Here is a 57,115-nt window from a genome sequence, read left to right on the forward strand (position 1 = left end):
GGACGGCGAACGGGTTCTCGCCGGCTACGTCGTGGCCGCTCCCGGCGTGGACGGCAGCGCGCTGCGCACCTGGTGCGCCGAGGCACTGCCCGGCTACATGGTGCCCCAGGCCTGGGTGCTGCTCGACGCGCTGCCGCTCACCCCGAACGGCAAGGTCGACCGCAAGGCCCTGCCCGGCATCGGCGAGGCGATGTCCGCGGCCGAGGGTGACGCGGCAGCGCCGAGCACCGACACCGAGCGGGCACTGGCCGCGATCTGGAGCGAGGTGCTCGGCATCACCGGCATCGGCGTGAACGCCAACTTCTTCGACCTCGGCGGCCACTCGCTGCGCGCCCTGCGGGTGGTGCTCAAGGTCCGGGACGAGCTCGGAGTCGAACTCCCGGTCGCCGCCCTGCTCCAGGCGGCCACCATCCGCAGGCTCGCCGCCCTGATCGACCGCCGGGACGCCGACGGCACCGACGGCGCCGACACGCTGGTCGTGCCGCTCAACTCCGCGGGCAGCACCCCGTTGTTCCTCTTCCCGCCGCTCGGCGGTCACATCTTCGGCTACGGGCCGCTCGCCCGGCTCCTCGACGGCGAGGTCACCGTGTACGGCGTGCGGGCGTCCGGCATGGAGCCGGGGGAGACACCGCTGGACTCGATGAGCGGCCTCGCCGACCACTACGTCGCCCGGCTCAAGTCCGTCCAGCCGGAGGGTCCTTACCACGTCGCCGGCTGGTGCATGGGCGCGACGGTGGCCGTGGAGGTGGCCCGACGGCTGCGCGCGGCGGGCGACGAGGTCGCCTACCTCGGTCTGGTGGTGGCCAACCCCTTCGACCCGGCCCCGCGCAGGCTCCTGGAGGACCCGACCGCCCTGGTGCACCACATGCTCGGTCAGGGAACCGACACGACGTACGAGGAACTGGCCGCCATCGACAGCCTCGACGAGAAGATCGAATTGGTGTTCAGCCGCGGCCGGAGTGCGGGCGCGCTGCGCGACGACGTCAGCAGCCTCGAGGACGCGCGCAGGCTGCTCGGGGTCTACCAGGCCAACGCCAAGGCGATCAGTTCGCACCAGCAGGCCGCGTACGACGGCGCCGCCCAGGTCTTCATCCTGCCGGAGGAGAACTTCCAGCCCGCCGACATGGGCTGGTCACGGGTGATCACCGGACCGATCGGCCTGCACGCGCTGCCCGGCCTGCCCGCCACCTTCCTCACCCGTGACGAGGTCGGCCGACTGGCCGAGCTCATCACGCACGAGCTGTCCCACCGTGCCGCCCGCTGAGCGGCCCCCGTCGACCGACACGAACCGATCAAGGAGTCAGAACATGGCTGTCGAGAGCATCGACCGTTTCACCGTGGTGAGCAATGCGGAGCAGCAGTACTCGGTCTGGTTCCCCGGGCGGCCCCTCCCGCTGGGCTGGCAGGCCGCCGGCTTCGAGGGAACCAGGGCCGAGTGCCTCGCGCACATCGAGGAGATCTGGCAGGACCTGCGCCCGCTCGGTCTTCGCACGGCGCTCGCGACCGGAGAGGCCGCCTGAGCCATGCTGACCGTCTACACGACCGCGCCCTCCTCGCACAGCCTCACCGGGCACGAGTTCCGGCGGCGTGCCGTCGACGTGGCGCGATGGACCGAGGCGGCCGGCCACCGCGGCCTGCTCGTCTACACGGACAACACGCTCGTCGACCCCTGGGCCGCGGCCCAGCTGATGATCGAACACACCGAGACGCTGGTGCCGCTGGTGGCGGTGCAGCCGCTGTTCCGCCACCCCTTCGACGTCGCCAGGGCGATCAGCTCCATCGGCTATCTGCATGGCCGCCAGGTCGACCTGAATCTGGTGACCGGGGGATTCGCCGGGCACATGCGCGAGTTGGGCGACGTCCTCGACCACGACGAGCGCTACGAACGGCTGGCCGAGTACGGGAAGATCGTCAACAAGCTGCTCACCGGTACCCGGCCGGTCACCCACCTCGGTCGGCACTACGGCCTCAACGCCGCCTCGCTCACCATCCCGCTGCCGGCCGAACTCACCCCGAGGTTCTACGTATCGGGGTCCTCCGACGCCTGTGCCCAGGCGCAGCAGACCCTGGGCGCCGTCCGGCTCTCGTACCCGCGTGCGGCGGCGGACCACGCGGCGGACCCCGACGGCCTGCGGGGCAACGGCATCCGGCTGGGCATCATCGCCCGTGAGAGCAGCGACGAGGCCTGGCGGATCGCGCACGAGCGGTTCCCGTCGGACGAGTTGGGGGAGCGGCTGCACGATGTGGCGGCCGGGCAGGTCGAGTCGCGCTGGCACCAGAACCTCTCCCGGGACGCGCAGCACTCGCACAGCCCCAGGGACGGCTACTGGCTCTATCCGTTCCGCGCGTACAAGACCTTCTGCCCTTACCTCGTCGGCAGTTACGAGGAGGTGGCCCGGCTGCTGGGTGAGTATCTCGAACTGGGTATCACCGCACTGATCCTCGACGTGCCCAGGGAAGAGGACGACCTCCACCACTCGGGCATCGCCCTTCGGCTGGCACAGCGGATGCCGGCCGCCGTCTGACGGGCGGCACCGCACGTCCGTCGAACCTTCCGAAGGAGACAGAGCATGACCCAGACAGCCTTGTGGCTCCGGCGTCTCGACGCCCCGGCGGGCACCGCGGTGCCGGATCTGCAGCTGGTCTGCTTCCCGCACGCAGGGGGGTCGGCGGGCTTCTACCGTCCGCTCGCGGCCGAGCTGGCCGACCACGCCGAGGTGCTCGGGGTGCAGTATCCGGGTCGTCAGGACAGGTACGCGGAGCCGGTGGTCACGGATGTCCACCGGCTCGCCGACCAGGTCGCCGAGGTGCTGGGGCAGGGGGCGGGAGACCGGCCGCGAGCCCTGCTCGGCCACAGCCTCGGCGCCGTCGTCGCCTACGAGGTGGCCGCCCGGCTGGGCGACTCCGCCCCGGTCGCGCTGATCGTGAGCGGCCGGCCGGCCCCCTCGCGTATCCGCCGGACCACCGCTCACCAGTTGCCGGAGGACGCCCTGGCGGAGCAGGTGATGTCGCTCGGGGGTATGGACAGCGAGTTGCTGGACCATCCCGAACTGCGGTCCCTGCTGCTGCCGTTGATCCGGGGTGACTATCAGGCCAGTGAGACCTACCGGTTCGGTGGCGGCCCTGCCCTGCACTGCCCGGTCGTGGCCTTCACGGGCGACGACGACCCGCTGACCCCCGTCGCGGACGCCCGGGTGTGGGCCGAGCACACCACGGGTGCGTTTCGGCTCCACGTCCTGAGCGGTGGGCACTTCTTCCTCAACGATCACTGGGCGGCCGTCGCCCGCACCGTCCGTTCCAGCACGGAAGCGGTCCTCACCTGACGTCGGCGATCCGGCCTCTCCGGTGGCCCGCAGGGCCGTCCGACGGGGCCATCGGCCGGTTCGTGACGGGTCTGGTGGTCACCGCCCGCGCTGCGGACCCACACTGAGCCCGCCCCTGGCCGGATCGGCCCCGCGATCCCCCATTCACCATGAACCGAGGAGCCATCAATGAGCACAACCCGCGTCGACCGTGTGCCGGACGCGGTCACCGTCCCGGCCGGCAGTTCGTGTGCCGACGTCGTCGCCACGACCGGACTGCCCATGACCGGGCCGAACGCGATCGTCGCGGTCCGTGATGCCGACGGCCTGCTCCGGGACCTCTCCTGGAAGCCGGGGGAGGAGGTCAAGGTCTTTCCCGTTCCCCTGTCCAGCCCCGACGGCCTGAACATCCTGCGGCACTCGACCGCGCATGTGCTCGCCCAGGCCGTACAGAGCCTGTATGCCGAGGCGAAGCTCGGCATCGGGCCGCCCGTCGAGAACGGCTTCTACTACGACTTCGATGTCGCCAAGCCGTTCCAGCCGGATGACCTCGAGCGGATCGAGGTGCGGATGCGGGAGATCATCAAGGGCGGTCAGCGCTTCCGGCGCCGGGTGTTCCCGTCGATCGAGGCGGCGAGGCAAGAGCTCCGCGACGAGCCGTACAAGCTCGAACTGGTGGATCTGAAAGGTGACGACGGCGCCCCCTCGGCGGCTGACTCCGCAGCGGGGGAACTGACCGTCTACGACAACCTCGACGCCCGCTCGGACGAGGTGCGCTGGTCCGACCTCTGCCGAGGCCCGCACCTCCCCTCGACCAGGCTGATCCAGGCATTCAAGTTGACCCGCTCGGCGGCCGCGTACTGGCGGGGGAACGAGGCCAACCCACAGCTGCAGCGGGTCTACGGGACGGCCTGGCCGACCCGCGAGGAGCTGAAGGAGCATCTGCGGCAGCTGGAGGAGGCCGGCAGACGCGATCACCGCAGGATCGGCGAGGACCTCGATCTCTTCACCTTCAGCAAGGAGATCGGGAAGGGACTCCCCCTGTGGCTGCCCAACGGCACGATCATCCGGGACGAACTCGAAGGCTGGGCACGGCAGACGGAGCGACGCCTGAAGTACCGGCGAGTGGTCACACCGAGCATCACCAAGGACGAGCTCTACTACCTCTCGGGGCATCTTCCCTATTACCGCGAGGATCTCTACGCGCCGATCGACATCGAAGGTGAGCAGTACTACCTCCGCCCGATGAACTGCCCGCACCACCACATGGTGTACAAGTCGAGGCCGCACAGTTACCGGGACCTCCCCTACAAGATTGCGGAGTACGGCACCGTTCACCGATTCGAACGGAGTGGCCAGCTCCACGGCCTCATGCGCACCCGCGGGTTCACGCAGAACGACGCGCACATCTATTGCTCGGCAGAGCAGGCGAAAGACCAGTTCCTGGAAGTGATGCGCATGCATGACGCGTACTACCGGGCACTCGGTATCTCGGACTTCTACATGGTGCTCGCCCTGCGAGATCCCCGGAACACGGCCAAGTACCACGACGACGAGGAGATGTGGCGCCTCGCGGAGCAGATCACCCGTGACGCCATGGACGAGTCGAACATTCCCTACGTCGAGGAGATCGGCGGGGCCGCCCATTACGGTCCCAAGGTCGACTTCATGATCCGCGCGGTCACCGGCAAGGAGTTCGCCGCCTCGACGAACCAGGTCGATCTGTACACTCCGCAGCGCTTCGGCCTGACCTACCACGATTCGGACGGCGGGGAGAAACCGGTTGTCGTGATTCATCGTGCGCCGCTGGGTTCGCACGAGCGGTTCGTGGCCTACCTGGTCGAGCACTTCGGCGGGGCGTTCCCGGTCTGGCTCGCCCCGGAGCAGGTCCGTGTCATCCCCCTCGCGTCGGAGTTGCGGGAGTACGCGGACGAGGTCTGCGACGTTCTCCTCGGTGCTGACCTGCGCGCCGAGGTCGACCGCGGTGACTCCCGGTTGTCGGCGAAGGTGCGGGCCGCGGTCACGCGCAAGGTGCCACTGATCGTCGTCCTGGGCCGTAAAGAGGCCGAGAACCGGACCGTGTCGGTGCGGTACCGCTCGGGCGAGGAGCGCTCGATGCCTCTCGAGGCATTCGTGGCGCAGGCCACCGAACTGGTGCGTTCCAAGAGCCTGGAGGGCGCCGGGCACCAGTAGGACACGGTGAGTCCGGCGAGGTCCGGGGAGTGAACCGGGAGCTGACCCGGTACCGCTCCCCGGGCCGTCCGCACAGCGCCCGGAAAGGGCTTACCGCGGAGAACGAACTCTTTGCTCCCCGTTTGAGCATGGCCGCCGTAAAGGCGTGCAGGGCGACGTCGAGCGCCTGTACGATCGGTGGTCGCGCGCCCTGAGTGGTGCGCAAAGCATCCTTGACATGCTCGCGGAGGCTTCGTAACCTCTCGCGGGCTCGCGGAAGCTGACGGGGGAACAGTGCTTGACTTCTTGGGACTCGATCCCATAGCCGAACGAACATATCGTTTGCTGTTGACTCGGCGCGACCTGGATGTCGAAGGAATGGCCGGTGAACTCTCCGCCACTGCGGACGAGATCCGGCAGGCCCTCGACAACCTTGCCGAGCTGACTCTGCTGCGCCCTTCTTGGGAGGTGCCGGGTGAATTGAGGCCGGTCAGCCCTCAAGTCGGAATGGAATTACTCATTCAGCAGCGCCAAGCCGAAATGCTGCGCCAAAGTTACCAGTTCGCCGAGAGCCAGGTGGCCGTCGCGCAACTGGTCCAGGAATACACCGACCAGCGCTCCGGGCAGGGCCGCCCCGAGGTCACCAAGCTGATGGGGATGGACGCGATCCAGGACCGGATCGAGCAACTGTCCCTGCGCTCCACCGAGGAAGTCGCGACCCTCATGCCCGGAGGGCCGCAGGACCCGGCGCTCATCGAGGCCGCGAAGAGGCTGGACTCGCAGGTGCGCGGTCGCGGAGTGGCGATGCGCACCGTCGGCCTGGAGAGCCTCCGCAAGGACCCGCCCACGCTGGTCTACGCCCGCTGGCTGACCGAGATCGGTGCCGAAGTGCGCACCGCGCCCTCGCTGCCCATCCGGATGCTCATCTACGACCGGCGCGTCGCCCTGGTGCCGGTCGACCCGGACAACTCAGCGCTCGGCGCCCTTGAGGTCACCGATCCCGGCACGGTCACGGTGATCCTCGCTCTGTTCGAACAGATCTGGTCCACGTCCCGGCCCGTCGGTGACACGACTCCCGCCACCGACGACGACGGCCTGTCCCCGCAGGAGCGCGAGCTGTTGCTCCTGCTGTCACAGGGCCTCACCGACGAGCGGGCCGGCCGCCAGCTGGGGCTTTCCGCGCGTTCCGTACGGCGGATGATGGCCGGTCTCATGGAACGCCTCGGTGCGCGCAGCCGTTTCGAAGCGGGTCTGAGGGCCGCGGAGAACGGCTGGCTCTGACCGGTGGGAAAGGCGGTGAGGGCGCCGGCCGTCGAGGCCGGCGCCCTCACCGGCCTCTTCTCCGGCCCGTCCACCGGCCGAGGGCCGGCTCTGCCTCGGGTGGCGCTCGTCGGACCAGAGGATGAGCCGCCGATGACGCCGTCAGCGTGATGTCCGGCCGGGACCGCAACCGGATCGGGCTCCGCACGCTTCCTGTCCGGCAGAACCGTAAGAAGCCGGTGAGGAGAGCAACGTGACGACCACCGCCCCCGAACACAGCGACCCCCGCGCCTTCGTGGACCCCTATGCCTTCGTCGACCCCTATGCCGTCGACGCGGCCGACGTCCGCTGGCCGGACCCGGCCGGCGTCTGGCCGGCCCCGGCCGACCCGGACCAGGACATGGACCAGGACATGGGCCAGGACATGGACCACCTGCTGCCGCCGAATCCCGCCGAGCGCCTCGACCTCGCCATCGGCCCGCGCGACCGGCGACGCATCGACCTGCACGCCGCGCTGACCGCGGCCGGAATCCCGCCGTACCCCGAGGACCGCGACGCCATCGACCAGCTCAGCGCCCTGTCCGGCAGCGTCAACGCCGCACTCCAGCGCTGGCTGCACCACCCCAGGTGAACCCGGGCGCGGTGTCTTCTCGGCGCACACCGGTGCCGGGCCGGCCGCGGCCTGGTTCCCGGTGGCGGTTCCCGGCCCGCATCAGCCGCCCGCGGCCGGGATCCTCCGCCTGCCCCTGATCGCGAGGGCCGCCGTCGACAGGGCCGCCAGCGCGATCAGGGCGGCCGCCCCGAACGCCCGGGTCGCGCCGTGGGTGAGGATCTCGGCCGGGCTGCCCACCGCGTGCCGGGTGGCCGTGCCGTACACCGTGACCAGCACGGACAGACCGAGCGTGCCGCCGAGCCACTGCAAGCTCTGGAGGAGGCCGGAGGCGGCGCCGGCCTCCTCGGGCCCGACCTTCGCGAGGATGGTGGCGTTCAGTGGCATCAGGGCCAGGCCGACGCCGACGCCCAACAGCAGCAGCGGGCCGAGCAGACCCGTCACATAGCCGTCGCCGGGACCGAGCCGCCACAGCCAGCAGCCCGAACCGGCGAGCAGTGTCATACCGGTCAGGATCAGTGGCTTGGCCCCGAGGCGGGCCAGCAGCCGCGGCACGAACCGAACGGTCGTGAACATCACCGCCGTCATCGGCAGGAACGCGAGACCGGCGCGCAACGGGCTGTAGCGCAGCACCTCCTGACTGATGAGGGTGAGGAAGTAGAAGGCGCCGAACATGCCCGCGGGCAGCATCAGGACACCGAGGTAGGCGCCCGCCCGGTCGCGGTCGGTGAAGAGTCCGAGCGGCATGATCGGCTGTTCGGCGCGGGTCTCGACCAGCGCGAAACCGACGAGCAGGGCGGCCGCGCCGGTGAAGCCGAGCAGCGCCGGGGTGTCGCTCCACCCCTCCTGCGAGACCCGGATGAACGCGTACACCAGAGAGGTCGTCCCGGCGGTGCCGGTCAGGGCGCCCGCCGCGTCGAACCGGCCCGCGTGGCGCGGGGTCTCGGTGACGAAGCGGGGCAGGGCGAGGGCGACCGCGATCCCGATGGGCACGTTGATCAGCAGGGCCCAGCGCCAGGACGCCCAGGCGGTGAGCATGCCGCCGAGGACCAGCCCGATGGAGGCGCCGATCCCGGCCATGGAGGAGTAGACGCCGAGGGCGTGGTGACGGCGGGGACCCTCGGGGAAGTTGGTGGTGATCAGGGCGAGGGTGCTGGGCGCGGTGAGGGCGGCGCCGACTCCCTGGAGGGCGCGGGCGGCGAGCAGCCAGCCACCGTCGCCGGCCAGGCCGCCGAGCAGCGAGGAGCCGGCGAACAGCAGGACGCCGAGGGTGAGCGTGCGTCGGCGGCCGAGGAGGTCGCCGACGCGTCCGCCGAGCAGCAGCAGGCCGCCGAAGGCGAGGGTGTACGCGTTCAGTACCCAGGACAGTCCGGTGGGGGAGAAGCCGAGGTCACGCCGGATGTCGGGGAGGGCGACATTGACGACCGTGGAGTCGACTCCGACCATGAGATAGGCGGTGACGATCACGAGCAGGACGGCGCCGGGCCGGGCGGCCGGTCCGGGTGGCGCAGCTGGAGGGGAAGAGGCGGCCGGGGCGGAACCGGCCGGGACGTCGGCGGTCGAGGCATCGGCGGCCGAGGCGGAAGGGGACGGCGTGGACATGGGGTGCTCCCTGTCTGGTGTCCCCGCGGGAAGTGGTGGAACATGCGGGCAGCACGAAGAGACCCTGGTCGTGGACCCGCAGAGACGAGCGCAGTAAGCGGGGACTGTCTCCGTTTAGTGTCTGCCAAAATACGGAGAGAGTCCCCGGTTTGCAAGGAGTAACTGGATGACGCAGGTCAGGCCCATGCGTGCGGACGCTCGCCGCAACTACGAGCGCTTGCTCAAGGTGGCGGCGGAGGCTTTCGCCGAGCATGGGGAGGGCGCCTCCCTCGACGACATCGCCAAGCGGGCGGGCGTCGGATCCGGCACGCTGTACCGGCACTTCCCCACGCGCCAGGCGCTGCTGGAGGCGGCCTACGTCGACCGGATCGAGGCGCTCGCCGTACGGGCCGACGAACTCGGCGGTGAACTCCCGCCGGGCGAGGCGCTGGTGGAGTGGCTCAACGAGCTGTGCGTCGGCACGATCCAGGTCCGCGGAATGAAGGCCCTGCTGGGCTCCGCCGTCACGGACGGCAGCGCGGCCGCGGTCACCGCCTGCGGTACGAACATGAAGGAGGCGGCGGCCCGGCTGGTGGAGGCGGCGCAGCGGGAGGGCACCCTGCGGCCGGACATCGAGCCGATCGACGTACTGCGCCTCGCGCACGGGGTGGCGACGGCCTCGGAGCTGGCGAAGGGCGACCGCAGCGCCATCCGCCGTTATGTGTCGCTGCTGACGGAGGGGCTGCGGCCCGCGCGGTGACGACAGCGGGCGCCCCCGTGGTGGCGGGCGCCCGTGGCTGAGCGACTGCGGGCCGGGGCCGGCCCGGGCGCGGTTACAGGGCCTGGGCGCCCGGCTTCACCATGTTGCGCACGGTGCGGGCCTTCACGAAGTCGCCCATGGCCGTCATCTCCCACTCGCCGGAGAACTGCTTGATCAGCTTGGCCATCAGCACGCCCGTCTGCGGTTCGGCGCCGGTGAGGTCGAAGCGGACGAGTTCCTCGCCGGTCGAGGCGTCCAGCAGACGGCAGTAGGCCTTGGCGACCTCCGTGAACTTCTGGCCCGAGAAGGAGTTCACGGTGAAGACCAGTCCGGTCACCTCCTGCGGGAGACGGCCGAGGTCGACGACGATCACCTCGTCGTCCCCGCCGCCCTCGCCGGTGAGGTTGTCGCCGGAGTGCTTGATCGCGCCGTTCACGATGGAGAGCTTGCCGAAGTAGCAGCTGTCGATGTGGTTGCGCTGGGGGCCGTAGGCGATGACCGAGGCGTCCAGGTCGATGTCCTTGCCGCGGAACGCGGGCTCCCAGCCCAGGCCCATCTTGACCTGCGAGAGCAGCGGGCGGCCGCCCTTGACGAGGGAGACGGTCTGGTTCTTCTGGAGGCTGACCCGGCCCTTGTCCAGGTTGATCTTCCCGGTGGCGGCGGGGGCCGCGGCGGGCGGTGCCGGGGGCATCGGCGGGGCCGCCGGGGTCACCGGAGACTGCGGCACGGGCGGCGGCGGGGCCATCTGGCGAGGTGCGGCGGCCGGCGCGGGTTCCTCCACCGTCACCCCGAAGTCGGTGGCGATGCCGGCCAGGCCGTTGGAGTACCCCTGGCCGACGGCGCGGGCCTTCCAGGCGCCGTTGCGGAGATAGATCTCCACGACGACCAGAGCTGTCTCCGAGCCGAGCTGCGGGGGCGTGAAGGTGGCCAGCACGCCGTTGTCGTCCGCGCTGCGGATCGTCGCCGTCGGTTCGACGCCCTGGAACGTCTGCCCCGCGGCGTCCGGGCTGGCGGTGACGACGATCTTCTCGATGCCCGGCGGGACCGCGGACGTGTCGACGGTGATCGCGTCGGGGGCCGTACCGCCGCCGGAGCGGTAGGTCACGCCGGGGCCGCTCGGCTGGTTGTAGAAGATGAAGTCGTCGTCGGAGCGCACCTTGCCGTCGGCGGTGAGCAGCAGGCCCGAAACGTCGAGCCGCACCGGAGCGGCGACGTCCACCGTCACGCGTGCGGTGGAGAGAGGGATGTTCGAGCCGGGGGTCATAGCTGTCATGCCGGGTGAACGAGCGAGACCACTTTGCCGTTCCCTTACCCGGACCCGAACGGGCCCGGGCAGGGACATGGCAGGCATACCGGCCTACGGCACCACCACGATCTTGCGGCCGACCCCCGCCGCGAACTGTTCCAGCGCCCTCGGGTACTCCTCCAGCGGCATCCGGTCGCTGATGAAGACCTTCGGGTCCAGCACCCCGTTCGCGAACAGTTCGGCGGCCCGCTCGAAGCTGTGCAGGACGGCCATCGAGCCGGTGATGGTGATCTCCTGGTTGTAGATCCGGTACGGGTCGACGGTGACCCGGGTCGCGTAGTCGGCGACGCCGAACTGCAGGAACGTCCCGGCCTTCGCCACCCGCCCCAGACCGTCCTGGATCGCCGCCGCGTTGCCCGTCGCGTCCACGACCAGGTCCCAGCCCCGCGGCCGCTCCAGCTCGTCCGCGTTCGCCGCCGCCCCGGAGACGCCCAGCCGGCGCGCGGTCTCCAGCCGCGCCGGATTCAGGTCCACCACGTCCACGCTCGCCGCGCCCGTGCGCTTCGCCAGCTCCAGCATCATCAGCCCCATCGTCCCGGAGCCGTAGATCAGCACATGCGCGCCCAGCCGCGACCGGAGCACGTCGTAGCCGCGCACCGCGCACGACAGCGGCTCGATCAGCGCCGCGTCCTGGGTGCGGATGTGCTCGGGCAGCCGTACGCAGTTGGCCACCGGCGCCACCGCGTACTGGGCCGCGCCCCCCGCCGTGGTGACGCCGATCGCGGCCCAGCGCTCGCAGAGGTTGTTGTGCCCGGTACGGCAGTAGCGGCACTCGTGGCAGTACAGGGAGGGGTCCACCGCCACCCGGTCGCCCACCGACACCTCCGTGACCTGCGTGCCGACCCCCACGACCGTGCCCGCGAACTCGTGCCCCGGCACGATGGGCAGCTTCGGCGCGAACTCGCCCTGGAGGATGTGCAGATCGGTGCCGCACAGTCCGCAGGCGGCGACCTCCACGACCACCTCGCGCGGCCCTGGCGTCGGGTCGGGGACCTCGGTGACGACGGCGCGGCCCACGGACTCGATGACGGCGGCCTTCATTTCACGGCTCCCAAGGACAGGCCCTGGACCAGTTTGTCCTGGGCGGCGAACCCCGCGGCGAGCACCGGCAGGGAGATGACGAGCGACGCGGCGCACACCTTCGCCAGGAACAGGCCCTGGCTGGTGATGAAGCCGGTCAGGAAGACGGGGGCGGTCTCCGCGACCACACCCGTGAGCACCCGGGCGAACAGCAGTTCGTTCCAGCTGAAGATGAAGCAGATCAGGGCCGTCGCCGCGATGCCGGGCAGCGCGATCGGGGCGACCACGCGCGCGAGGATCGTCGGCAGCCGCGCCCCGTCCACCCGGGCGGCCTCGATGATCGCCACCGGCACCTCGGCCAGGAACGACTGCATCATCCACACCGCGATCGGCAGGTTCATGGAGGTGTAGAGGATGACCAGCAGCCAGATGTTGTCCAGCATCCCCGCGTTCTTCGCGAACAGGTAGATCGGCAGCAGGCCCGCCACCACCGGCAGCATCTTGGTCGACAGGAAGAAGAACAGGACGTCCGTCCACTTCTTCACCGGCCGGATCGACAGCGCGTAGGCCGCCGGGAGGGCGAGGAGCAGGACGAGCAGGGTCGACGCGACCGACGCCACGACCGAGTTGACCAGCGCGGGCCAGGGGCTCGCGCCGCCGCCGGTGCCGAAGAACTCGCGGTAGCCGTCGAGGGTGAGGGCGGCGGTGAAGGACGGTGGGTTGGTGGCCGCGTCCTGCTCGGAGTGGAAGGACGTCAGGGCCATCCAGGCGACCGGCAGGAAGAACACGATCCCGGTCACCCAGGCCAGCAGCCCGAGGCCGCCTCTGCGTACGACGTTCATGCGCGGGACACCTCCTCACGGAACAGGGACGAGACGACCCGCAGGGCGAAGGTCGCGATGACGATCGAGCCGATGACCACCAGGACGCCCGCGGCCGAGGCGAGGCCGTTCTCATGGGCCTGGTAGAAGCTCTGGTAGACGGTGTAGGGGAGGTTCGCCGTGCCCAGTCCGCCCGAGGTGATGGTGAAGACCGCGTCGAAGTTCTGGACGATGTAGATCGAGCCGAGCAGGGCGCCCAGCTCCAGGTAGCGGCGCAGGTGCGGGAGGGTCAGATGGCGGAAGATCTGCCAGTCGCTCGCGCCGTCCACCCGGGCCGCCTCGATCTGCTGCTGGTCCCGGCTCTGCAGGCCGGCCAGCAGGATCAGCATCATGAACGGCGTCCACTGCCAGACCAGGGAGGCCTCCACGGCGAGCAGCGGGGTGTCGGAGATCCAGTCCGGCTGGGGGCCGCCCACATAGTGCAACAGGCCGTTGAGCAGGCCGTACTCAGGGTTGTAGAGGACGTGCTTCCAGAGCAGGGCCGCCGCCACCGGCACCACCAGGAAGGGCGCGATCAGCAGCGTGCGGACCACGCCCCGGCCCCGGAACCGACGGTCCAGGAGCAGGGCCAGGGCCAGTCCCAGCAGCAGGCTGACCAGCACCACGGTCGCCGTCAGCAGGACGGTCGTCCACACCGAGTGGCGCAGGTCGGCGTCGGTCAGGACCTGGTGGTAGTTGTCGAACCCGGTGAAGCGGCGGGCGTCGGGGTAGAGGGCGTTCCAGTCGAAGAAGGAGATCACCACCGTGGCCACGAACGGGAGCTGGGTGACCACGATCATGAAGACCAGGGCGGGGAGCAGCGGGGCCCGGGTCGCCCAGGCGCGCAGCCTGGCGTTCGGGCCGTGCGGGGTGGGTGCGGGAGGTGCGGCCACGGGGGCCGTCGTCGTCGCGGTCATCGTCCCTCGTACTCCTCGGAGATCCGCTCGGCGAGCGCTTGCGACTTCTTCAGGGCCGACTCGACGGACTGGCGTCCGGCGATGGCCGCGCTGATCTCCTGGGAGACCTTGGTGCCGAGGTCGGTGAACTCGGGGATACCGACGAACTGGATGCCGGGCGCGGGCCGCGGCTGCACTCCCGGGTCGTTGGGCTTCGCCGCCTCGATGGCCTGCTTCGTCATGTCCTGGAAGGCGGACGCCTCCGCGCGGTAGTCCGCGTTCTCGTACGTCGACGCCCGTTTGCCGGCCGGCACGTTCGACCAGCCGATCTCCTCGCCGACCAGCTGTTCGTACCTCTTGCTCGACGCCCAGGAGACGAACTTCCAGGCCTTGTCGGCGTTGCGGGAGGCCTTCTGGATGCCCCAGGCCCAGGTGTAGAGCCAGCCGGAGGAGTCGGTGCGCTCCACGGGGGCCGGGGCGTAGCCCATCCTGCCCTTGACCGGGGACTTCGCCGCCTCCAGGGAACCTGCCGCGGAGGTGGCGTCGTACCACATGGCGACCTTGCCCTGGGTCATGTTGTTGAGGCACTCGGCGAAGCCGGACTGGGCGGCTCCGGACTCGCCGTGGTCGCGGACGAGGCCGACGTAGAACTTCGTCGCCTTCTCGAAGGCGGGCGAGTCGAGCTGTGCCTTCCAGTCCTGGTCGAACCAGGTGCCGCCGAAGGTGTTCACGACGGTCGTCAGGGGTGCCATCACCTCGCCCCAGCCGGGCAGCCCGCGCAGGCAGATGCCCTTCATGCCGGGCTCGGCCCCGTCCGTCTTCGCCGCGAGGTCGGCCACCTGTTGCCAGGTGGGGTGGGCGGGCATGGTCAGGCCCTTCGCGGCGAACACGTCCTTGCGGTACATGAGGAAGGAGGACTCGCCGTAGAAGGGCTGGCCGTAGAGCTTTCCGTCGTCCCCGGTGAGGGACTCGCGCATCGGCTTCAGGACGTCCTTCTCGTCGTAGGCGGGGTCCGCCGCCACGTACGAGTCCATCGCGTGCAGCCAGCCGTTGCGGGCGTAGATCGGTATCTCGTAGTTCGACAGGGTCGCCACGTCGTACTGGCCCGCCTGGTTGGCGAAGTCCTGGCTGATCTTGTCGCGGACGTCGTTCTCCGGCAGCAGGGTGAAGCTGACCTTGATGCCGGTCTCCTTGGTGAAGTGGTCGGCGGTGAGCTTCTGCAACTCGGCCATCTGGGGGTTGTTGACCATGAGGACGTTGAGGGAGTCGCCGCCGGAACCCGCCCCGCCGGCTCCGGCCCAGCAGCCGGAGAGCAGCGGGGCGAGCAGCGTCCCTGCGGCGACCGCGGCGAGCGTGGCTCGCGGCCTCCGTCGGCTCTGGGTGCGCATCGATCGCTCCTGGGCATAGGGGGATGTTTCGGGCGCCCCGAGGCGTGGTGGTGCCCTCGGGGGTGGGTGTGTTTCGGGGGTTCAGACCCGGATGACCTGGGGCCCCAGCAGTGAGTACCGGTGGGCCTCGGCCGCCGGCAGCAAGGTGCTCGTCACGATCGCCTCCAGTGCGCCCACCTCGGCGAACCGGCAGAAGCTGACCGCCCCGAACTTGGAGTGCACACCGGTGAAGACCACGCGCCGGGCCGCCCGCACGGCCTGCGTCTTGACCTCGCCGACGGCCGGGTCCGGGGTGGTCAGGCCGTGTTCGCGGGAGATGCCGTTGGCGCCGATGTAGGCGAGGTCGACGACGAAGCCGGCCAGCATCTTCGTCGTCCAGTGGTCGACAGTGGCCAGGGTGCCGGAGCGGACCCGGCCGCCGAGCAGCAGCACGGACGTGTTCTCGGTCTCGGCGAGCGCGCCCGCGACCGGCAGGGACGCGGTGACCACGGTCAGCGGCCGGTCCCTGGGCAGCGCCTCGGCGATGAGCTGCGGGGTGAAGCCCTCGTCGACGAAGACCGTCTCGGCGTCCCCGAGCAGCCCGGCCGCCGCGGCGGCGATCCGGCGCTTCTCGGGTACGTGACTGGTGGCGCGGAAGGCCAGTGTCGTCTCGAAGCCGGCGCTCTCCACGGGATAGGCGCCGCCGTGCGTACGGCGCACCAGGCCGTGGTCCTCCAGGGCCCGCAGGTCCCGCCGTACGGTCTCCCTGGCCACGCCGAGTTCGGTGGCGAGCGTGGCGACGTCGACCGCGCCGGTGGCGCGCGCGGCGCGCACGATCTCGCGCTGGCGCTCCTCCGCCGTTCTCGGGGTCATGTCCTCACCTCGCTCTTGCGCCGTTCTGCCCGTTCGGGCCCGGTGGGGCCCATGGGGGAAGTTCTACAGCGGGCGCGCGGCACTGACCAGGCCTGTTGCGGGCCCGATACTGCCCGGGTGGGCCCGTTTGCGGCGCGGCCTGCCCGGCTCGGACCTGCGCGGCAGCCGGGCGGCGGGTGGGATCGGGCACGGCGCGTGCCCGGATACGGCGGCGGGCGGGCCCGTTCGGTGCCCGCCCGCCGTCCGTGAGGTCCGTTTCCCGGTCAGTACGGCCAGATCGGCGGGTCGCTGACGAAGTGGCCGCCCAGGTAGGCGTGGGCGATGTTCTCCGGGTCCAGCTCGCCCTGCTCGGCGATCAGCTTCTCGGCGTACGGCTCGGAGTCGTCCTGCGGCTCGTAGCCGAGCGCCCGCGCGGTGCCGAGGTCCCACCACAGCCGGGTGTTGGCGGAGGAGCCGTAGACGACGGTGTGGCCGACGTTCTCGGCGGTCAGGGCCGCGTGGAAGAGGCGGGCGCCGTCGGCCGGGCTCATCCACAGCGACAGCATGCGCACGCTGGTGGGCTCGGCGAAGCAGGAGCCGATGCGTACGGACACGCTCTCCAGGCCGTGCTTGTCCCAGTAGAGCTGGGCGAGGTCCTCGCCGAAGGACTTGGACAGGCCGTAGAAGGTGTCCGGGCGGCGCGGGGTGTCGATCGGGATCAGTTGGTCCTCGTCGGGCGACGCGCCGTCCCGGGGGCGGGGCGTGAAGCCGACCGCGTGGTTGGAGGAGGCGAAGACGACGCGCTGTACGCCCTCCTCGCGGGCCGCCTCGTACAGGTTGTACGTGCCCGCGATGTTCGCGCCGAGGATCTTCTCGAAGGGGGCTTCCAGCGAGATGCCGGCGAGGTGGACGATCGCGTCGACGCCCCGCACGGCCTCCCGGACCGCGTCCTTGTCGGCCAGGTCGGCGACGATCGCCTCCGGCTCGCCCTCGACCGGACGCAGGTCGAGCAGGCGCAGCTCGTAGCCGTAGGCGGGCAGCAGGTCCCGCATCAGGGTGCCGAGGCCGCCGGCGGCGCCGGTGAGCAGGACGGTGCGCGGAGCGGGCATCCTCGGGTCTCCTTGGATCACATGAGGGAGCGGACGCATGTGTGGCCACGGTTCACATGCATGGACACGCTAAGGAGCGGTGGCGGCGCCCGTCAAGTGTCCTACAGGAGTGACGAAACTGCTGGTGTCTCGGGGGTTGCCGCGCTTGACCCGGCTCGATCGGGCACCCTAGCGTGAGGTCGTTCAGGAATATGGACACTGCTCAAGAATATGGACCCGTTATGGACCCGGGAGAGCCCGTGACGTCAGCCCCGCTCGCCGATCGCCTCCGCGTCCCCAGCGGACCCCTGTTCTTCCCCGTCACCGCCTACGGCCCCGACGGCGCCCTCGACCTCGACACCTACCGCGCGCACGTCCGGCGCGGCGTCGAGGCGGGTGCCGCCGCCGTCTTCGCGGCCTGCGGGACCGGGGAGTTCCACGCGCTCGCCCCGGAGGAGTTCGAGGCCTGTGTGCGGGCGGCCGTGACCGAGACCGCCGGCCGGGTGCCGGTCGTCGCGGGCACCGGCTACGGGACCGCGCTCGCCGTGCGCTACGCGAGGCTGGCCGAGTCGGCCGGTGCGGACGGCCTGCTCGCCATGCCGCCCTACCTCGTCGTCGCCGCCCAGGAGGGCCTGCTGCGCCACTACCGGGAGGTGGCGGCCGCGACCGCCCTGCCCGTGATCGTCTACCAGCGCGACAACGCCGTCCTCACCCCCGGGACCGTCGTCGAACTCGCCCGCACCGAGGGGATCATCGGCCTCAAGGACGGCCTCGGTGACCTTGACCTGATGCAGCGGACCGTCAGCGCCGTCCGCACCGAGTTCCCCGGCGACTTCCTCTACTTCAACGGTCTGCCGACCGCCGAGCAGACCCAGCTCGCCTACCGGGCCCTCGGCGTCACCCTCTACTCCTCGGCCGTGTTCTGCTTCGCCCCCGAGATCGCCCTCGCCTTCCACCGGGCCCTCACCACCGGCGACGACACCACCGTCCACCGCCTCCTCGACGGCTTCTACCGGCCGTTCGTCGAACTGCGGGCCCAGGGCCGCGGATACGCCGTCTCCCTGGTCAAGGCCGGGGTCCGGCTGCGCGGCCTCGACGTGGGGGAAGTGCGCCCGCCGCTGCACGAACCGAGCGAGGATCATGTCAAGCAGCTCGCCCAGGTGATCGAGCGCGGCTACGCGCTGCTGGAGGAGGACAGGTAAGTGAAGGCGTCGACATTCGTCTACCCCTGGGACATCATCGGCGACCCCGAGGCGGCGGCCCGGATCGCCGCGCTCGGCGTGGAACAGGTGACCCTCGCCGCCGCCTACCACTCCACCCGCGCCCTCACCCCCCGCCACCCGCGCCACCGCATCGTCACCGCCGAGCACGCGGCCGTGCTGTACCCGACGGATCCGGCCGGCGACCGCTGGAAGGGCCGCGCCCTGCGCCCGTACCCGGCCGGTGACTGGGCCCCCGGCGACGCCTACGGCGAGGCCGCCGAAGCACTCGCGCGAGCCGGTCTCGACGTGCACACCTGGGTGGTCCTCGCGCACAACTCACGGATGGGCGCCGAGCATCCGGACACCTCGGTCGTCAACGCCTACGGCGACCGCTACCCGTGGGCCCCCTGCATCGCCCAGCCCGCCACGCGCGCGTACCTCGTCGACCTCGCCGCCGAGGCCGCCGTACGCCCCGGCGCGGGCGGCACCGAACTGGAGTCCCTCGGCTGGTACGGGCTCCAGCATCTGCACGCCCACGACAAGACCGGCGGCGTCGGTCTCGGGGACGCCGGCCAGTACCTGATGGCGCTCTGCTTCTGCCCCGCCTGCCGGGCCGGCTACGGCGAGCAGGGCCTGGACGCCGACGCGCTCGCCGCCGCCGTACGGGAGGCGCTGGAGCCGCTGTGGCAGGGGGCACCGGACGGCGGGGGAGGCTGGGCGGAGATCGAGAAACTGCTCGGGGAGGAGACGGCGGCGGCCACGCGCGCGTGGCGCGACGAGACCGCCCGCACGCTCCAGGAGACCGCCGTGCGGGCGGTACGGGACGCCGCGCCCGGCGGCTTCCAGGTCCTGCTGCACGCCGACCCCGTGACGTACCACGTCGGCGCCAACCCGGGCGTCGACCCCGAGCACATCCTGTCCGTCGCGGACGGCGTCGTCGTGCCCTGCGCGGGCGGGCCCGGCCTGCTGGCCCCCTTCGCCGGGCAGGGCCGCGAGGGCGCCGTCCTCGCCGCCAACCTCGGCGTCGTCTCCGGCATGGGCGGCAGCCCGGGGACACTCACCGTCGACCTGGCGCGGGCACGCGCACTCGGGGCGACCGAACTGCGGCTGTATCACGCGGGATTGGCGTCGGACGGGGACCTGTCCTGCGTACGCGAGGCGCTGGCCGCCCGCTGAGCGCCGCGCAGCAGCGGCAGGACCGTCAGCCGGGCCACGGCCAGCAGCACCAGCAGCGGCCGGTACGGCACGAGTTCGACCAGGCCCGCGCCCGCCGCGAGGCCGACGGCGGTCGGCGCGTACATCAGGGTGCCGGCCGTCGCGGTGACCCGCCCGAGCAGCGCGTCCGGCGTCTCCCGCTGCACGGCGGTCAGCGCGGCGATCAGCACACAGGGCAGCCCCACCCCGATCGCCCCGCTGCACACCAGGGCCACGGGGTCCGAGGCGACGGCCTGCGCGGCGACCGCGCCGGCCGTGAGGGCGATCCCGCAGGCGGCGAACCGGTGTTCCCCCAGCCGCCGCAGGGCTGGCCCCGAGAGCAGCCCCACCACGACCGAACCGGCGCCCTGGACGGCGTAGAGCGTGCCCGTGTACGCGGGGGAGTGGCCGAGGCCCTCGACGACGGCGTAGACCAGCGGGCCGCCGAGACCCGAGAACAGCATCGTCGCACCGCCCGCCAGGACCAGCGGGCGCAGCTCGGGCCGGCCCCACAGGAAGCGGGCTCCCTCGGCGGTCTGCGCACGCCAGTGCCCGCCGGCCGGCCGCGGCCGCTCCTCGCGGACCCGCACGCACGCGTACAGCCCCGCCGCGCACACGAAGGTGGCCGCGTCCAGGAGCGCCACGGCCGGGCCGCCGTAGGCCGCGTAGACGCCCGCGCCGGCCAGCGGGGCGACCAGCTTCATGCCCTCGGTGGCCGTCATGCGCAGCCCGTTGAAGTCGCCCAGCAGCTCCGGCGCGACGGCGGCGGCGACGAGCGCGGACTCCGCCGCGTCGGCGACCACCGAGGCGGCGCCGTACAGGAACAGCACCGCCCACAGCAGCCACAGCCGGCCGGCGGAGTCGACGGCGAGGACGGTGAGCAGCAGGGCCGCCGGGCCCAGGTTGAGCGCGACGAGCAGGGGCTTGCGGGGGAGGAGGTCGGCGAGGGTGCCCAGCGGCGGGCCGAGCAGCGTGGGCACCCAGAGGGCGAGCACGGCCAGCGCCGCGAGCCCGTTCGAGCCGGTGAGGTCCTTGACCCACACACCGGACGCCAGCCAGAGCGCCGAGGTGCCGAAACCGGAGACCGACGACGCGGCCAGATAGAGCGCCGCGTCGCGGTCCCGCAGGACACGCGCCACGGACCAGTTCTTCGTCATACCTGGTCATCGTGGGTCTGAGGCGGCCGCCCGGGCATCGGGCAGATGCCCCGTACGCGCCGCCCACTTTGCGGGAATCCGTGCGGCCCCCTCGGTCATGTCCCCGGGCCGCCTGAGGCATCGGCACGGACGGAACGCAGTCGCCGGGCGGGGCACCGATGAGTTCGCGCGCCGCCGCCGGTCCACCCCGTATGACCGACACGACAGCCGCACCCACATTCGACCTCGGCCCGCAGACCCTGATCGTGGCGCGCCTCGCGGAGGGCGTCCGCGACGGGCAGCTCGGCGACGGGACACCCTGCCCGGGCTGCGCCGTCCGCAACATGCTCGGCCACCTCACCGGCCTCGCCGTCGCCTTCCGGGACGCCGCCCGCAAGGATCTGGGCCCCACGACCGACACCCCTGCGGACGCCGCCGCGCCGGAGATCGGCCCCGGCTGGCGCGAGGAACTCGCCAAGACCCTCGAGGAGCTCGCCGACGCCTGGCGCGACCCGGCCGCCTGGACCGGCATGACCCGCGCGGGCGGCGTGGACCTGCCCGGCGAGGTCGCGGGCGCCGTCGTCGCCGACGAACTGGTGATCCACGGCTGGGACCTGGCCCGGGCCACCGGTCAGGAGTACACGCCCGACCCGGCCGCGCTGTCGGCGGCGCACGGGTTCCTCGCCGCCGCCGCGGCCCAGGGGGAGCCCGGGAGCGGTGTGTTCGGCCCCGTGGTCCCCGTCCCGGACGGCGCCCCGCTGCTCGACCGGGCGGTCGGACTGAGCGGGCGCGACCCGGGGTGGACGCGCTAGCCGGACCGGCGGGCCAAGTGCGGACGGCACCCTGCGGTGGCCGTGGACAAACGGAATCACAGGGCGTCCCGCGGGCCCGAAACGTACGCTCCCCACCATGCCCCTGAGCCTCACCGTCCTCGGTACCGCCTCTCCGCACCCGGGGCCGGGCCGCCCCTGCTCCGGCTATCTGCTGCGCGGCGCGGGGGCGGAGGTGTGGGTGGACGCGGGACCCGGGACGTTCGCGGAGTTGCAGCGGCACACGGATCCCGACCGGCTCACGGCGATCTGGATCTCGCACCTGCACGCCGACCACAGCGCCGACCTCCTGGCCGCCGCCTACGCCCTCGCCTACGGCGGGATGACCCCGCCGGCCCCGATCCCGGTCTACGCGCCGCTCGACTGCGCCCGGCGTCTCGCGGGCTTCTTCGGCCGGCCGGACGTGCGCTTCCTGAGCGGGGTCTTCGACTTCAGGGCCCTGTTCGACGGGCACACCGTGCGGCACTGGAACCTGCGCCTCAGCTCGCGCGCGGTGGCGCACGACACCGAGGCGTACGGACTGCGGGCCGAGTGCCAGGGGAGCGTCCTCGCGTACTCGGGCGACACCGGGCCGTGCGAGGCCCTCACCGAACTCGCCTCCGGCGCCGATCTGTTCCTGTGCGAGGCGGACATCGACAGCCATCGCGAAGGCGAACGGGAGCAGCAGGTGCATCTCACGCCGGAGGAGGCCGGTGAGGCCGCCCGCAGGGCCGGGGTGCGCGAGCTGTACATCACCCATGTCGGGCCCACGCTGACCCGGGAGGCCGCGACCGCGCGGGCCGCCGTCACCTTCGGGGGCCCCACCCGGACCGCTCGCGAGGGCGAGACCCTGCCCTTCTGACCCCGTTCGGGCACTCCCGCCCCGGCAGCCTCACCTCGGCAACCTCAACTTCCTTTGTCGGAAGCATTGACGAAACACAGGGCCGCTCCTACCTTCAACGCGTCGTACTTCGTACGTCATATATGAGACGCGATACGCCAGATCCGAGATCAGACACGTGACATCCGAGAGGCGCGCATGACCTCTGTGCCCACGCCGATCCCGTCCCGCACGCAGTACGTGCTGGAGGAGATCAAACGCCGCATCCTCACAGGCCGGCTGACGCCCGGCCAGGCCCTGGTCGAGACCGAGCTCGCCGCGCAGTTCGGGGTCTCCAAGACCCCGGTGCGCGAGGCGCTCAAGACCCTGGCCGGCACCGGACTGGTCGTCATGAGCCAGTACAAGGGCGTCACGGTGCGCATGGTGGACGCGGACATGGCGCGCGAGGTCTACGACGTACGCCTGCTCCTCGAACCCGAGGCGCTCCGGCGGGCCGTACGGCGAGGCGCTTCCCTCGACGCCGCGCGCCAGGCGCTGACCCGGGCCGACGAGGCGACCGACACCGCCGAACGGTCGCTGGCCAACCGTGAGTTCCACCGCGCCCTGTACCTGCCGTGCGGCAACCCGCTGCTCGGCCGGATGCTCGACGAGGTGCGCGACCAGGCCGCCCTGGTCTCGGCCGTCGCCTGGGCCGCCTCGCCCTCCTGGGAACGGGAGGCGGGCGAGCACCGCGAGATCCTGCGGCTCGCCCTGGACGGCGACGGCGACGGAGCGGCCCGCGCCCTGCACGCCCACATCGCGTCCTTCGTGCACCGGGCGTTCCCCGAGACCGCCCAGGAGGCCCATGAGGGGCCCCGGGCAGAGAAAGGTCAGGAATGAGCAGCGTGGCGTTCGAGACCCAGCGTGCGGCCCTGGCCGACGTGGTGGCCATCCCGGTGACCCCGTTCGCCGAGGACGGCTCCGTCGACGGCGAAGCCCACCGGGCCCTGCTGCGCCGGCTGCTCGACGGCGGCATCACCACCCTCACCCCGAACGGCAACACCGGCGAGTTCTACGCCCTCACCCCCGAAGAGCGCCGCCTGGTCACGGAGGTGACCGTCGAGGTGGCCGGCGGACGGGCGGCGATCCTGGTCGGCGTCGGACACGACGTACCGACCGCCGTCGCCTCCGCCCGGCACGCCCGTGAGCTGGGCGCGCAGATGGTGATGGTCCATCAGCCCGTCCACCCGTACGTGTCGCAGAGCGGCTGGGTCGACTACCACCGGGAGATCGCGGCGGCGGTGCCCGAGCTGGGCGTCGTCCCGTACATCCGCAACGCGCAGCTGCGCGGCGACCGTCTCGCCGAGCTCGCCGACGCCTGTCCGAACGTCATCGGCGTCAAGTACGCCGTCCCGGACGCCTCGCGCTTCGCCGCGTTCGCGCGGGACGCGGGCCTGGAGCGCTTCGTCTGGGTGGCCGGCCTCGCCGAGCCGTACGCCCCCTCCTACTTCTCCGCGGGCGCCACCGGCTTCACCTCAGGGCTCGTGAACGTCGCTCCGGCCGTTTCGCTGAACATGATCGAAGCGCTTCGATCAGGGGATTATCCGGCCGCGATGAAAGTGTGGGAACAGATCAGGCGCTTCGAGGAGCTCCGCGCCGCCAACGGCTCCGCCAACAACGTCACCGTCGTCAAGGAAGCCCTTTCCTCCCTTGGCCTGTGCCGCCGCGAGGTCCGCCCGCCGAGCCGGCCGCTGCCCGAGGAAGAGCGCGCCGAGGTAGCCGCCATAGCAGCCGGATGGTCCATATGAAGCGCTTCGACGATCAAGCCCGTAAACGCCCGGAGGACCTCAGAAGCCACCAGTGGTACGGCGCCGAGGGCCTGCGCTCCTTCAGCCACCGCGCCCGCACCCGCCAGCTCGGCTACCTCCCCGAGGAGCACCTCGGCAAGCCGGTCGTCGCGATCCTCAACACCTGGTCGGACATCAACCCCTGCCACGTCCACCTGCGCGACCGCGCACAGGCCGTGAAGCGGGGCGTGTGGCAGGCGGGCGGTTTCCCGCTGGAGTTCCCGGTCTCCACGCTCAGCGAGACCTTCCAGAAGCCGACCCCGATGCTCTACCGCAACCTGCTCGCGATGGAGACCGAGGAGCTGCTGCGCTCCTATCCCGTGGACGGGGCCGTGCTGATGGGCGGCTGCGACAAGACGACACCCGCGCTGCTCATGGGCGCGGCCAGCGTCGACCTGCCGACGGTCTTCGTCCCGGCCGGGCCCATGCTGCCGGGCCACTGGCGCAACGAGGTCCTCGGCTCGGGCACCGACATGTGGAAGTACTGGGACGACAAGCGGGCCGGCCTCATCGGCGACTGCGAGCTGGCCGAGCTGGAGAGCGGCCTCGCGCGCTCGCCGGGCCACTGCATGACGATGGGCACGGCGTCCACGCTGACGGCCGCCGCGGAGGCGCTGGGCGTGACGGTTCCGGGCGCGTCGAGCATCCCGGCCGTGGACTCCGGGCACGACCGGATGGCGGCCGCCGCGGGCCTGCGCATCGTCGAACTGGTCCACCGGGACCGCAGGCTGAGCGAGATCCTCACCGCGGACGCGTTCGAGGACGCGGTGACGACCGTCCTCGGCCTCGGCGGTTCGACGAACGCCGTGATCCACCTCATCGCCATGGCGGGCCGCGCGGGCGTCAAGCTCACCCTCGACGACTTCGACCGGATCGCCCGGACCGTCCCCGTGCTCGCCAACGTGCGGCCCGGCGGCCGGAAGTACCTCATGGAGGACTTCCACTTCGCGGGCGGGCTCCCCGGCTTCCTCTCCCGGATCCCGGACCTGCTCCACCTGGAACGCCCGACCGTCTCCCACGACACGATGCGTGAGCAGCTCGCCGGCGCCCAGGTGCACGACGAGGACGTCATCCGTCCCCGGAGCAACCCGGTCGCGAGCGAGGGCGGGGTCGCCGTCCTGCGCGGCAACCTCTGCCCGGACGGCGCCGTCATCAAGCACATCTCCGCCGAACCCCACCTGCTCCGGCACACCGGCCCCGCGGTCGTCTTCGACGACTACCGGACCATGCAGCGCACCATCAACGACCCGGAGCTGGGGATCACCGCCGACACCGTCCTGGTGCTGCGCGGCTCCGGCCCCAAGGGCGGCCCGGGCATGCCCGAGTACGGCATGCTGCCCATCCCCGACCAGCTGCTCAAGCAGGGGGTGCGGGACATGGTGCGGATCTCCGACGCCCGGATGAGCGGGACGAGTTACGGCGCGTGCGTCCTGCACGTGGCGCCCGAGTCGTACGTCGGCGGGCCGCTCGCCCTGGTCCGCACGGGGGACTCGATCACCCTCGACGTCGAGGCCCGCTCCCTCCGGCTCGACGTGGACGACGAGGAGCTGGAGCGGCGCCGGGCGCAGTGGACGCCGCCGCCCGCCCGGTACGAGCGCGGCTACGGCGCGCTCTACAACGAGCAGATCACCCAGGCCGACACCGGCTGCGACTTCGAGTTCCTGGCCCGTCCGGGCAAGGTCGCGGACCCGTACGCGGGCTGACCGCGACAGCACGACCGGGCCCACCCCTGTGCAGAGAGAAAGCGCTTCACCCGCACGAGAGCACGATGCACACGAACGCACGACGCACCGAGAGACGTACCGAGAACGGAGAACAGTCATGGCCCAAGCCGCAGCCGTGGCGAAGCCGCCCGCGCCACCCCGGCGGCGCCGTGCCTCCGCCACGCCCCGCAGACTGCCGTACCTGCTGATCGCGCCGGCGGCCCTGCTGATGCTGGGCTTCATCGCCTACCCGGTCATCAGCGTCTTCTACTACAGCCTGCAGAACTACAACCCCACCAAGCCGTGGCGCAACGGCTTCGCGGGCTTCGACAACTTCGTCCACGCCTTCACCGACGACCCGCAGTTCTGGGACACGCTGACCTTCAGCGCCAAGTGGGTCTTCGTCGAGGTCGGACTCCAGCTGCTGTTCGGCCTGGCGCTCGCGCTGATCGTCAACCAGACCTTCGTGGGGCGCTCGCTCGGCCGGGCGCTGGTCTTCTCCCCGTGGGCCGTCTCCGGAGTGCTGACCTCCGCGATCTGGGTGCTGCTCTACAACTCCCAGACAGGCATCACCCGTTACCTCGCGGACATGGGGATCGGCGAGTACGGCACCAGCTGGCTGTCGGACACCTCCACCGTCTTCCCGGCGGCGATCATCGCCGACCTGTGGCGCGGTGTCCCCTTCTTCGCGATCCTCATCCTCGCCGACCTCCAGTCCGTCTCCAAGGACCTGTACGAGGCCGCGGAGGTCGACGGCGCGAGCCGGATCAAGCAGTTCTGGCACATCACCCTGCCCCACCTGAAGGACGCCATCGTCCTGTCCACGCTGCTGCGCGCGGTGTGGGAGTTCAACAACGTCGACCTGCTCTACACGCTCACCGGCGGCGGCCCGGCGGGGGAGACCACCACCCTCCCGCTCTACATCGCCAACACCAGCGTCGACGCACACAACTTCGGCTACGCGTCCGCCCTCACCACGGTCGCGTTCGTGATCCTGCTCTTCTGCTCGATGGTCTATCTGCGGCTGAGCAAGTTCGGAGGAGGCGACAAGTGATCACCAAGGAGGCCACCGAGGTCACACCCGTCCCCGTGCGCGTGACCGACGCGCCCGACCGTCGCCCGTCCCGGCACAAGCGTGCCTGGGACGAGGCCCCCCGCTGGCAGATCTACCTCCCGCTGTCGATCTACCTGGTCTTCACCCTCGTCCCCTTCTACTGGATCCTCCTGTTCGCGCTGCGCCCGGCCGGCTCGACCTCGCTCGTGCCCTGGCCGATGACCTTCGACCACTTCGAGAAGGTCTGGAACGAGCGGGACTTCGCGGTCTACTTCCAGAACAGCGTGCTCACCGGCGTGGCGACCCTGCTGCTCACCACCGGCGTCGCCCTGGCGGGCGGCTACGCCCTCGCCCGCTTCGACTTCAGGATCAAACGCGGGTTCATGCTCGCCCTGCTGTGCACCCAGTTCGTGCCGGGCGCGCTGCTCCTCGTGCCGCTCTTCCAGATCTTCGCCGAGCTCAAGATGATCAACTCGCTCGGCAGTGTCATCATCGCCGAGACGGTCTTCCAGCTGCCCCTGTCGATGATCCTGATCAGCGGCTTCATCCGGAACGTGCCGTACTCCCTGGAGGAGGCCGCCTGGGTCGACGGCTGCAACCGGCTCACCGCCTTCCGGATCGTCGTCCTTCCCCTGCTGCGGCCCGGGCTGATCGCCGTCGGTTCCTTCGCCTTCGTGCACGCCTGGAACCACTTCCTGTTCGCCCTGATGTTCCTGTCCGACCAGACCAAGCAGACGATCCCCGTCGGCCTCAACACCCTGATGAGCGCGGACAGCGTCGACCTGGGCGCGCTGGCCGCGGGCGGCATCATCGCCGCCGTCCCGGTGGTGCTCGTCTTCGCCTTCATCCAGAAGTGGCTGATCACCGGCTTCAGCGCGGGGGCGGTGAAGGGATGAGGCTTCGGCAGATCACGGTGGTGACAGCCGCGTTGGGGCTGCTCTGCGTGCCCGCGCGGGCCGAGGCCCGGGACATCTCCCGGGACACCCTGGCCGCCGACGACGGCTGGGCGGCCCACGGCACCGGCACCACCGGAGGCGCGGCCGCCGACGACGCCCACGTCACCACCGTCACCGACCGCGCCGGACTCGTCCGCGCCCTCGACGGCGGCAGCGACACCCCGAAGATCATCAAGATCGCCGGGACGATCGACGCCAACACCGACGACGACGGCGACCACCTGGACTGCGCCGACTACGCCACCGGCGGCTACTCCCTGAAGCGGTACCTGACCGCCTACGACCCGCGCACCTGGGGCGCCGCCAAGCCGAACGGCGCGCAGGAGGAGGCCCGCCAGGCGTCGGCGGCCGCGCAGGCCGAGCGGGTCGTGCTCCCCGTCGGCTCCCACACCACCATCGTGGGCCTCGGCGACGGCGCCGTCCTCAAGGGCGCCAGCCTCCAGGTGAAGAACGCGGACAACGTCATCCTCCGCAACCTCGACCTGCGCGACGCCTATGACTGCTTCCCCGTCTGGCAGCCCAACACCGGCGGCCTCGGCGACTGGAAGACGGCGTACGACAACATCTGGCTGACCGGCGCGACACACGTCTGGGTCGACCACGTCACCGCCTCCGACCAGGGTCACCCCGACTCGGCCGAGCCCACCTACTTCGCCCGCAACTACCTGCGCCACGACGGACTGCTGGACATCACCAACGGCTCCGACCTGGTCACCGTCTCCTGGAGCCGGTTCGCGGGACACGACAAGGCGATGCTCATCGGCAGCGGCGACACGGCCACCGGCGACCGCGGGAAGCTCCGGGTCACGCTGCACCACAACCAGTTCGAGTCCGTCGTACAGCGCGCACCGCGCGTCCGCTTCGGGCAGGTGCACGTCTACGACAACCGGTACGTCGTCCCCGAGGGCGCCGAGTACCGCTACTCGCTCGGCGTGTCGACCGAGTCGGCCGTATACGCCGAGAACAACGCCTTCCACACCCCCGGCCACGTGGAGGTCGCCGACCTGGTCAAGAGCTGGAACGGGACCGCCCTGCGCCAGAGCGGCACCCTCTTCAACGGCTGGCCCGTGGACCTCCTCGCCGTCTACAACGCCTACAACAGCGGCAGCGAGCGCGACCTCACGGCGGACGTCGACTGGACGCCTACCCTGCACGGAAAGATCGACAGCGCCGCGGTGGCCGACCGCGAGGTGGCACGCGGCGCGGGCGCAGGGAGGATCCCATGAGCACCGCCGAACCGATGAGCAGCCCGGTCCCGATCGTCCTCGCGGGCGCGCGCGGCCACGGCCACTGGCACCTGGACAACATCCGCCGGCTCCAGGACAAGGGCATCGTCCGCCTGGCGGGCGTCTGCGAGCTGACCCCGCTGACCCCGGCGGAGATCCCCGAGGGCCTCGGCACGCCCGAGCAGTCCGCCGACTTCGGCGCGCTGCTGGACACGACCGGCGCCCGGATCGCCGTCGTCTGCACCCCGATCCCCACCCACACCGACCTGGCCCTGATCGCGGCGCGCAAGGGGGTGCACCTGCTCCTGGAGAAGCCGCCCGCGCCCTCCTACGCCGAGTTCCGGCGGATGGCGGACGGGGTCGCCGAGGCGGGCGTGGTCTGCCAGATCGGCTTCCAGTCGCTGGGCTCGCACGCCGTGCCCGCGATCCGCCGGCTGATCGAGGACGGGGCGGTCGGCGAGGTCGCAGGTGTCGGCGGCGCCGGGGCCTGGGCCCGGCCCGAGGCGTACTTCCGGCGGGCGCCCTGGGCGGGCAGGCGACGGCTGAACGGCGTCGACGTGATCGACGGGGCGCTCACCAACCCGCTCGCGCACGCCGTCGCCACCGCCCTCGCGCTGGCCGGCGCCACCCGCGCCACCGACGTCACCGGCATCGAGACCGAGCTGGCGCACGCCAACGCCATCGAGTCCGACGACACCTCCTGCGTCCGCGTCCACACGGCCGGCGGCCGCGAGATCGTCGTCGCGGCCACGCTGTGCGCCGAGGACCCCGACGACCCGTACGTCATCGTGCACGGCAGCCGCGGCCGGATCACCTACTGGTACAAGCAGGACCGCGTCCTGCTCCAGCGGGCCGGCCACGGTCCCGAGGAGTTCGAGTACGGCCGCACCGACCTGCTGGAGAACCTCGTCGAGCACCTCGCCGACGGGACGGAACTGCTGGTCCCGCCCGCCGTGACCGAGTCGTTCATGCGGGTCGTCGAGGCGATCCGGGTCGCCCCCGACCCGGTACAGGTGCCCGACGACGCCTGGCGCCGGCTGCCCGACGAGGAGCGGCGGGTCGTCCCCGGCATCGACGGCCTCGTCGCGGCCGCCGCCGACACCCTCGCCCTCTACTCCGAACTGGGCGCCCCCTGGGCGTTCACGACCGCGCACCCGAAAGAGGTGAGCCCCTGATGACCGCAACCGCACCCGACGCACCGGTCGTCCTGCGCGTCGCCGGCCGCCCGGTCGCCCGCTACGTGACCCGGCCCGAGCTGCCCGCCCGGCTCTCCCCGCGGCCCTATCTGCACCCCGTCACCACCCTGGCCGGCACGGCGGTCACCGAACTGAGCCCGGCCGACCACACACACCACCTCGGCGTCGGTGTAGCCGTACCCGACGTCGAGGGGCACAACTTCTGGGGCGGACGCACCTACGTCCGCGACCGGGGCCCGACCGAGCTCGACAACCACGGCGCCCAGCGGCACGGTTCCTTCCAGCTCCGCGACCCGGACGGCTTCGTGGAGGAGCTGCGCTGGGTCGCCTCGGGAACCGAGCTGCTGCGCGAGCGCCGTACCGTCGCGGCCACCGAACTCACCGACACCGCCTGGGCGCTGGACTTCACCTTCTCCCTGACCAACGTCACCTCGAGGCCGCTGTCCATCGGCAGCCCGGCGACGAACGGGCGCCCCGGAGCGGCCTACGGCGGCTTCTTCTGGCGGGCCCGGAAGGAGGACGCGGCCCCCGAGGTCTTCACGGCCGGCACGGAGGGCGAGGCGTCCGTCCACGGCGCCCGCGCCGACTGGCTCGCGCTGACCGGCGCCCACTGGACCCTGGTCTTCGCCGGGGCCACCGCTGCCACCCGCCGCGACCCCTGGTTCGTCCGCACCGCCGAGTACCCGGGCGTCGGCTCCTCATTGGCTTCGGAGACGAGGCTGGCGGTTCCGCCCGGCGAGACGGCCGTGCGCCGGATCGTCACCGTCGTCGCCGACGGCCGTCTGGACCGGCACGAGGCGGCGGCACTGGTACGGAAGGCGGTCAGCCAGTGACGCACGAGACGTACACCAACCCCGTACTGAACGCCGACTGGTCCGACCCGGATGTCGTGCGGGTCGGCGACGACTTCTACCTCACCGCCTCCAGCTTCGGCCGCGCCCCCGGCCTGCCCCTGCTGCACTCGCGCGATCTGGTCCACTGGACGCTGATCGGCCATGCCCTCGAACGCCTCGAACCGGCGCAGGAGTTCAGGTCTCCGCGGCACGACTGCGGAGTGTGGGCGCCGTCCCTGAGGCACCACGACGACCGCTTCTGGATCTTCTGGGGCGACCCCGACCAGGGCATCTTCCAGATCAACGCCCCGCAGATCAGGGGGCCTTGGTCCCGACCGCTCCTGGTGAAGGAGGGCAAGGGGCTCATCGACCCCTGTCCCCTGTGGGACGAGGAGACGGGCGAGGCCTATCTGGTCCACGCCTGGGCCAAGTCCCGTGCGGGCGTCAAGAACCGGCTCACCGGCCACCGGATGCACCCGGAGGGGACGGCCGTCCTCGACGAGGGCAAGGTGATCGTCGACGGGGACCGGATACCCGGCTGGTTCACCCTCGAAGGGCCGAAGCTCTACCGGCACGACGGCTGGTTCTGGATCTTCGCGCCCGCCGGGGGAGTGGAGACCGGCTGGCAGGGCGCCTTCCGGGCCCGGGACTTCTTCGGCCCGTACGAGGAGCGGATCGTCCTGGAGCAGCAGGACACCGAGGTCAACGGCCCCCACCAGGGCGGCTGGGTACGCACCCGGTCCGGCGAGGACTGGTTCCTGCACTTCCAGCAGCGCGGCGCGTACGGCCGGGTCGTCCACCTCCAGCCGATGCGCTGGGGTGCGGACACCTGGCCGGTGATCGGCGACGAGGGCGCCCCGGTGGCGGAGCACCGGCGGCCCGACCTGCCCGCGGGACCGCCCGCCGCACCCGCCACCGACGACGACTTCCCCGGCGGGCGCTTCGGCCGCCAGTGGTCGTGGACGGCCAACCCGCAGGACGGCCTCGCCACCCAGCACTCCGCCGACGGACTGCGCCTGACCTGCGTGCGGACGGCCGACGCACACGACCTGCGCAGGCTGCCGAGCATCCTCACGCAACGGCTGCCCGGGCTCCCGTCCGCCGTGGAGGTGGAGCTGGAGCTGCACAGCGAGGAGCCGGGCGCCCGCGCCGGGCTCGCGGTCCTCGGGGACGCCTTCGGCTGGATAGGGCTCCAGCGGGGCACCGACGGGGCCGTGCACCTCGTGCATCGGTTCGCCGAACCGGTCGCGGAGCAGGAACGGGACGCGGCCCACCCGCGGCTCGCCCCCCGGGGACGGGCGCGCCTGCGGATCGAGATCGGCACCGGAGCACGTTGCCGTTTCGCGTACGACATCGGTGACGGCCTGCGCCGGTCGGGGCCCGTGTTCGCCGCCACGCCCTGGCGCTGGGTCGGTGCCCTGCTGGGCCTCTTCGCCCTCGCGCCCCCCGGAACCGGACACGCGGGAGCGGCCTCGTTCGGCGAGTTCCGGATCAGAACGCTCTGACCCACCTGTTCCGTAAGCCTGTTGGGAGACGCAATGACGCACCTCCGTAGCAAGCGCTTGCCGCGGCCGGCCGTGGTCCTGGCGGCCGTCGCCGGTCTGGTGGCGGCTCTGGGCCTCGGTGCCGTCGGCGAGGCGAAGGCCGCCGGTGAGCCGGGGACGGCCGCCACCTCTGCCCCTTCGGGGTCCCGCTGGACCGACACCGCCCATGGCTTCGCCTCGCTCGCCGGCGGCACCACCGGTGGCGCGGGCGGCGAGGTCGTCACCGTCACCGACCAGGCCTCGCTCGCGCGGTACGCGGCGGCCGAGGAGCCGTACGTCATCCGGGTCGAGGGCGCGGTGGCGGTCGAGCCCTTCGGCTCCGACATCGTCGTGACCTCGAACAAGACGATCATCGGCGCCGGTGACACCGGCGAGATCGTGCACGGGGAGCTGCACCTGAACCCCGGTACGCACAACGTGATCATCCGCAATCTGACGATCCGGGACTCGTACGTCGAGGGCGACTGGGACGGCAAGACGACCGACTTCGACGCGATCCAGATGGACACCGCCGACCACGTGTGGATCGACCACAACCGCTTCACGCACATGGGCGACGGGCTGCTCGACATCCGCAAGGACAGCCAGTACATCACCGTCTCCGCCAACCGGTTCGACACCCACAACAAGGCGTTCGGCATCGGCTGGACGACGAACGTCCTGACCCAGATCACCATCGACCACAACTGGTTCACGGGGACGAAGCAGCGCAACCCGTCCGCGGACAACTGCGCCTACGCCCACCTCTACAACAACTACCTCTCGGCGCAGGTGGCCGACGGGGACCCGGTGTGGACGTACGGGAACTGGTCGCGCGGCCACACGAAGATGGTCATCGAGAACAGTTACTTCGACGGGATCCAGCACCCCTACCAGGCCGACGCCACCGCCGAGCTGGTGCAGCGCGGGTCGATCCTGAGGAACACGAGCGGGCGGACCGACGCGTGGGGTACGGCCTTCGACCCGCGGGAGTTCTACGCCTACCGGCTGGATCCCGCGGCCGCCGTTCCCGCGCTGGTCACCCGTTTCTCCGGGCCGCAGAGGCAGATCGGCGCCCCGCCGCGCCCGCGCACCGGCACCACCCACTGACCCCCCACAACTTCATATCTCCGTTGGGATCCAGAAGAAGAGAGCCGACCACATGAAGAGCAGCATCCGCAGAAGCAGGCGCGCCGCCCTGGCCGTCGCCCTGGGCTCCGTGCTCGCGCTGACCGCAACCGCCTGCGGCGACGACGGCAGCGGCGGCGCGGGGGACAAGGGAGGCGAGGGCTCCGGCAAGGGGGAGATCACCTTCTGGGACAACAACGGCGGTGTGCGTACCGACGTCTGGAAGGAGATCATCGCCGACTTCGAGAAGGCGAACCCCGACATCAAGGTCAACTACGTCGGTGTGCCGGCCGACAGCGTCCAGTCCAAGTACGACACCGCCATCCAGGGCGGCGGTCTGCCCGACGTCGGCGGTGTGGGCACCGCGATGCTCGCCGAGGTCGCCGCGCAGGGCGCCCTCGAACCGCTGGACAGCCGGATCTCCAAGAGCGCGCTGAACGGCAAGCTCAACGAGAAGTTCCTGGACGGCGTCAAGGCGGCCGGGATCGACGGCAAGACGTACTCGGTGCCGACCTCCGCGAACAACGGCACCCTCTGGTACCGGACCGATCTCTTCCAGCGGGCCGGTCTCGACGCGCCGACCACCTGGACGAAGTTCTACGCGGCCGCCGACAAGCTCACGAACAAGGACAAGAACGCGTTCGGGTACACCATCCGCGGTGGCGCGGGGTCCATCGCCCAGGCGCTGGACGCCACCTACGGGCAGAGCGGCATCACCGAGTTCTGGAACGGCGAGAAGACCACGGTCAACGACCCGAAGAACGTGGCCGCGCTGGAGAAGTACGTCGGCCTGTTCAAGAAGAACACCCCGTCCGCCGACGTCAACAACGACTTCACCAAGATGGTCGCCCAGTGGGACTCCGGGACCATCGGCATGCTGAGCCACAACCTGGGCTCCTACGGGGACCACGAGAAGGCGCTGGCCGGCAAGTTCAAGGGCATCCCGGCGCCCACGCAGGACGACGGCACCCGGGTGCAGGTGTCCAACCCGGTCGACGGGCTCGGGCTGTTCAAGGCGAGCAAGAACAAGACCGCCGCCTGGAAGTTCATCGAGTTCGCCGCGTCGCACGCGTCCAACAGCAAGTGGAACGAGACGGCGGGTCAGGTGCCGGCGAACAACGAGGCCGCGCAGGACAGCTGGGTGCAGGCGTCGGAGCCGACGAAACTGGCCGCCGAGGCGCTGGCGGGCACCACCACCAAGATCGTGCAGCTGCCGTACTACCTGCCCGACTGGAACACCATCTCCAAGGCGGACAACGAGCCGAACTTCCAGAAGGTGCTGCTCGGGAAGCTGAGCCCGAAGGACTTCCTGGACACGCTGGCCGAGCAGTTGAACACGGCGCAGGCCGACTGGAAGAAGAACCACGCGTAACTGGGGCGGTTGCGTCCGTGGGGAACTGCGGGCCCGTTGTGGCTGGTCGCGCAGTTCCCCGCGCCCCTGAAGACATTCACTCGCCCCTGTTGAGAGGTGCACCTCGTGTCCCTTACCCGCAGACAGGTCACTTCGGCGGCGCTCGCCGCTGTACCGCTCGGCGCGGTGGCGGCCGGGCCGGCCCGGGCCGGGGCCCGCCGGCCCCGCACGCTCTTCGTCGCCGGTGATTCCACCGCCGCCCAGAAGTACTCCGACGCCGCTCCCGAGACCGGGTGGGCAATGGCGCTCCCCTTCTTCCTGCACAAGGACCGGCCCGTCGCCAACCACGCGGTCAACGGCCGCAGTTCGAAGAGCTTCATCGACGAGGGCAGGCTCGACGCCGTCCTCGCCGCGATCCGGCCGGGGGACCTGCTCCTCGTCCAGTTCGCGCACAACGACGAGAAGACCACCGATCCGACCCGCTACACCGAGCCCTGGACCACCTATCAGGACTACCTGCGGATGTACGTGGACGGCGCCCGTGCGAAGGGCGCCCGGCCGGTGTTCGCCACGCCCGTCGAGCGCCGCAGGTTCGACGCCGAGGGGAACGCCGTGCCGACGCACGGCGAGTACCCGGCCGCCATGCGCGCGCTCGCCGAGGCGGAGCGGGTGGCACTGCTCGACGTCCAGGCGCTGTCGCTCGCGCTGTGGCAGCGACTCGGCGTCGAGGAGACGAAGACGTACTTCAACTGGACCGCGACCGAGCAGGACAACACGCACTTCAATCCACCGGGCGCGATCGCCGTCGCGCGGCTCGTCGTGGGGGAGTTGCTGCGGACGCGGGTGCTCGGGCCGCGTGACGTGGTCCGGCTGCACGACGAGATCCCCACGTCCTGGATCACCTGGCCCGCACCGCTCGCGTAGGACCCGCCGCACCCGCTACCGCTCGCGCAGGACCCGCACGCCTTTCGCCACAAGAGGAGAACCGTACAGTGCGTACACAGATATGTCATGGACGTGTCATAGCTGCCCTGGTGGGCTGCACCGCGCTGGTGCTGTCCGTCACCGGCACGGCGTCCGCCCAGGCCGACGCCCACTCCCGCTCCTCGTCCCGCGACCTCGGCCGGCAGGTGCTGGGCACGAACGACGGCTGGGCCGCCCACGGGACGGGGACCACGGGCGGGTCGGCCGCCGACGCCGCCCATGTGTACACCGTCACCACCTGGGCCGAGTTCAAGGCCGCCCTCGCCGCCGGCGGCAGCGCGCCGAAGATCATCAAGGTGAAGGGCGTCATCGACGCCGTCGCCGAGGGCTGTGACGCCTTCGCCGCGCCCGGCTACGACTTCGACGCCTACCTCGCCAAGTACGCGCCCGAGACCTGGGGCCTCGACACCGACCTGAGTGCCGAGCCCGCCGACAGTCCGGAGGGGCTGCGGCGCACCTCCGCCGCCGCCCAGGACACGGCCATCAAGGCGAACATCCCGGCCAACACCACCATCGTCGGCATCGGGAAGAACGCCGGCTTCAAGGGCGTCAGCCTTCAGATCAAGGCCGTCGACAACGTGATCATCCGGAACCTGGCCTTCGAGTCGCCCATCGACTGCTTCCCGCAGTGGGACCCGACCGACGGCGCCAACGGCAACTGGAACTCCGAGTACGACACGGCCGTCGTCTACGGCTCGACGCACGTGTGGCTGGACCACAACACGTTCACCGACGGATCGCACCCGGACAGTGCCGCGCCGACCTACTTCGGCATGCTGTACCAGCAGCACGACGGCGAGCTGGACATCGTCCGGGGCGCCGACTACGTCACCGCCTCCTGGAACGTCTTCACCGACCACGACAAGACGATCCTCATCGGCAACAGCGACAGCGAGTCGACGGCCGTCGGCGACCGGGGGCACCTGAAGGTGACCTTCCACCACAACCAGTTCTCCAACCTGGTCGAACGCGCTCCCCGGGTCCGCTTCGGGCAGGTCGACTCCTACAACAACCACTTCGTCGCCGACGACGCCTTCGCCTACAGCTTCGGCATCGGCAAGGAGTCCCAACTCGTCGCCCAGCACAACGCGTTCACACTGCCGGCGGGCGTCAGCGCGGCCAAGGTGCTGAAGCGGTGGAACGTGGCGCCGCTCACCGCCGACGACAACTACGTCAACGGCAGGCTCACGGATCTGATCGCCGTGCACAACGCGGAGATCCCGGCCGAGGTCCTGGAGTCCGGCGCGGGCTGGACGCCGGCCCTGCGCACCGAGGTCGACCCGGCGAAGGCCGTCCCCCGGATCGTCGACTGCGGCGCGGGCGCCGGGCGCCTGGGCTGACCCCTCCTACGAAGGCCGGGGCGCGCGGCGCCCGTCGCCGCCCCGGCCCCCTCAGCAGAGCCGCACTGCCAAGGAGCACCCGCATGTCCTCGCCCCGACACCCCCACGACCCCCGACTCCCGCTCTCCAGAAGAGGATTCCTGACGGCGACCGCCGGTACGGTCGCCGCCCTCGGCCTCGCCGCCGCACCCGCGCGGGCCGCCACCGCGCGCCGCGGCCCCTTCGGCCGCCACGGCTCGCCGGCCGATCGGCTCACCCCGCGGACCCTGTACGTCGACCCGCTGGGCCGGGGCGACTTCACCGGCGTCCGGGACGCCGTCGCCGCCACCACCGGCAGCGGCTGGACCCTGGTCCTCGCCCCCGGCACCTACCGGGAGACCGTCGCCCTGGACGCCACCCGCACCGAGGCCACCTGGATCGGCGCCTCCGAGGACCCCCGTGACGTCGTCATCGCCTACGACAACGCGGCCGGCACCGCCAAGCCCGGCGGCGGCACCTACGGCACCACCGGGTCGGCCACCACCACCGTGCAGGCCGACGGCTTCACCGCCCGCTGGATCACCTTCGCCAACGACTGGCTGCGCGCCGACCACCCCGACATCACCGGCACCCAGGCCGTCGCCATCAAGGTCCAGGGCGACCGCTCCGCCTTCCACCACTGCCGCTTCCTCGGCCACCAGGACACCCTGTACGCCGACTCCCTCGCCCTCACCGCCTTCGCCCGGCAGTACTACGCGCACTGCTACGTCGAGGGAGACGTCGACTTCGTCTTCGGCCGGGCGACGGCCGTCTACGAGCACTGCCACTTCCGCACCCTGAACCGCACCGACCTGGCCGCGGCCCCCTACGGCTTCGTCTTCGCCCCCTCGACGGCGGGCGCCAACCCGCTCGGCTACCTGGTCGTCCGGGGCCGGATCAGCAGCGAGGCGCCCGACGCCTTCTACAAGCTGGCCCGCCCCTGGGTCCCCAGCTCCGACACCACCGCCCGCCCGAGCCTCACCGTCCGCGACACCCGTCTGGACGCCGGGATCGACGCCGTCGCGCCCTACACCAACATGTCGGCCTCCTTCCCCTGGCAGAGCCAGCGGTTCGCCGAGTACCGCAACACCGGGCCGGGAGCGCGGATCACCGTCCCCGAGAACCGCCCCCAACTCACCCCGGAACAGGCGCGATCGGCGACCCGCGGGGCCTACCTGGGCGACTGGGAGCCCTGGAAGGGGGCGTGCTGAGATGCTGCGCCGACGCACCCTCCTCGCGGGCATCACGGGCGCTGCCCTGATCACCGCGACCCCGGCCCACGCCCGGTCCCGCCGTGTCCTGCACGTCCGCCCCGGCGACTCCCTCCAGTCCGCCGTGGACGCCGTCGACGGCCCCGGCGCGACGATCGTCGTGCACCCGGGTACGTACCGGGAAGTCGTGAACGTGCCGGCGGATAAAGGTGAGTTGACGATCCGCGGCGCCTCCCGCGACCCGCGCGCCGCCGTCCTCGTGTACGACAACGCCAACGGGACCGCCAAGCCCGACGGGTCCGGAACCTACGGCACCGCGGGCTCCGCCACCTTCACCTCCGCCGCGCCCGGTCTCACCGTCCGCGACCTCACCCTCGCCAACGACTGGCTGCGCGCCGACCACCCGGAGATCACCGGCACCCAGGCGGTGGCCGCCTACGTCACCGGCGACCGCACGCACTTCGACCACGTGCGCCTGCTGGCCCACCAGGACACCCTGTTCGCCGACACCACCGCGCTGGACGCCTTCGACCGGCAGTACTTCCACCGCTGCTACATCGAGGGGGACGTCGACTTCGTCTTCGGGCGGGGCCGGGCCGTCTTCGACGCCTGCCATTTCCACACCCTCCAGCGGGACGTGACCTTCACCCCCAAGGGCATGGTCTTCGCCCCCGCCACCGCCCGGGCCAACCCCTACGGCTTCCTCGCGCTGCGCGGCAGGATCACCTCCGGCGCCGAGGACGCGGCGTACAAGATCGCCCGCCCCTGGGTGCCCTCGTACGAGACGACCGCCTGGCCCTCGCTGGTCGTGCGGGACACCTGGATCGGCCCCGGTGTCGACGCGGTCGCCCCGTACACCAACATGCGCGACGCCTATCCCTGGCAGACCATGCGCTTTCGCGAACACGCCAACGCCGGCCCCGGCGCGGCCGTCCCGGTGCCGGAGAACCGGCCGCAGCTGACCACCGAGGAGGCGGCCACCCACACCCGGCGGACCTATCTCGGGGACTGGAGGCCGTATGGCCGCCCCTGACCCGGAGGTGGGGCGGCGGGCGTTCATGGCCGGCACCGGAGCCGCGCTCCTGACCGGGGCCGTCGCCCCCGCCGACGCGCGGGCGGCCGCCGTGGAGGGACCGGCGGCCGCCGTGGACGGGCCGACGGCCGTCGTGGACGGGCCGCTGCCGGACTTCCACCCCGCGCTCAAAGCCGAGCTGACCTTCCCCCTGGCCTGGGGAAAGTCCCCGATCCGCGACTTCCGCGCCTGGCGCCGGGCCGCCCGCGCCAAGGTCGAGGAGCTGCTCGTCGTCGGATCACAGGACCGGACCCCGTACGCCCCCGAGTTCACCGACCGGCACCGACAGGACGGCTACACGAGCGAGTTGGTGAACCTCTCCCTCACCCGTCACGAACGCGTCCGTGCCGCGCTCCTCACCCCGGACGGACCCGGCCCCTTCCCGGCCGTACTGCTCCTGCACGACCACGGGGCGAAGTTCGACATCGGGAAGGAGAAACTGGTCCGGCCCTGGTACGACGACACCCGGCTCGGCTCCGCGCAGGGCTGGTCGGAGCGCTGCTTCAGCGGGCGGTTCGTCGGCGACGAGCTGGCCCGGCGGGGGTATGTCGTGCTGTGCGCGGACGCCCTCGGCTGGGGCGACCGCGGGCCCCTCGCCTACGACCAGCAGCAGGCCCTCGCCTCCAACTTCTTCAACCTCGGCTCCTCGCTCGCCGGGCTCATGGCCCGCGAGGACGCAAGGGCCGCCGGATTCCTGGCCGGCCTCGACCGGGTCGACCGGGGCCGGGTCGCGGCCGTCGGGTTCTCCATGGGCGCCTTCCGCGCCTGGCAGGCGGCCGCGCTCAGCGACGACCTCGCCGCCGCGGCGGCCGTCTGCTGGATGACCGGCCTGAAGGAAATGATGGTGCCCGGCAACAACACCCTGCGCGGGCAGTCCTCGTACTACATGCTCCACCCCGGGCTTCCCCGGTTCCTCGACTTCCCCGACGTGGCGAGCATCGCCGCACCCAAGCCGATGCTGTTCTTCGACGGCGGGCTCGACCCGTTGTTCCCCGCCGACGGCGTCCGCGCGGCGCACGACCGGCTGCGCGCCGTCTGGCACTCCCGTCACGCCGAGGAGCGGTTGCACCTGAAGAGCTGGCCCGACCTAGGCCATGTCTTCGTCGACCGCATGCAGGACGAGGTCTTCAGCTGGCTCGACACCGTCCTGTGAACCGCTCCCTCGCCCCATCCCCCTGAACGACGGAAAGGACCCGCACTCCATGTCTCGTCGTACCGCTCTCACGGCCGTCGCCGCCCTCACCCTGGGCGCCGGACTCGCCGTCCTCCCCACCCAGGCGCAGGCCGCCACCGTGGTGGTCAGCAACTCCACCGACCTGTCCAACGCCATCATGAACGCCACCGTCGGCACGGTCATCCAGGTCCGCGCCGGCACCTACTACCCGACGGCCACCCTCCAGTCCACGGCCAACGGCACCTCCTCGTCGCCCGTCACCCTCACGGCGTACGGCTCGGAGACCGTGAAGATCGACGGCTCGTCGCTGCCCGACGGCGACTGGATCTTCAAGCTGACCGCCGACTACTGGAACGTCTCCAACATCACCTTCCAGAACTCCCCGGACAGCGCGGTCGTCTGCCAGTCCTGCACCGGCACCAACTGGAACAACATCAAGACCATCAACGGCGGCGACTCCGGCTTCACCCTCACCGGAGACGGCACGGTCAACAACACCGTCAGGAACATCGACTCCTACGGCCACTACGACGCCGCGGGCCACGGCGAGAACGCCGACGGTGTCGCCGTGAAGTACGGCTCCGGCACCGGCAACCTCATCACCGGAGCCCGCCTCTACAACAACTCGGACGACGGCATCGACTTCTGGTCCTTCTCCTCGCCCGTCACCATCGAGCACACCTGGTCCTTCGGCAACGGCGTCAACCGCTGGTCCGACGCGGCCTTCGCGGGCGACGGCAACGGCTACAAGCTGGGTGGGGACGGCGAGGTGGTCGCGCACGTCGTCAACAACTCGGCCGCCTGGGGCAACGCCGGAAACGGTTTCACCGAGAACTCCAACAAGGGTGCCATCGTCATCAACCGCACCACCGCCTACGCCAACAGCAAGTGGGGCTACTACTTCGCCACCGGCGCCGCCAAGCTCGGCAAGAACCTGGCGGTCGGCAACGGCGGTGGCGCGGTCAGCAAGAGCTCGTCGGTCACCTCGGCCGGCAACAACTGGGACTCCGGCATCTCCACGCCGGCCTTCAGGTCCACCGACGCGAGCTCCACGTACAACGCGCGCAGCTCGAGCGGCACCCTGCCCACGACCACGTTCCTGACGACGGGTTCGACGACCGTCGGAGCGACCATGGACTGACCTGCCGGGCACCGACCGGGCCGTCCGGGCGCCCGATCCGATCGTCCGCCTCGATCGCTTGACCCGTTTTTTGCCCGTGAACGGGTATCGATCGGGCAACGGGTCTCGCGCTCGGACGTGTGACGCGCGTAGAAAACGTGTCATGCATAAGCCACTGCGCATCGCGGCCGTCGCCGCTGCCTGCGCCGTCGCCGGCGCCGCCCTGTACGGCGCCGGCGCGGCCACGGCCGGCCAGTCCACGGCCAACTCCACCCACGAGCCCTACAACATCGGGCTCCTGGTGAAGGACCTCGACACCTACTACGGCACCGCGCCGGACGCGAACGGCGTCTACCAGGCGTCGCCGACCAGCCCGTACGCCAAGGACCTCGCGAGCATCGACAAGGCCGCGAAGAAGTACATCGACCAGGCCGCCCGCAAGGCGGTCAGGAAGGGCGAGAAGCCCGCGGTCGTCTTCGACATCGACGACACGCTGCTGCTCAGCCTCGACTACGAGAAGCGGTACAACTACACGTACAGCTCCGCCACTTGGGCGGCGTACGTGAACAAGGCGGACCGCCCGGCGGTGTTCGGCAGTCCCGAACTCGTGCAGTACGCCGAGAAGAAGGGCGTCGAGGTCTTCTACAACTCGGGCCTCGCCGAGGCGCAGCGCTCCGCCGCCGTGGAGAACCTGAAGAAGGTGGGCGCCGACATCAACCTCGACGCCGACCACATGTTCCTCAAGAACGCGGCCACCCCGCCGTCGTACCTGAGCGGCTGCGCCACCCCGGGCGCCTGGACCTGCACGACCGTCCAGTACAAGTCCGGCACCCGCAAGCACATCGAGCGCGACCTCGGCTACGAGATCATCGCGAACTTCGGCGACCAGTACTCCGACCTCGAAGGCGGCTACGCCGACCGGACGTACAAGCTGCCGAACCCGACGTACTACGTGAGCTGACGCAACTCTTTCGATCCCTTTCGGTGGCGCGGCAACCTGTTGTGGCCACGGTGACGACTGAGGAGCGGAAACGGGCCGGGGCGGCCCCTCCGGCCCGTTTCCGCTCTCACTCGCTCACCGAAAGGAACGCCCCGTGCGCATGAGCACCGGACGCCACCGCAGGACCCGCACCCTCTCGATCGCCGCCGCGGTGGCGGTCTCCGCGGGGGCGGGCGGCGTCTACCTCGGCCTGTCCGACGGCGGTGCCGAAGCCGCCTCGTCGACGGTCACCGTCTCCACCACCACCCAGCTGGAGACGGCCGTGCGCAACGCGGTGGCCGGCACCGTCATCCAGGTCCGCGGCGGCACGTACTACCCGACGGCCACCCTCAAGTCGACGGCCAGCGGCACGAGTTCGGCCCGGATCACGCTCCAGGCGTACGGCACCGAGAAGGTGAGGATCGACGGTTCCAAGCTGCCCGCCGGCTCCTGGCTCGCCGGGATCTACGGCAGCTACTGGACCGTGCAGAACCTCACCTTCCAGTCCTCCCCGGCCCAGGGCTTCGTCGTCACCTCGTCGACCGGCGGCGTCTTCAGGAACCTGGTCACCGGCAACAACGGCGACTCCGGCTTCACCCTGCGCGGCGACAACACGGTGAACAACCTCGTGCAGAACCTCGACAGTTTCGGCAACTACGACGCCGCCGGGCACGGCCAGAACGCGGACGGCATCGCCGTCAAGTTCGGCTCCGGTACGGGCAACAGGATCACCGGCGCCCGGCTGTACAACAACTCCGACGACGGCCTCGACCTGTGGCAGTTCTCCACGGCGGTCACCGTCGAGCACTCGTGGGCCTTCGGCAACGGCAGGAACCGGTGGAGCGACGCCGCGTTCGAGGGCAACGGCAACGGGTTCAAGCTGGGCGGCGGGGGCGTGGCCGTCGCGCATGCCGTCAACAACAACGCGGCCTGGGACAACACGCTGAACGGGTTCACCGAGAACTCCAACACCGGGGCGATCGCGCTGAACCGCAACACCGCCTACGCCAACACCGAGGCGGGCTTCTACTTCGCCACCGGCAAGGCCAGGCTCGCCCGGAATCTCGCGGTGGGCAACAAGGGCGGGCCGGACAAGCGGGGTTCGTCGGCCGTCTCCGCGGCGAACAGCTGGGACAGCGGGGTGTCCACGCCGGCGTTCATCTCGACGGACGCGACGACGGCGTACGGCGCCCGGAAGACGGACGGCTCGCTGCCCGCGACGACCTTCCTGACCACGAACTCGACCACCGTCGGATCGACGATGAACTAGGGCAGGCCGTGGGCCGGGCCCTGGGGGTCAGGAGTCGCCTTCGTCGTCCTCGGAGGAGGCGAAGTCGCCGCCCACGGAGCCCTGTTGCCGCTCCGACCGGCCGGTGACCGCGTAGGTGTCGTCCTTGGCGTCGCGGCCGCCGCGGTCGTGGTCGTACTGCCCGGCGAACACCCACTCGCCCTTGGCGACCGTACGGCCCTCCTTGAGCACCCAGGTGTAGACCAGGAAGCCGTCCCGCTCATCCACCGAGAACGTGAAGTCGTCCTCGGGCAGGGAGCGCCAGGCGCCCGCCGACGAGACCCCGCCGGTCTGCGCGACCTTCAACTGCACGGTCAGTCCGGTGAGCGCCTCGGACGTCTTGATCGTGATGTTGCTCTGCGCCCAGAAGTCGTTGCTGTGCGGGTCGACCGAACCGTCCGACCAGAGCGGGCCGTCCTCGTCGTCGGTCGTCGTCGGCAGCAGCGTGGCCGCCGCGGGCGCGGAGGGTTTCGCCGCGGAGCTCTGCGACGGGGAGGCGCTCGGCTTCGCCGGGTCCTTCGCGCCGCCGCCGGAGCTCGGTGTGGCCTTCGGCGAGGCCGGCGGGCGGCTCGTCGCGTCCGGGGACTCCACCGGCGGCGGGGAGACGGAGACCGTCTGCTGCGCCGGGGTGTCGTCCTTCACGGCGGACGCCACCGCGTAGCCGCCGACCGCGAGCATGCCCGCGACCGCCGCCGTGGCGCCCACGATCCGGGCCCAGCCCCACAGGACCGGGCGGCTCGCCCGGTGATCGGACCGTTCCTGTCCCTGCCCCTGTCCCGCCATGCCCCGCTCGACGCGGGCCAGGATGTGCGCCCGGTCGGGTTCGTGTGCCTCGGCCGCCTCGTGCAGCCGGGCGCGCAGATCGTCGTGCACGTCCCGCTGCATCGTCATCGGTCCCTTCCTGAGGCCGAGGCCTCACCGGTGCGCACCATGGCAGGCATCGTGAGCGGAGCTCCCCTGGCACCGAGCAGTTTCTGGAGCTCGGCCATTCCCTTCGAGGTCTGGCTCTTCACCGTACCGACCGAGACCCCCAGGGCGAGCGCCGTGTCCTTCTCCGACAGGTCGAAGGCGTGCCGCAGCACCACACAGGCCCGTTTGCGGAACGGAAGTCTACGCAGCGCCGACTGGACGTCCACCACGCCCGCGATGTCGGGATTCTCCGTCTTCTCCTCGCGCTGCGACCAGAACAGCGCGATCCTGCGGCGCTCCCGGACGGCGCTGCGGATGCGGGTGCGGGCGAGGTTGGCGACGACGCCGCGGGCGTACGCCACCGGATGGTCGGCCGCGCGCACCCGGTCCCAGCGGTTCCACAGCGCGAGCAGCGCGTCCGCCGCGAGATCGTCGGCGGCGTCCGCCTCACCGGTCAGCAGGTGGGCGAGACGGGACAGTTCGGCGTAGTGGCGATCGAAGAAGGCATGGAATTCCACGGAGGCGGCGTCGTCGACGACTGTGCCCACGGGTGACCTCTTCTCGGAACGACTGGTATGCCTGTGTGTGTCATGTGAATGACATGCGGATGCCCCGAGGAGGTGGCCGGGGCGAGATCGGGAAGCGTAGCAGTGATCGACTACTCGACTTGGTACGGGGGTTCGAACGTCAGGTGGCAGGCCGAACGACTCCGGAGTCCGATTCCGTAACACGACGAAAACCTGAAGACGGTTCAACGCGGGAACAATCCAGCCAGCATCCGCACCCAGATCATTCAGGCACCTAGGAGCACCAGCCATGTCCGAGACGCAAGTGACGGCCGACCGGCCAGGTACCGCGCCACCCGCGGCGAACAGCGTCGACCGGTACTTCAGGATCTCCGAGCGGGGGTCCACCTTCGGCCGGGAGATACGCGGCGGCTTCGCCACGTTCTTCACCATGGCCTACATCCTTGTCCTGAATCCCATCATCCTGGGCAGCGCCAAGGACAAGTTCGGGCACCAGCTCGACGCCGTCCAACTCACCACCGCCACCGCCCTGGTGGCCGCGGTGATGACGATCATCATGGGCGTCGGCGGCAACCTGCCCCTCGCCCTAGCCGCGGGCCTCGGCCTGAACGCGGTCGTCGCCTTCCAGATCGCCCCGCTGATGAGCTGGGACGACGCGATGGGCCTCATCGTGCTCGAAGGCCTGCTGATCTGCGTGCTGGTGGTGACCGGTCTGCGCGAGGCCGTCATGCACGCCATCCCGCAATCGCTGAAGCAGGCGATCAGTGTCGGCATCGGCCTGTTCATCGCCTTCATCGGCTTCGTCGACGCCGGCTTCGTCAGCCGCATCCCCGACGTCGCGAACACGACCGTCCCCGTGCAGCTCGGCGGCACCGGAACCCTCTCCGGCTGGCCGGTGCTGGTCTTCTGCCTCGGTGTGCTGCTGACGATCGGTCTGCTGGCCCGCAAGGTCAAGGGCGCGATCCTGATCAGCATCGTGACGATGACGGTCCTCGCGATCGTCATCAACTCGATCGCGGACATCAAGTCCTGGGGCCTGACCACGCCCTCGTGGCCCGACAAGATCGTCGACACCCCCGACTTCGGGCTGATCGGTCACTTCAGCCTGTTCGGCGCCTTCGGCGAGACCAGCGTCATCACCGTCGTCCTGCTGATCTTCACCCTGGTCCTGTCCGACTTCTTCGACACCATGGGCACCGTCGTCGGCATCAGCGCGGAGGCCGGACTGCTGGACGAGAAGGGCGACGTGCCGGGCCTCGGCCGGGTGCTGCTCATCGACGGCGCGGCGGCGGTCGCGGGCGGCGCGGCCTCGTCGTCCTCCGCGACCTCCTACATCGAGTCGGCCGCCGGTGTCGGCGAGGGGTCACGCACCGGCTTCTCCAACCTGGTCACTGGCGGACTGTTCGCGTGCGCCCTGTTCCTGACGCCGCTCCTGACCATCGTCCCGCTCCAGGCGGCGGCCCCCGCCCTGGTCGCCGTCGGCTTCCTGATGATGACCCAGGTCAAGAACATCGACTGGGACAAGTACGAGATCGCGATCCCGGCGTTCCTCACCATCGCCGTGATGCCGTTCACCTACTCGATCACCAACGGCATCGGCGCGGGCTTCGTCGCCTACGTCGTCATCAAGACGGTGCTCGGCAAGGCGAAGGAGGTCCACTGGCTGCTGTGGGGGGCCTCGGCGCTGTTCGTCGTGTACTTCGCGATCGACCCCATCGAGCAGGTGCTGGGCGTGTAGTTCCCGGGGGCGACCCCGGACCCCCGGCCGGGAGCGGTTCCCGGCCGGGGATGCCGGTGCTCAGCTCCGCAGCGCCGCTTCCATCATCGCCTTCGCGACCGGCGCGGCCAGCCCGTTCCCGCTGACCTCGGACCGCGCGGCGTCGGACTGCTCGACCACGACCGCCACGGCGACCTGCTTGCCGGAGGAGTCGGACTTCCCGTACGACGTGAACCAGGCATACGGCGCCTTGCTGTTGTTCTCGCCGTTCTGGGCCGTGCCCGTCTTGCCGCCGACGGTGACGCCGTCGATGAGCGCGTTCGTGCCGGTGCCCTTCTCGACGACCGTCTGCATCGCCGACTGCAACTGCTCGGCGGTGGAGGAGCTGACGATCTGCGTGGTCGACGCCTCGTCGTCGTAGTCCTCGAGGACGTCGCCCCCGCCGTCGGTGATCTGCGAGACCATGTGCGGCGAGACGAGCTTGCCGCCGTTGGCGAGGGCGGCCGACACCATGGCCATCTGCAACGGCGTCGCGGTCACGTCGAACTGGCCGATGCCGGTCAGGGCGGTGGACGACTCGTCCATGCCGGACGGGTACACGCTCGGGTACGCCCGCACCGGCACGTCCTGGCTGTCGTCGTTGAAGCCGAACTTCTCGGCCGTCGCCCTGAGCTTGTCCTGCCCGAGCTGGACGGCCATGTGCGCGAACACGTTGTTGCAGGAGTACTGGAGCGCGACCCGGATCGTGGCGTTCTCGCAGGGCGCGGACGTGTTCTCGTTCTTCAGGACCGTGCGCGTGCCCGGCAGGGTGTACGGGTCCTCGCTCTCGGTCTTCTCGTCCACCGACGCGTACAGCCCGTCCTCCAGCGCGGCCGCCGCCACGACCAGCTTGAACGTCGAGCCCGGTGCCAGCGGCTGCCGCAGCGCCCGGTTGGTGAGCGGCTTGTCGGAGTCCGCGTTGAGCTTCTTCCAGGCCGTCCCGGCGGTGTTGGCGTCGGTCAGCGTCGACGGGTCGTACGACGGGGTCGACACCACCGCGAGGATCTGGCCGGTCGTCGGGTCGACCGCGACGGCCGCGCCCTTCTTGTCGCCGAGCGCGTCGTACGCCGCCTTCTGCACGTCCGGGTCGATCGTGGTGATCACGTTGCCCGGGTCGGCCCGCTTGTCGGTGACCGTGTCCAGCGCGGTCTTCAGCCGGGTGTCCGTGCCGTTGAGCAGGTCCGCGTAGATGCCCTCCAGCTGCGTGGGGGCGTAGCTCTGCGAGGCGTAGCCCGTCACCGCCGCGTACAGCTCGCCGTCGGTGTACGTGCGCTTGTATCTGAGGTCGCCGCCCGTGGTGACGGCCGAGCCGGTGATCGCCTTTCCGGCCACGATGATGTTCCCGAGCGGCTCCGCGTACGTCTCGATCGCGTTGCGCCGGTTGTCCTTGTCGTCCGCGAGTGCCCGGCCCTCGTAGAACTGCACCCAGGTCGCCCGGAGCAGCAGGGCGAACACCAGCAGCAGCGCGAAGACCGAGGCGCGCCTGATCGTCTTGTTCATTGCGAACAGAAAGACGAGCGGGAGGGGTGCGATCGTTCCCTTCCGCCCGTTTTCTCATCGGCCGTTCATCTGAAACCGGTTCACCGGGGCCCGTCCACTGCGGCCGGGCTCAGGCCTCCAGCCGCAGCACGATCTCCTCGATCTCCCCGCCCCGCGCGTTCGCGTAGCCGGTGGCCCGGGCGGTGGACCGGAAGCCGCACTTCTCCAGGACGCGCAGGGAGCCCGCGTTGTCGGCCGCCGCCCGCGCGAACAGCGGCCGTTCGCCGACCTCGGACACCAGCGCCCGCAACGCCTGCGTGGCGATGCCCCGGCCCCAGTAGGCGCGGTCCACCCAGTACGTCACCTCGCGCTCGCCCGGCTCCCCGTACACCGCCGCGCTGCCGACGACGTCCCCGTCGGCCAGGATCGTGCGCGGCACGGCCGACGAGGCGCGGATCCTCGTCCAGTGGGCGTCGAACGCGTCCCGGTCGGCCGGATCCTTCGCGGTGAACGCGGCCATCCGCAGGGACTCGGGGTCGTTCATCTGCCGGAAGAACACCGGCAGATCGCTGTCGTGGACCTGGCGCAGGGAGATCAGCATGTCTCAGAGCCTACGGGTGGCCAGCGTGAGCCGGTCGCGTGCGTCGAACAGCGCGTCCTTCACCAGCTGTTCGTGCGCGGGGGTGAGCCTCGCCACCGGCACCGAGCAGCTGATCGCGTCCCGGGCCGGCGTGCGGTACGGGATCGCCACGCCGAAGCAGCGCAGGCCCAGCGTGTTCTCCTCGCGGTCCACCGAGAAGCCCTGCTCACGGATCTGGTGCAGCTCCTCGATGAGCTTCTCGCGGTCCGTGATCGTGTGCTCGGTCAGCGCGGGCAGCGTCTCCGGCAGCAGCTTGCGGACCTGCTCGTCGGTGTAGGTGCTCAGCAGCGCCTTGCCCAGCGAGGTGGAGTGGGCGGGGAGGCGGCGCCCGACCCGGGTGAAGGGGCGCAGGTAGTGCTGGGACTGGCGGGTGGCGAGGTACACGACGTTCGTGCCGTCGAGCCGGGCCAGGTGGATGGTCTCGGTGGTGTCGTCCGAGAGCCGGTCCAGGGTGGGGCGGGCGGCCGCGACCACCTCGTCGCCGTCGATGTAGGACGTGCCGACCAGCAGCGCCCGCACCCCGATGCCGTACCGCGTGCCCGTCGCGTCCGTCTCCACCCAGCCCAGCTCCACCAGCGTGCGCAGCAGCATGTAGAGACTGGACTTGGGATAACCGACGGCCTCCTGGACCGACGCCAGAGAGTGCATTCCTGGGCGGCCGGCGAAGTATTCCAGCAGCTCAACCGTCCGCACCGCGGACTTGACCTGCGCCCCGCCCCCCGTCTCGCCAGCCGACATCGCCCTTGACCCCTTCGTTCGACGGGAAATACGCTCCGACAGCATATTCATCATCAGAGACAGCGTTCAGTATATCGAACGACCCTGGTGAATGAGCCAGTACCAAACGTGGTCAGAACCAAGCGTGGAGGGACCCGCGGTGGCAGCAGCACCAGTCTGGAGTGTCGACCCCCGAACCGGGAAGCAGCGTGAACAGGTTGCGGTGGAGGCCACGGCCCAGGAGGTCGACGCCGTCGTCCGCGCCGCCCATGAGGCGCGCGGCTTCCTCGCCGACCGTACCGTCCGCGCCGCTTTCCTGCGTTCCGCCGCCGACCGGCTCCAGGCGGCCAAGGACACGCTCGTGGAGGTGGCCGACGCGGAGACCGCGCTCGGCCCGGTCCGGCTGACCGGAGAGCTCGCCCGCACCTGCTACCAGCTGCGCGCGTTCGCCGACATCGTCGACGAGGGCGCGTTCCTCGACGTCGTCATCAGCCACCCCGACGACACCGCCACCCCGCCCATCCCCGACCTGCGCCGCTACAAGGTGCCGCTCGGGGTGGTGGCCGTGTACTCGGCGTCCAACTTCCCCTTCGCCTTCTCCGTCGCGGGCGGTGACACCGCCAGCGCGCTCGCGGCGGGCAACCCGGTCGTCGTCAAGTCCCACCCCGACCACCCGGGCCTGTCCGAGCTGGTCGCCAAGGTGGTGCGCACGGCCGCGGCCGAGCACGGCATCCCGGCGGGTGTGCTGGGCCTGGTCCACGGCTTCGAGGCCGGCGTCGAGCTGATCAAGCACCCGCTGGTCGCCGCGGCCGGCTTCACCGGCTCGATCCGGGGCGGACGCGCGCTGTTCGACGCGGCGGCGGCCCGTCCGGTGCCGATCCCGTTCCACGGCGAGCTGGGGTCGCTGAACCCGGTCGTGGTGACCGAGGCGGCCGCGGCCGAGCGGGCCGAGGCGATCGGCACCGGCCTCGCCGGGTCCATGACGCTGGGTGTCGGCCAGTTCTGTGTGAAGCCGGGACTGGTCCTGGTGCCGTCCGGCGCGGCCGGCGACGGACTGGTCAAGTCGCTCACGGACGCGGTGAGCGACACCGACGCGGGCGTGCTGCTCGACCACCGGATGCGCGACAACTTCATCGCCGGGGTGGCCGAGCGGGCCGAGCTGCCCGACGTGGAGTCGCCGGTCACGCCCGGTGCGGGCGGGGAGCACACCGTCAGCGCGGGCTTCCTGACCGTGCCGGCCTCCCGGCTGACCGCCGAGGGCGCGCACGACCTGCTGCTCGAGGAGTGCTTCGGGCCGGTCACCGTCGTGGTCCGCTACGACGACGAGGGCGAGGTCAAGGCGGTGCTGTCGCGCCTGCCCGGAAACCTCACGGCGACCGTCCAGCTGTCCGAGGGCGAGGCCGCGGGCGAGGGCCGGGGCGGGGAGATCCTCGCCGAGCTGACCCCGCTGGCCGGGCGCGTGCTGGTGAACGGCTGGCCCACGGGTGTCGCCGTCGCGCCGGCCCAGCATCACGGCGGGCCGTACCCGGCCACCACCTCCACGTCCACCTCCGTCGGCGGGACCGCCATCGAGCGGTGGCTGCGGCCGGTGGCCTACCAGAACGCTCCCGCGGCGCTGCTGCCCGTGGAGCTGCGGGACGAGAACGAGCTGGGGCTGCCTCGCCGGTTCAACGGGCGCCTGGAGCGGTAACGCTCCGCTCGGGTGCCGTCGAGGGGTGTCGTGGACCGTGCGCGGTGGATCGCCGGGTGCAGGCTTCCGGTGGCTTGTCGCGCCCACGCGGCGGAGCCGCACATCGATGCAGGCCCGCGCCCCTCGGGGCGCGGCTCCCCTGAGATGATGAGGCAATGGACGTCTCGCTTCCCGAACTGCCCTTTCCTCTCCGTACGTACGGGCCCGACGGGCACTGGTCCCATGAGCACGGGGTGCTCACCGGGTGGGCCGGGGCCCGGCAGGACCGGTTCGTGCCGCCCACCGGGGACGGGGTGGACCCCGCGGCCGACGCGCCCCGGCTGCTGGGGGCGCCGGAAGGGGACTTCCAGCTCATCGCACGCGTCACCGTCGGGTTCAACTGGGCTTTCGACGCAGGGGCGTTGTACGTCCACGTCGGTGAGCGGGCCTGGGCCAAGCTGTGTCTGGAGTACTCCCCGGACGTGGCCACCGTCTGCACGGTGGTCACCCGGGGACACTCCGACGACGCCAACTCCTTCACCGTGGAGGGGAGTTCGGTCTGGCTCCGGGTGAGCAGGACCGGCCGTGCCTTCGCCTTCCACGCCTCCCGGGACGGCAGACGGTGGACCTTCGTCCGCCTGTTCACACTGGGCGAGGAGAAGGAGACCGGCGCGGCCCTGGTCGGCTTCATGACGCAGTCGCCGATGGGCGAGGGGTGCGTCGTGACGTACGACCATCTCGAGTTCAGGACCGAGTGGCCGGACGACCTGCGGGACGGAAGCTAGCCGGCCGGAACCGACGAGAAGGCCCTCTCGTCCTCTCCTGCATGATCGGAGAACGCGTCATGGGTAACCGGGTGATCCGCACCGCCGTCCCCGCCGAGGCGGAGAGGGTCGCCGCGCTGCACGCGCGCGCCCGGGCCACGTACTACCCCGAGGGGATCCCGCAGGACGGCACCGACTGGCTCGCCGCCTGGCGCACGGCCATCGAGCGGCCCGACGGCCATGTGCTGTGCGTCGTCGAGCAGGGACGGCTCGTCGGCCTCGCGTCCTTCCGCACGCCGGAGGGCGCGCCCGTGCACACCGTCAAGCTGTTCCAGTTCCACGTCGACCCCGACCACTGGCGTTCGGGGATCGGCACGGACCTGCACACGGCCTGCGTCGAGCAGTGGCGGGCGGACGGGCGGCGCACGGCCGTGCTCGACGTGCACGTCGACAACGGGCGGGCCCAGGCCTTCTACGCCCGGCAGGGCTGGAGCCCGGACCCGGAGAACCCGCCCGGCGAGGGCGAGCACCACCTCTGGCTGAGGTACGCGGTGACCGGGGAACAGCCGGGGTGGTGACCGGGGAGTGGCCGGGGCAGTGACCGGGGAATGAAACGTCCTGCTTGAACGTTCATGCACTCGCCGGAGGGAACCTCCGTGCGGACCTCCCGCGGGGGAGCTCCGTACCCAGCCGCACGACCTGGAGAGAGCCGAGACATGCGCGTCGAGATCTGGAGCGACATCGCCTGCCCGTGGTGCTACGTGGGCAAGGCCCGCTTCGAGAAGGCGCTCGAGGCCTTCCCGCACCGTGACCAGGTCGAGGTGGTGCACCGTTCCTTCGAGCTGGACCCGGGCCGCGCCAAGGGCGACGTCCAGCCCGTACTGGCCATGCTCACCAAGAAGTACGGGATGAGCGAGGCGCAGGCGCAGTCCGGCGAGGAGAACCTGGGCGCCCAGGCCGCCGCCGAGGGCCTCGACTACCGCACCCGGGACCGCGACCACGGCAACACCTTCGACATGCACCGGCTGCTGCACTTCGCCAAGGAGCACGGCCGGCAGGACGAGCTGATCCAGATCCTCTACCGGGCGAACTTCGCCGAGGAGCGGTCCGTCTTCTCCGAGGGCGACGAGCGGCTCGTGGAACTGGCCGCCGAGGCCGGTCTCGACGCCGAGGCAGCCCGCGAGGTCCTCGGCGACCCGGCCCGCTACGCCGACGAGGTCCGCGCCGACGAGCGCGAGGCCGCTCAGCTCGGTGCGAACGGTGTGCCCTTCTTCGTCCTCGACCGCGCCTACGGCGTCTCCGGGGCCCAGCCCGCCGAGGTCTTCACCCAGGCCCTCACCCAGGCCTGGGGCGCCCGCTCCCCGCTGAAGCTGATCGACGACGGCGGCGCGCAGGCCTGCGGCCCGGACGGGTGCGCGGTCCCGCAGCAGTGAAACCCGCAGGTGAGAGCCGATCTATAAGTTCTCCTTAGCGGAATCACGTAAAAATCGGCAATGGACGAGGGGTTCCCGGGGTCCCACAGTGGACCCATGGAGACCTTCGAGAGCCTCGTCCGCGCCGAGTTCACCCCGAAGACCACATACCTGAACACGGCGAGCAACGGCCTGCTGCCGGCCCGTACCGTCGCCGCCCTGCACGAGGCGGCGGTGCTGCGCGCCGAGGGCAGGCCGCTCACTCCGCTGCACGAGGACGTGGAGGCCTGCCGGGCCGCGTACGCCCGGCTGGCCGGCGTCCCGGTCACCCGGGTGGCCCTGGGCGCCTCGGTCGCCGCGCACACCGGCGTGATCGCCGCCTCGCTCCCCGCGGGCGCGGAGGTGCTCACCGCCGAGGACGACTTCACCTCCGTGCTCAACCCGTTCCACGTCCGCGGGGACCTCAAGGTCCGCGCCGTCCCGCTGGAGCGGATCGCCGAGTCCGTCCGCCCCGGCACCGCGCTGGTCGCGGTGAGCGCCGCCCAGTCCGCCGACGGCCGGATCGCCGACCTCCCCGCCCTGCGCGAGGCGGCCAGGACGCACGGCGCACGCACCTACGTCGACTTCTCGCAGTCGGCCGGCTGGCTTCCGGCGGACGCCGACGCCCACGACTTCTCCGCCGCCGTCTCCTTCAAGTGGCTGCTCGGCCCGCACGGTGCGGCCTTCCTGGTGGTCCCGGAGGACTTCGGCGGGCTGTCACCCGTCCTCGCGGGATGGGTGGCCGGCGAAGAGCCCTGGGACAGCTGTTACGGCCCGGTGGCCGAACTCGCCCACTCGGCACGGCGGTTCGACCTGACCCACGCCCTGTTCACCTACGCCGGACTGCGCCGCTCCCTCGAACTGGTGGAGGAACTCGGGGTGGCGGCGATCGGCGCCCACGACCTCTTTCTCGCCGACCGCTTCCGCGCCGGACTCGCCGGGCTCGGTCATCGGCCCGTCGCCGCGCCCGGCTCCGCGATCGTCTCGGTCCCGGGACTCGGCTTCCGCCAGCCCGAACTGGCCGCCGCCGGCATCCAGGTCTCCGACCGCTCCGGCCATCTGCGCGCCTCCTTCCACCTGTTCAACACGCCGGCCGACGTCGACCGCCTGCTCAACGCCCTGTCGGCCTGAGGCTCCCGACGCCCGACAGGCCCGGACGCCCCCACCCGATCCGGGTGGGGGCGTCCGGGCCTGCCGACGCGGCCGGCGGGGGAGGACGGTTCACCGCACGGGGGTGAAGTCCCGCGCGCCGATGTACTCCGGCCGGCGGACCGGCGCCGCGAACGGCTCGGCGGCCGTGTTCTCCACGCTGTTGAACACGATGAACACATTGCTGCGCGGGAACGGCGTGATGTTGTCGCCGGAGCCGTGCATGCAGTTGCAGTCGAACCAGGTCGCCGAACCGGCCTTGCCCGTGAACAACTTGATGCCGTAGTCGCCGGCCATCGCGGTCAGCGCCTCGTCCGAGGGGGTGCCCGCGTCCTGCATCTGGAGCGACTTCTTGTAGTTGTCCTCGGGTGTCGCCCCGGCGCAGCCGAGGAACGTCCGGTGCGAGCCCGGCATGATCATGAGCCCGCCGTTGGTGTCGAGGTTCTCGGTCAGCGCGATCGACACGGACACCGTCCGCATGTTCGGCAGACCGTCCTCGGCGTGCCAGGTCTCGAAGTCGGAGTGCCAGTAGAAGCCCCCGGCCCCGAAGCCCGGCTTGACGTTGATCCGCGACTGGTGCACGTACACGTCCGAGCCCAGGATCTGCCGGGCCCGCCCCACGACCCGCTCGTCGCGGACGAGCGCGGCGAACACGGGACTGAGCTTGTGCACCTCGAAGACGGAGCGGATCTCCTTGGACTTCGGTTCGACGATCGACCGCCCGTCGGCCCGGATCTCCGGGTCGGCGACCAGCCGCTCCAGCTCCCGCCGGCAGACGGTGACCTCGTCGTCGCCGATCAACTGGTCGACGGCGAGGAAGCCGTCGCGCTCGTACTCCTGGAGGCCGGCCGCCGGGATCGGGCCCGGCGTGTCGGGGGAGCCCCAGACGACGGGGTCCTGGCGGGGTACGGACACCTCGGTGGTGCCACGGGTGGGGTAGAGATCGGTGAGGGTGGTCACGATGCTTACACCTCCTCGGGCTCGGTCAACAGGGGGTACACGCCGTTCTCGTCGTGGTCCTCCCGCCCCGTGACGGGCGGGTTGAACACGCAGATGCAGCGGAAGTCCTCCTTGACGCGGAGCGTGTGCCGCTCGTGCCCGTCGAGGAGGTACATGGTGCCGGGCGTGATGGTGTGCGTCCGCCCGGTCTCGTGGTCGGTCAGTTCGGCCGCGCCCTCGACGCAGACGACGGCCTCGATGTGGTTCGCGTACCACATCGACGTCTCGGTACCCGCGTACAGAATCGTTTCGTGCAGCGAGAACCCGACCCGTTCCTGGGCGAGCACGATGCGCTTGCTCTCCCAGGTGCCGGACGCCGCCCGCACATGCCGGTCGGTGCCTTCGATGTCCTTGAACGAACGGACGATCACGGTGGTGCGATGCCTCCTAGGTAGGGGGAAGGGACAGGTGCCCGAGGGCGTCAGACGGTCTCCCGTACGGCGCGGGCGATGACGCTGAGGCCCTCGTCCAGTTCCTCGGGGGTGATGGTCAGGGCCGGCAGCAGTTTGACGACCTCGCTCTCCGGACCCGACGTCTCGATCAGCAGCCCGAGCTCGAACGCTCGCTTGGCGACCCGCCCGGCCCGCGCCTTCTCGTGGAACTCCAGGCCCCACACCAGACCGCGGCCCCGGTACTCCTTGACGTCGGAGAGGTTCTCCTCGGTGATCGAGATGAGCCCCTGCTCGATCTGCTCGCCCCGTGCCCGGGTCTGCTTCTCCATCGCGGACCCGTCGGCCCAGTACGTCTCGAGGGCGGCGGTGGCGGTGACGAAGGCCGGGTTGTTGCCGCGGAAGGTGCCGTTGTGCTCACCCGGCTC

Annotated in this window: 53 protein-coding genes and 1 pseudogene (2 of these 54 cut by a window edge); 37 read left to right on the plus strand and 17 right to left on the minus strand. The window is 71.0% G+C overall.

The features are described 5' to 3' along the window. The 7 genes from OG933_RS32855 to OG933_RS32885 form a co-directional block, all read left to right on the plus strand. Nucleotides 1-1,264 carry the final stretch of an amino acid adenylation domain-containing protein gene (locus OG933_RS32855; protein ID WP_405630455.1) on the plus strand. Its footprint begins 2,687 nt before the window's first position, so the window shows 1,264 of its 3,951 coding nt (coding positions 2,688-3,951); its start codon lies off the left edge, out of view; the stop codon is at nt 1,262-1,264. A 43-nt stretch (nt 1,265-1,307) separates the two neighbouring features. Next, nucleotides 1,308-1,520, plus strand: coding sequence for an MbtH family protein (locus OG933_RS32860; protein WP_054239177.1), 213 nt, complete (start codon nt 1,308-1,310; stop codon nt 1,518-1,520). Between the two features lie 3 nt (nt 1,521-1,523). Next, complete coding sequence (locus OG933_RS32865) at nt 1,524-2,525, plus strand: LLM class flavin-dependent oxidoreductase (RefSeq protein WP_405630457.1); 1,002 nt, start codon at nt 1,524-1,526, stop codon at nt 2,523-2,525. 45 nt (nt 2,526-2,570) lie between these two features. After that, nucleotides 2,571-3,323, plus strand: a complete 753-nt coding sequence (locus OG933_RS32870) for a thioesterase II family protein (protein WP_405630459.1) — start codon at nt 2,571-2,573, stop codon at nt 3,321-3,323. 168 nt (nt 3,324-3,491) lie between these two features. Further along, a complete protein-coding gene (gene thrS, locus OG933_RS32875; RefSeq protein ID WP_405630461.1) occupies nt 3,492-5,495 on the plus strand; it encodes a threonine--tRNA ligase in 2,004 nt (667 codons plus the stop codon). 486 nt (nt 5,496-5,981) lie between these two features. Continuing rightward, nucleotides 5,982-6,755: a LuxR C-terminal-related transcriptional regulator gene (locus OG933_RS32880; RefSeq protein ID WP_405630463.1), complete on the plus strand. Its 774-nt coding sequence runs from the start codon at nt 5,982-5,984 to the stop codon at nt 6,753-6,755. A gap of 232 nt (nt 6,756-6,987) precedes the next feature. Beyond that, complete coding sequence (locus OG933_RS32885; RefSeq protein ID WP_405630464.1) at nt 6,988-7,365, plus strand: hypothetical protein; 378 nt, start codon at nt 6,988-6,990, stop codon at nt 7,363-7,365. A gap of 81 nt (nt 7,366-7,446) precedes the next feature. Here the strand turns inward: OG933_RS32885 and OG933_RS32890 are convergent, their stop codons facing one another. Beyond that, nucleotides 7,447-8,946, minus strand: a complete 1,500-nt coding sequence (locus tag OG933_RS32890) for an MFS transporter (protein WP_405630465.1) — start codon at nt 8,944-8,946, stop codon at nt 7,447-7,449. 166 nt (nt 8,947-9,112) lie between these two features. Between OG933_RS32890 and OG933_RS32895 the strand changes: the two genes are divergently transcribed. Beyond that, nucleotides 9,113-9,685, plus strand: a complete 573-nt coding sequence (locus OG933_RS32895; protein WP_054239184.1) for a TetR/AcrR family transcriptional regulator — start codon at nt 9,113-9,115, stop codon at nt 9,683-9,685. Nucleotides 9,686-9,758: 73 nt separating this feature from the next. Here OG933_RS32895 and OG933_RS32900 read toward each other — a convergent pair whose 3' ends face one another. From OG933_RS32900 to OG933_RS32930, 7 genes are all read right to left on the minus strand, one after another. Further along, nucleotides 9,759-10,949, minus strand: coding sequence for a TerD family protein (locus OG933_RS32900; RefSeq protein ID WP_362520943.1), 1,191 nt, complete (start codon nt 10,947-10,949; stop codon nt 9,759-9,761). A gap of 93 nt (nt 10,950-11,042) precedes the next feature. After that, nucleotides 11,043-12,032 carry a zinc-dependent alcohol dehydrogenase family protein gene (locus OG933_RS32905; RefSeq protein ID WP_362520657.1) on the minus strand — a complete coding sequence of 330 codons (990 nt, stop codon included), beginning with the start codon at nt 12,030-12,032 and terminating at the stop codon, nt 11,043-11,045. Beyond that, nucleotides 12,029-12,853, minus strand: coding sequence for a carbohydrate ABC transporter permease (locus OG933_RS32910; RefSeq protein ID WP_362520661.1), 825 nt, complete (start codon nt 12,851-12,853; stop codon nt 12,029-12,031). Before OG933_RS32910 ends, OG933_RS32905 begins: the two co-directional genes overlap by 4 nt. Further along, complete coding sequence (locus OG933_RS32915; RefSeq protein WP_362520664.1) at nt 12,850-13,788, minus strand: sugar ABC transporter permease; 939 nt, start codon at nt 13,786-13,788, stop codon at nt 12,850-12,852. Before OG933_RS32915 ends, OG933_RS32910 begins: the two co-directional genes overlap by 4 nt. Continuing rightward, nucleotides 13,785-15,155 (minus strand): ABC transporter substrate-binding protein, encoded by a 1,371-nt coding sequence (locus OG933_RS32920; protein WP_405630469.1) that lies wholly within the window; start codon nt 15,153-15,155, stop codon nt 13,785-13,787. The genes OG933_RS32915 and OG933_RS32920 overlap by 4 nt, the downstream gene beginning before the upstream one ends. An 81-nt stretch (nt 15,156-15,236) precedes the next feature. Then, nucleotides 15,237-16,007: a DeoR/GlpR family DNA-binding transcription regulator gene (locus OG933_RS32925; protein ID WP_230196260.1), complete on the minus strand. Its 771-nt coding sequence runs from the start codon at nt 16,005-16,007 to the stop codon at nt 15,237-15,239. A gap of 263 nt (nt 16,008-16,270) precedes the next feature. Further along, nucleotides 16,271-17,095, minus strand: coding sequence for an NAD-dependent epimerase/dehydratase family protein (locus tag OG933_RS32930; protein WP_405630472.1), 825 nt, complete (start codon nt 17,093-17,095; stop codon nt 16,271-16,273). A 221-nt stretch (nt 17,096-17,316) separates the two neighbouring features. Between OG933_RS32930 and OG933_RS32935 the strand changes: the two genes are divergently transcribed. Then, entirely contained in the window at nt 17,317-18,276 is a 960-nt protein-coding gene (locus tag OG933_RS32935) for a 5-dehydro-4-deoxyglucarate dehydratase (RefSeq protein WP_405630474.1), read from the plus strand. After that, entirely contained in the window at nt 18,277-19,452 is a 1,176-nt protein-coding gene (locus tag OG933_RS32940) for a hypothetical protein (protein WP_405630475.1), read from the plus strand. Here the strand turns inward: OG933_RS32940 and OG933_RS32945 are convergent. After that, nucleotides 19,389-20,627, minus strand: a complete 1,239-nt coding sequence (locus OG933_RS32945; protein ID WP_405630476.1) for an MFS transporter — start codon at nt 20,625-20,627, stop codon at nt 19,389-19,391. The genes OG933_RS32940 and OG933_RS32945 overlap by 64 nt on opposite strands. Nucleotides 20,628-20,818: 191 nt before the next feature. Between OG933_RS32945 and OG933_RS32950 the strand changes: the two genes are divergently transcribed. From OG933_RS32950 to OG933_RS33050, 21 genes and pseudogenes are all read left to right on the plus strand, one after another. Continuing rightward, nucleotides 20,819-21,418: a TIGR03086 family metal-binding protein gene (locus OG933_RS32950; RefSeq protein ID WP_405630478.1), complete on the plus strand. Its 600-nt coding sequence runs from the start codon at nt 20,819-20,821 to the stop codon at nt 21,416-21,418. 97 nt (nt 21,419-21,515) lie between these two features. Beyond that, nucleotides 21,516-22,277, plus strand: coding sequence for an MBL fold metallo-hydrolase (locus OG933_RS32955; protein WP_362520683.1), 762 nt, complete (start codon nt 21,516-21,518; stop codon nt 22,275-22,277). A 177-nt stretch (nt 22,278-22,454) separates the two neighbouring features. Beyond that, complete coding sequence (locus OG933_RS32960) at nt 22,455-23,135, plus strand: GntR family transcriptional regulator (RefSeq protein ID WP_362520686.1); 681 nt, start codon at nt 22,455-22,457, stop codon at nt 23,133-23,135. Then, nucleotides 23,132-24,043: a dihydrodipicolinate synthase family protein gene (locus OG933_RS32965; protein WP_267020565.1), complete on the plus strand. Its 912-nt coding sequence runs from the start codon at nt 23,132-23,134 to the stop codon at nt 24,041-24,043. The genes OG933_RS32960 and OG933_RS32965 overlap by 4 nt, the downstream gene beginning before the upstream one ends. Next, nucleotides 24,040-25,785, plus strand: a complete 1,746-nt coding sequence (araD, locus tag OG933_RS32970) for an L-arabinonate dehydratase (RefSeq protein ID WP_362520690.1) — start codon at nt 24,040-24,042, stop codon at nt 25,783-25,785. Before OG933_RS32965 ends, araD begins: the two co-directional genes overlap by 4 nt. 118 nt (nt 25,786-25,903) lie before the next feature. After that, nucleotides 25,904-26,839, plus strand: a complete 936-nt coding sequence (locus tag OG933_RS32975; protein WP_020130492.1) for a carbohydrate ABC transporter permease — start codon at nt 25,904-25,906, stop codon at nt 26,837-26,839. After that, complete coding sequence (locus tag OG933_RS32980) at nt 26,836-27,735, plus strand: carbohydrate ABC transporter permease (protein WP_142269706.1); 900 nt, start codon at nt 26,836-26,838, stop codon at nt 27,733-27,735. Before OG933_RS32975 ends, OG933_RS32980 begins: the two co-directional genes overlap by 4 nt. Beyond that, on the plus strand, nt 27,732-29,021 hold the full coding sequence (locus OG933_RS32985; RefSeq protein WP_405630481.1) for a polysaccharide lyase family 1 protein: 1,290 nt from the start codon (nt 27,732-27,734) through the stop codon (nt 29,019-29,021). The genes OG933_RS32980 and OG933_RS32985 overlap by 4 nt, the downstream gene beginning before the upstream one ends. Next, the gene (locus tag OG933_RS32990) at nt 29,018-30,196 is read left to right on the plus strand and encodes a Gfo/Idh/MocA family protein (RefSeq protein WP_405630483.1); all 1,179 of its coding nucleotides are present in this window, start codon (nt 29,018-29,020) and stop codon (nt 30,194-30,196) included. Before OG933_RS32985 ends, OG933_RS32990 begins: the two co-directional genes overlap by 4 nt. Continuing rightward, nucleotides 30,196-31,050 (plus strand): PmoA family protein, encoded by an 855-nt coding sequence (locus tag OG933_RS32995; protein WP_405630486.1) that lies wholly within the window; start codon nt 30,196-30,198, stop codon nt 31,048-31,050. The genes OG933_RS32990 and OG933_RS32995 overlap by 1 nt, the downstream gene beginning before the upstream one ends. Then, nucleotides 31,047-32,555, plus strand: a complete 1,509-nt coding sequence (locus tag OG933_RS33000) for a family 43 glycosylhydrolase (RefSeq protein WP_405630488.1) — start codon at nt 31,047-31,049, stop codon at nt 32,553-32,555. Before OG933_RS32995 ends, OG933_RS33000 begins: the two co-directional genes overlap by 4 nt. Before the next feature lie 33 nt (nt 32,556-32,588). Further along, a pseudogene (locus tag OG933_RS33005) lies at nt 32,589-33,647 on the plus strand (polysaccharide lyase family 1 protein); the annotation flags it as partial. Nucleotides 33,648-33,735: 88 nt separating this feature from the next. Then, the gene (locus OG933_RS33010) at nt 33,736-35,073 is read left to right on the plus strand and encodes an ABC transporter substrate-binding protein (protein ID WP_405630490.1); all 1,338 of its coding nucleotides are present in this window, start codon (nt 33,736-33,738) and stop codon (nt 35,071-35,073) included. 105 nt (nt 35,074-35,178) lie between these two features. After that, nucleotides 35,179-35,976: a rhamnogalacturonan acetylesterase gene (locus tag OG933_RS33015; RefSeq protein WP_362520706.1), complete on the plus strand. Its 798-nt coding sequence runs from the start codon at nt 35,179-35,181 to the stop codon at nt 35,974-35,976. A gap of 68 nt (nt 35,977-36,044) precedes the next feature. Next, nucleotides 36,045-37,376 (plus strand): polysaccharide lyase family 1 protein, encoded by a 1,332-nt coding sequence (locus tag OG933_RS33020; protein WP_405630494.1) that lies wholly within the window; start codon nt 36,045-36,047, stop codon nt 37,374-37,376. Nucleotides 37,377-37,459: 83 nt separating this feature from the next. Next, nucleotides 37,460-38,605, plus strand: coding sequence for a pectinesterase family protein (locus tag OG933_RS33025; protein WP_405630496.1), 1,146 nt, complete (start codon nt 37,460-37,462; stop codon nt 38,603-38,605). A 4-nt stretch (nt 38,606-38,609) separates the two neighbouring features. Further along, nucleotides 38,610-39,638: a pectinesterase family protein gene (locus tag OG933_RS33030; protein WP_405633582.1), complete on the plus strand. Its 1,029-nt coding sequence runs from the start codon at nt 38,610-38,612 to the stop codon at nt 39,636-39,638. Next, nucleotides 39,625-40,830, plus strand: a complete 1,206-nt coding sequence (locus OG933_RS33035; protein WP_405630498.1) for a dienelactone hydrolase family protein — start codon at nt 39,625-39,627, stop codon at nt 40,828-40,830. Before OG933_RS33030 ends, OG933_RS33035 begins: the two co-directional genes overlap by 14 nt. 49 nt (nt 40,831-40,879) lie before the next feature. Next, nucleotides 40,880-41,992, plus strand: coding sequence for a right-handed parallel beta-helix repeat-containing protein (locus OG933_RS33040; RefSeq protein WP_405630501.1), 1,113 nt, complete (start codon nt 40,880-40,882; stop codon nt 41,990-41,992). A 142-nt stretch (nt 41,993-42,134) separates the two neighbouring features. Then, the gene (locus tag OG933_RS33045; protein WP_362520722.1) at nt 42,135-42,932 is read left to right on the plus strand and encodes an HAD family acid phosphatase; all 798 of its coding nucleotides are present in this window, start codon (nt 42,135-42,137) and stop codon (nt 42,930-42,932) included. Nucleotides 42,933-43,065: 133 nt separating this feature from the next. After that, a complete protein-coding gene (locus OG933_RS33050) occupies nt 43,066-44,220 on the plus strand; it encodes a right-handed parallel beta-helix repeat-containing protein (RefSeq protein ID WP_362520725.1) in 1,155 nt (384 codons plus the stop codon). A gap of 27 nt (nt 44,221-44,247) precedes the next feature. Here OG933_RS33050 and OG933_RS33055 read toward each other — a convergent pair whose 3' ends face one another. Continuing rightward, complete coding sequence (locus OG933_RS33055; protein ID WP_405630505.1) at nt 44,248-45,129, minus strand: hypothetical protein; 882 nt, start codon at nt 45,127-45,129, stop codon at nt 44,248-44,250. Next, nucleotides 45,126-45,695, minus strand: a complete 570-nt coding sequence (locus OG933_RS33060; RefSeq protein ID WP_362520731.1) for a SigE family RNA polymerase sigma factor — start codon at nt 45,693-45,695, stop codon at nt 45,126-45,128. The genes OG933_RS33055 and OG933_RS33060 overlap by 4 nt, the downstream gene beginning before the upstream one ends. A gap of 268 nt (nt 45,696-45,963) precedes the next feature. Between OG933_RS33060 and OG933_RS33065 the strand changes: the two genes are divergently transcribed. Continuing rightward, a complete protein-coding gene (locus OG933_RS33065; RefSeq protein WP_405630508.1) occupies nt 45,964-47,412 on the plus strand; it encodes an NCS2 family permease in 1,449 nt (482 codons plus the stop codon). A 60-nt stretch (nt 47,413-47,472) separates the two neighbouring features. On the opposite strand, the gene OG933_RS33070 is transcribed toward OG933_RS33065, so the two are convergent. The 3 genes from OG933_RS33070 to OG933_RS33080 all read right to left on the minus strand — a co-directional run bounded on the left by OG933_RS33070 (nt 47,473) and on the right by OG933_RS33080 (nt 50,287). Then, nucleotides 47,473-48,930, minus strand: a complete 1,458-nt coding sequence (locus tag OG933_RS33070) for a peptidoglycan D,D-transpeptidase FtsI family protein (protein ID WP_405630511.1) — start codon at nt 48,928-48,930, stop codon at nt 47,473-47,475. Between the two features lie 109 nt (nt 48,931-49,039). Then, nucleotides 49,040-49,510, minus strand: coding sequence for a GNAT family N-acetyltransferase (locus OG933_RS33075; RefSeq protein ID WP_020130472.1), 471 nt, complete (start codon nt 49,508-49,510; stop codon nt 49,040-49,042). Between the two features lie 3 nt (nt 49,511-49,513). Next, nucleotides 49,514-50,287 carry an IclR family transcriptional regulator gene (locus OG933_RS33080; protein ID WP_020130471.1) on the minus strand — a complete coding sequence of 258 codons (774 nt, stop codon included), beginning with the start codon at nt 50,285-50,287 and terminating at the stop codon, nt 49,514-49,516. A 139-nt stretch (nt 50,288-50,426) separates the two neighbouring features. Between OG933_RS33080 and OG933_RS33085 the strand changes: the two genes are divergently transcribed. From OG933_RS33085 to OG933_RS33105, 5 genes are all read left to right on the plus strand, one after another. Further along, entirely contained in the window at nt 50,427-51,956 is a 1,530-nt protein-coding gene (locus tag OG933_RS33085; protein ID WP_078615756.1) for an aldehyde dehydrogenase (NADP(+)), read from the plus strand. Nucleotides 51,957-52,111: 155 nt separating this feature from the next. Beyond that, nucleotides 52,112-52,720: a DUF1349 domain-containing protein gene (locus OG933_RS33090; RefSeq protein ID WP_054239216.1), complete on the plus strand. Its 609-nt coding sequence runs from the start codon at nt 52,112-52,114 to the stop codon at nt 52,718-52,720. Between the two features lie 41 nt (nt 52,721-52,761). Next, nucleotides 52,762-53,277 (plus strand): GNAT family N-acetyltransferase, encoded by a 516-nt coding sequence (locus tag OG933_RS33095; RefSeq protein WP_362520743.1) that lies wholly within the window; start codon nt 52,762-52,764, stop codon nt 53,275-53,277. Between the two features lie 138 nt (nt 53,278-53,415). Next, nucleotides 53,416-54,132 carry a DsbA family oxidoreductase gene (locus OG933_RS33100; protein ID WP_405630517.1) on the plus strand — a complete coding sequence of 239 codons (717 nt, stop codon included), beginning with the start codon at nt 53,416-53,418 and terminating at the stop codon, nt 54,130-54,132. A gap of 96 nt (nt 54,133-54,228) precedes the next feature. Beyond that, nucleotides 54,229-55,281 carry an aminotransferase class V-fold PLP-dependent enzyme gene (locus tag OG933_RS33105; protein WP_362520748.1) on the plus strand — a complete coding sequence of 351 codons (1,053 nt, stop codon included), beginning with the start codon at nt 54,229-54,231 and terminating at the stop codon, nt 55,279-55,281. Between the two features lie 90 nt (nt 55,282-55,371). On the opposite strand, the gene thpD is transcribed toward OG933_RS33105, so the two are convergent. The 3 genes in view from thpD to ectB are tightly spaced (at most 50 nt apart) and all read right to left on the minus strand, a layout consistent with a single transcriptional unit that may run on beyond the window. Continuing rightward, entirely contained in the window at nt 55,372-56,259 is an 888-nt protein-coding gene (gene thpD, locus OG933_RS33110; RefSeq protein WP_362520751.1) for an ectoine hydroxylase, read from the minus strand. 5 nt (nt 56,260-56,264) lie between these two features. Further along, entirely contained in the window at nt 56,265-56,669 is a 405-nt protein-coding gene (locus OG933_RS33115) for an ectoine synthase (RefSeq protein ID WP_020130464.1), read from the minus strand. 50 nt (nt 56,670-56,719) lie between these two features. Further along, nucleotides 56,720-57,115 carry the end of a diaminobutyrate--2-oxoglutarate transaminase gene (gene ectB / locus OG933_RS33120; protein ID WP_054239220.1) on the minus strand. It continues 876 nt past the right edge of the window, so only the last 396 of its 1,272 coding nucleotides appear in the window; the start codon falls outside the window, past its right edge; the stop codon is at nt 56,720-56,722.

It is taken from the genome of Streptomyces sp. NBC_00016 (assembly GCF_045040885.1).
Taxonomy (GTDB): domain Bacteria; phylum Actinomycetota; class Actinomycetes; order Streptomycetales; family Streptomycetaceae; genus Streptomyces; species Streptomyces coriariae.

Bases quoted from the DNA above. Each gene is read 5' to 3' on its own strand.
- OG933_RS32860 (WP_054239177.1), top strand. From the start codon at position 1,308: ATGGCTGTCGAGAGCATCGACCGTTTCACCGTGGTGAGCAATGCGGAG.
- OG933_RS32865 (WP_405630457.1), top strand. From the start codon at position 1,524: ATGCTGACCGTCTACACGACCGCGCCCTCCTCGCACAGCCTCACCGGG.
- OG933_RS32870 (WP_405630459.1), top strand. From the start codon at position 2,571: ATGACCCAGACAGCCTTGTGGCTCCGGCGTCTCGACGCCCCGGCGGGC.
- thrS (WP_405630461.1), top strand. From the start codon at position 3,492: ATGAGCACAACCCGCGTCGACCGTGTGCCGGACGCGGTCACCGTCCCG.
- OG933_RS32880 (WP_405630463.1), top strand. From the start codon at position 5,982: ATGGAATTACTCATTCAGCAGCGCCAAGCCGAAATGCTGCGCCAAAGT.
- OG933_RS32890 (WP_405630465.1), bottom strand. From the start codon at position 8,946: ATGTCCACGCCGTCCCCTTCCGCCTCGGCCGCCGATGCCTCGACCGCC.
- OG933_RS32895 (WP_054239184.1), top strand. From the start codon at position 9,113: ATGACGCAGGTCAGGCCCATGCGTGCGGACGCTCGCCGCAACTACGAG.
- OG933_RS32900 (WP_362520943.1), bottom strand. From the start codon at position 10,949: ATGACCCCCGGCTCGAACATCCCTCTCTCCACCGCACGCGTGACGGTG.
- OG933_RS32905 (WP_362520657.1), bottom strand. From the start codon at position 12,032: ATGAAGGCCGCCGTCATCGAGTCCGTGGGCCGCGCCGTCGTCACCGAG.
- OG933_RS32910 (WP_362520661.1), bottom strand. From the start codon at position 12,853: ATGAACGTCGTACGCAGAGGCGGCCTCGGGCTGCTGGCCTGGGTGACC.
- OG933_RS32915 (WP_362520664.1), bottom strand. From the start codon at position 13,788: ATGACCGCGACGACGACGGCCCCCGTGGCCGCACCTCCCGCACCCACC.
- OG933_RS32920 (WP_405630469.1), bottom strand. From the start codon at position 15,155: ATGCGCACCCAGAGCCGACGGAGGCCGCGAGCCACGCTCGCCGCGGTC.
- OG933_RS32925 (WP_230196260.1), bottom strand. From the start codon at position 16,007: ATGACCCCGAGAACGGCGGAGGAGCGCCAGCGCGAGATCGTGCGCGCC.
- OG933_RS32930 (WP_405630472.1), bottom strand. From the start codon at position 17,095: ATGCCCGCTCCGCGCACCGTCCTGCTCACCGGCGCCGCCGGCGGCCTC.
- OG933_RS32935 (WP_405630474.1), top strand. From the start codon at position 17,317: ATGGACCCGGGAGAGCCCGTGACGTCAGCCCCGCTCGCCGATCGCCTC.
- OG933_RS32945 (WP_405630476.1), bottom strand. From the start codon at position 20,627: ATGACGAAGAACTGGTCCGTGGCGCGTGTCCTGCGGGACCGCGACGCG.
- OG933_RS32950 (WP_405630478.1), top strand. From the start codon at position 20,819: ATGACCGACACGACAGCCGCACCCACATTCGACCTCGGCCCGCAGACC.
- OG933_RS32955 (WP_362520683.1), top strand. From the start codon at position 21,516: ATGCCCCTGAGCCTCACCGTCCTCGGTACCGCCTCTCCGCACCCGGGG.
- OG933_RS32960 (WP_362520686.1), top strand. From the start codon at position 22,455: ATGACCTCTGTGCCCACGCCGATCCCGTCCCGCACGCAGTACGTGCTG.
- OG933_RS32965 (WP_267020565.1), top strand. From the start codon at position 23,132: ATGAGCAGCGTGGCGTTCGAGACCCAGCGTGCGGCCCTGGCCGACGTG.
- araD (WP_362520690.1), top strand. From the start codon at position 24,040: ATGAAGCGCTTCGACGATCAAGCCCGTAAACGCCCGGAGGACCTCAGA.
- OG933_RS32975 (WP_020130492.1), top strand. From the start codon at position 25,904: ATGGCCCAAGCCGCAGCCGTGGCGAAGCCGCCCGCGCCACCCCGGCGG.
- OG933_RS32985 (WP_405630481.1), top strand. From the start codon at position 27,732: ATGAGGCTTCGGCAGATCACGGTGGTGACAGCCGCGTTGGGGCTGCTC.
- OG933_RS32990 (WP_405630483.1), top strand. From the start codon at position 29,018: ATGAGCACCGCCGAACCGATGAGCAGCCCGGTCCCGATCGTCCTCGCG.
- OG933_RS32995 (WP_405630486.1), top strand. From the start codon at position 30,196: ATGACCGCAACCGCACCCGACGCACCGGTCGTCCTGCGCGTCGCCGGC.
- OG933_RS33010 (WP_405630490.1), top strand. From the start codon at position 33,736: ATGAAGAGCAGCATCCGCAGAAGCAGGCGCGCCGCCCTGGCCGTCGCC.
- OG933_RS33025 (WP_405630496.1), top strand. From the start codon at position 37,460: ATGTCCTCGCCCCGACACCCCCACGACCCCCGACTCCCGCTCTCCAGA.
- OG933_RS33035 (WP_405630498.1), top strand. From the start codon at position 39,625: ATGGCCGCCCCTGACCCGGAGGTGGGGCGGCGGGCGTTCATGGCCGGC.
- OG933_RS33040 (WP_405630501.1), top strand. From the start codon at position 40,880: ATGTCTCGTCGTACCGCTCTCACGGCCGTCGCCGCCCTCACCCTGGGC.
- OG933_RS33045 (WP_362520722.1), top strand. From the start codon at position 42,135: ATGCATAAGCCACTGCGCATCGCGGCCGTCGCCGCTGCCTGCGCCGTC.
- OG933_RS33055 (WP_405630505.1), bottom strand. From the start codon at position 45,129: ATGACGATGCAGCGGGACGTGCACGACGATCTGCGCGCCCGGCTGCAC.
- OG933_RS33065 (WP_405630508.1), top strand. From the start codon at position 45,964: ATGTCCGAGACGCAAGTGACGGCCGACCGGCCAGGTACCGCGCCACCC.
- OG933_RS33070 (WP_405630511.1), bottom strand. From the start codon at position 48,930: ATGAACAAGACGATCAGGCGCGCCTCGGTCTTCGCGCTGCTGCTGGTG.
- OG933_RS33075 (WP_020130472.1), bottom strand. From the start codon at position 49,510: ATGCTGATCTCCCTGCGCCAGGTCCACGACAGCGATCTGCCGGTGTTC.
- OG933_RS33080 (WP_020130471.1), bottom strand. From the start codon at position 50,287: ATGTCGGCTGGCGAGACGGGGGGCGGGGCGCAGGTCAAGTCCGCGGTG.
- OG933_RS33090 (WP_054239216.1), top strand. From the start codon at position 52,112: ATGGACGTCTCGCTTCCCGAACTGCCCTTTCCTCTCCGTACGTACGGG.
- OG933_RS33095 (WP_362520743.1), top strand. From the start codon at position 52,762: ATGATCGGAGAACGCGTCATGGGTAACCGGGTGATCCGCACCGCCGTC.
- OG933_RS33100 (WP_405630517.1), top strand. From the start codon at position 53,416: ATGCGCGTCGAGATCTGGAGCGACATCGCCTGCCCGTGGTGCTACGTG.
- OG933_RS33105 (WP_362520748.1), top strand. From the start codon at position 54,229: ATGGAGACCTTCGAGAGCCTCGTCCGCGCCGAGTTCACCCCGAAGACC.